At 52.2% G+C, this 44728-nt stretch carries 41 protein-coding genes and 1 pseudogene (1 of these 42 cut by a window edge); 5 read left to right on the top strand and 37 right to left on the bottom strand.

All coding sequences use genetic code 11. From position 1 onward, the window contains the following. The 15 genes and pseudogenes from ACFVVF_RS24250 to ACFVVF_RS24180 form a co-directional block, all read right to left on the bottom strand. A pseudogene (locus ACFVVF_RS24250) lies at positions 1–299 on the bottom strand (phage tail protein); the annotation flags it as partial. Next, positions 296–886 carry a hypothetical protein gene (locus ACFVVF_RS24245; RefSeq protein ID WP_387815078.1) on the bottom strand — a complete coding sequence of 197 codons (591 nt, stop codon included), beginning with the start codon at positions 884–886 and terminating at the stop codon, positions 296–298. The pseudogene ACFVVF_RS24250 and the gene ACFVVF_RS24245, both read right to left, overlap by 4 nt. A gap of 108 nt (positions 887–994) precedes the next feature. Beyond that, positions 995–2035 (bottom strand): RDD family protein, encoded by a 1041-nt coding sequence (locus ACFVVF_RS24240; RefSeq protein WP_387815076.1) that lies wholly within the window; start codon positions 2033–2035, stop codon positions 995–997. Between the two features lie 100 nt (positions 2036–2135). After that, a complete protein-coding gene (locus ACFVVF_RS24235) occupies positions 2136–2540 on the bottom strand; it encodes a hypothetical protein (protein WP_387815074.1) in 405 nt (134 codons plus the stop codon). Between the two features lie 48 nt (positions 2541–2588). Then, positions 2589–3380 (bottom strand): DNA and RNA helicase, encoded by a 792-nt coding sequence (locus ACFVVF_RS24230; RefSeq protein WP_387815072.1) that lies wholly within the window; start codon positions 3378–3380, stop codon positions 2589–2591. 16 nt (positions 3381–3396) lie between these two features. Next, the gene (locus ACFVVF_RS24225) at positions 3397–5970 is read right to left on the bottom strand and encodes an Hsp70 family protein (RefSeq protein WP_387815098.1); all 2574 of its coding nucleotides are present in this window, start codon (positions 5968–5970) and stop codon (positions 3397–3399) included. Between the two features lie 222 nt (positions 5971–6192). Beyond that, entirely contained in the window at positions 6193–6888 is a 696-nt protein-coding gene (locus ACFVVF_RS24220) for an iron-dependent peroxidase (RefSeq protein ID WP_387815096.1), read from the bottom strand. Further along, the gene (locus ACFVVF_RS24215; RefSeq protein WP_387815071.1) at positions 6879–8171 is read right to left on the bottom strand and encodes a normocyte-binding protein; all 1293 of its coding nucleotides are present in this window, start codon (positions 8169–8171) and stop codon (positions 6879–6881) included. The genes ACFVVF_RS24220 and ACFVVF_RS24215 overlap by 10 nt, the downstream gene beginning before the upstream one ends. Positions 8172–8222: 51 nt before the next feature. Next, on the bottom strand, positions 8223–9854 hold the full coding sequence (locus ACFVVF_RS24210) for a PP2C family protein-serine/threonine phosphatase (protein ID WP_387815070.1): 1632 nt from the start codon (positions 9852–9854) through the stop codon (positions 8223–8225). Between the two features lie 50 nt (positions 9855–9904). Beyond that, positions 9905–10762, bottom strand: coding sequence for a PP2C family protein-serine/threonine phosphatase (locus ACFVVF_RS24205; RefSeq protein ID WP_387815069.1), 858 nt, complete (start codon positions 10760–10762; stop codon positions 9905–9907). Between the two features lie 13 nt (positions 10763–10775). After that, entirely contained in the window at positions 10776–11303 is a 528-nt protein-coding gene (locus ACFVVF_RS24200) for an FHA domain-containing protein (RefSeq protein ID WP_387815067.1), read from the bottom strand. A 70-nt stretch (positions 11304–11373) separates the two neighbouring features. Then, on the bottom strand, positions 11374–11955 hold the full coding sequence (locus ACFVVF_RS24195) for an FHA domain-containing protein (RefSeq protein ID WP_387815065.1): 582 nt from the start codon (positions 11953–11955) through the stop codon (positions 11374–11376). 15 nt (positions 11956–11970) lie between these two features. Further along, complete coding sequence (locus tag ACFVVF_RS24190; protein ID WP_387815063.1) at positions 11971–12426, bottom strand: J domain-containing protein; 456 nt, start codon at positions 12424–12426, stop codon at positions 11971–11973. Between the two features lie 96 nt (positions 12427–12522). Next, positions 12523–12948, bottom strand: coding sequence for a hypothetical protein (locus ACFVVF_RS24185; protein ID WP_042160167.1), 426 nt, complete (start codon positions 12946–12948; stop codon positions 12523–12525). A 115-nt stretch (positions 12949–13063) separates the two neighbouring features. Next, positions 13064–15232 (bottom strand): transcriptional regulator, encoded by a 2169-nt coding sequence (locus tag ACFVVF_RS24180; RefSeq protein WP_387815061.1) that lies wholly within the window; start codon positions 15230–15232, stop codon positions 13064–13066. 441 nt (positions 15233–15673) lie between these two features. Between ACFVVF_RS24180 and ACFVVF_RS24175 the strand changes: the two genes are divergently transcribed. Beyond that, entirely contained in the window at positions 15674–17713 is a 2040-nt protein-coding gene (locus ACFVVF_RS24175) for a vWA domain-containing protein (protein WP_387815059.1), read from the top strand. A 125-nt stretch (positions 17714–17838) separates the two neighbouring features. Here the strand turns inward: ACFVVF_RS24175 and ACFVVF_RS24170 are convergent, their stop codons facing one another. Further along, positions 17839–18663: a serine/threonine-protein kinase gene (locus tag ACFVVF_RS24170; RefSeq protein ID WP_387815057.1), complete on the bottom strand. Its 825-nt coding sequence runs from the start codon at positions 18661–18663 to the stop codon at positions 17839–17841. A 52-nt stretch (positions 18664–18715) separates the two neighbouring features. On the opposite strand from ACFVVF_RS24170, the gene ACFVVF_RS24165 reads away from it, so the two are divergent. Then, on the top strand, positions 18716–18892 hold the full coding sequence (locus ACFVVF_RS24165) for a hypothetical protein (RefSeq protein ID WP_387815055.1): 177 nt from the start codon (positions 18716–18718) through the stop codon (positions 18890–18892). Positions 18893–19002: 110 nt separating this feature from the next. Here the strand turns inward: ACFVVF_RS24165 and ACFVVF_RS24160 are convergent, their stop codons facing one another. Together ACFVVF_RS24160 and ACFVVF_RS24155 are read right to left on the bottom strand one after the other, a co-directional pair. Further along, positions 19003–20019 carry a zinc-dependent alcohol dehydrogenase gene (locus tag ACFVVF_RS24160; protein WP_387815053.1) on the bottom strand — a complete coding sequence of 339 codons (1017 nt, stop codon included), beginning with the start codon at positions 20017–20019 and terminating at the stop codon, positions 19003–19005. Between the two features lie 158 nt (positions 20020–20177). After that, the gene (locus ACFVVF_RS24155; protein ID WP_387815051.1) at positions 20178–20771 is read right to left on the bottom strand and encodes a TetR/AcrR family transcriptional regulator; all 594 of its coding nucleotides are present in this window, start codon (positions 20769–20771) and stop codon (positions 20178–20180) included. A gap of 224 nt (positions 20772–20995) precedes the next feature. Between ACFVVF_RS24155 and ACFVVF_RS24150 the strand changes: the two genes are divergently transcribed. Continuing rightward, a complete protein-coding gene (locus ACFVVF_RS24150) occupies positions 20996–21712 on the top strand; it encodes an SOS response-associated peptidase (RefSeq protein ID WP_387815049.1) in 717 nt (238 codons plus the stop codon). A 494-nt stretch (positions 21713–22206) separates the two neighbouring features. Here the strand turns inward: ACFVVF_RS24150 and ACFVVF_RS24145 are convergent, their stop codons facing one another. From ACFVVF_RS24145 to ACFVVF_RS24125, 5 genes are all read right to left on the bottom strand, one after another. Further along, a complete protein-coding gene (locus tag ACFVVF_RS24145) occupies positions 22207–22494 on the bottom strand; it encodes a stage VI sporulation protein F (RefSeq protein ID WP_387815047.1) in 288 nt (95 codons plus the stop codon). Between the two features lie 66 nt (positions 22495–22560). Then, complete coding sequence (gene recG, locus ACFVVF_RS24140; protein WP_387815094.1) at positions 22561–24612, bottom strand: ATP-dependent DNA helicase RecG; 2052 nt, start codon at positions 24610–24612, stop codon at positions 22561–22563. An 11-nt stretch (positions 24613–24623) separates the two neighbouring features. Then, entirely contained in the window at positions 24624–25478 is an 855-nt protein-coding gene (locus ACFVVF_RS24135) for a DegV family protein (RefSeq protein ID WP_387815045.1), read from the bottom strand. A 33-nt stretch (positions 25479–25511) separates the two neighbouring features. After that, a complete protein-coding gene (locus ACFVVF_RS24130; RefSeq protein ID WP_387815043.1) occupies positions 25512–27317 on the bottom strand; it encodes a DAK2 domain-containing protein in 1806 nt (601 codons plus the stop codon). Between the two features lie 29 nt (positions 27318–27346). After that, on the bottom strand, positions 27347–27706 hold the full coding sequence (locus tag ACFVVF_RS24125) for an Asp23/Gls24 family envelope stress response protein (RefSeq protein WP_042160150.1): 360 nt from the start codon (positions 27704–27706) through the stop codon (positions 27347–27349). Positions 27707–28104: 398 nt separating this feature from the next. On the opposite strand from ACFVVF_RS24125, the gene rpmB reads away from it, so the two are divergent. Next, a complete protein-coding gene (rpmB, locus tag ACFVVF_RS24120; RefSeq protein ID WP_015845317.1) occupies positions 28105–28293 on the top strand; it encodes a 50S ribosomal protein L28 in 189 nt (62 codons plus the stop codon). Between the two features lie 109 nt (positions 28294–28402). Here rpmB and spoVM read toward each other — a convergent pair whose 3' ends face one another. The 12 genes from spoVM to coaBC form a co-directional block, all read right to left on the bottom strand. Then, positions 28403–28483, bottom strand: a complete 81-nt coding sequence (gene spoVM / locus ACFVVF_RS24115; protein WP_010345573.1) for a stage V sporulation protein SpoVM — start codon at positions 28481–28483, stop codon at positions 28403–28405. A gap of 275 nt (positions 28484–28758) precedes the next feature. After that, positions 28759–29058, bottom strand: a complete 300-nt coding sequence (locus tag ACFVVF_RS24110; protein WP_387815040.1) for a hypothetical protein — start codon at positions 29056–29058, stop codon at positions 28759–28761. An 11-nt stretch (positions 29059–29069) separates the two neighbouring features. Then, a complete protein-coding gene (gene rpe, locus ACFVVF_RS24105) occupies positions 29070–29714 on the bottom strand; it encodes a ribulose-phosphate 3-epimerase (protein ID WP_387815038.1) in 645 nt (214 codons plus the stop codon). A 4-nt stretch (positions 29715–29718) separates the two neighbouring features. Then, positions 29719–30645, bottom strand: a complete 927-nt coding sequence (rsgA, locus tag ACFVVF_RS24100; protein WP_387815036.1) for a ribosome small subunit-dependent GTPase A — start codon at positions 30643–30645, stop codon at positions 29719–29721. Beyond that, positions 30632–32809, bottom strand: a complete 2178-nt coding sequence (gene pknB, locus ACFVVF_RS24095; RefSeq protein ID WP_387815034.1) for a Stk1 family PASTA domain-containing Ser/Thr kinase — start codon at positions 32807–32809, stop codon at positions 30632–30634. Before pknB ends, rsgA begins: the two co-directional genes overlap by 14 nt. After that, positions 32806–33582: a Stp1/IreP family PP2C-type Ser/Thr phosphatase gene (locus tag ACFVVF_RS24090; RefSeq protein ID WP_387815032.1), complete on the bottom strand. Its 777-nt coding sequence runs from the start codon at positions 33580–33582 to the stop codon at positions 32806–32808. The genes pknB and ACFVVF_RS24090 overlap by 4 nt, the downstream gene beginning before the upstream one ends. Before the next feature lie 6 nt (positions 33583–33588). Further along, entirely contained in the window at positions 33589–34635 is a 1047-nt protein-coding gene (gene rlmN, locus ACFVVF_RS24085; RefSeq protein WP_387815030.1) for a dual-specificity RNA methyltransferase RlmN, read from the bottom strand. Between the two features lie 104 nt (positions 34636–34739). After that, complete coding sequence (rsmB, locus tag ACFVVF_RS24080; protein ID WP_387815028.1) at positions 34740–36305, bottom strand: 16S rRNA (cytosine(967)-C(5))-methyltransferase RsmB; 1566 nt, start codon at positions 36303–36305, stop codon at positions 34740–34742. After that, complete coding sequence (gene fmt / locus ACFVVF_RS24075) at positions 36302–37255, bottom strand: methionyl-tRNA formyltransferase (protein ID WP_387815026.1); 954 nt, start codon at positions 37253–37255, stop codon at positions 36302–36304. The genes rsmB and fmt overlap by 4 nt, the downstream gene beginning before the upstream one ends. 4 nt (positions 37256–37259) lie before the next feature. Next, entirely contained in the window at positions 37260–37748 is a 489-nt protein-coding gene (gene def, locus ACFVVF_RS24070; protein ID WP_387815024.1) for a peptide deformylase, read from the bottom strand. Between the two features lie 40 nt (positions 37749–37788). Continuing rightward, on the bottom strand, positions 37789–40284 hold the full coding sequence (gene priA / locus ACFVVF_RS24065) for a primosomal protein N' (protein WP_387815022.1): 2496 nt from the start codon (positions 40282–40284) through the stop codon (positions 37789–37791). Further along, on the bottom strand, positions 40281–41495 hold the full coding sequence (gene coaBC, locus ACFVVF_RS24060; protein WP_387815020.1) for a bifunctional phosphopantothenoylcysteine decarboxylase/phosphopantothenate--cysteine ligase CoaBC: 1215 nt from the start codon (positions 41493–41495) through the stop codon (positions 40281–40283). Before coaBC ends, priA begins: the two co-directional genes overlap by 4 nt. 229 nt (positions 41496–41724) lie before the next feature. Here coaBC and ACFVVF_RS24055 point away from each other — a divergent pair, with 229 nt between their 5' ends. Continuing rightward, positions 41725–42678 carry a J domain-containing protein gene (locus ACFVVF_RS24055; RefSeq protein WP_387815018.1) on the top strand — a complete coding sequence of 318 codons (954 nt, stop codon included), beginning with the start codon at positions 41725–41727 and terminating at the stop codon, positions 42676–42678. Positions 42679–43792: 1114 nt separating this feature from the next. Here ACFVVF_RS24055 and ACFVVF_RS24050 read toward each other — a convergent pair. Next, complete coding sequence (locus ACFVVF_RS24050) at positions 43793–44506, bottom strand: FadR/GntR family transcriptional regulator (protein WP_387815016.1); 714 nt, start codon at positions 44504–44506, stop codon at positions 43793–43795. Positions 44507–44555: 49 nt separating this feature from the next. Beyond that, positions 44556–44728, bottom strand: partial view of a LutC/YkgG family protein gene (locus ACFVVF_RS24045; RefSeq protein ID WP_387815014.1) — the 3' portion only. The gene runs 556 nt beyond the window's last position; only the last 173 of its 729 coding nucleotides appear in the window; the start codon falls outside the window, past its right edge; its stop codon occupies positions 44556–44558.

Here is a 44728-nt window from a genome sequence, read left to right as displayed (position 1 = left end):
GTCGCGCTGAGCGCTTCAATTACGATACTTCTAACATTCCGTACCGTCTCAACCGCAATACTGGTAACGACGCCTTGGAACAGCCTTAGCTGCCGATCGCCGTCTCTCAATGAAACATCGATCCGCTCGTTCTCATCCGCACTTTCCACATCATGATCCATTCGTTCCTCAGCTATCATGCCGCGGATGTATAACTTGGCATGCTCATTCAATTGCTTCGTAATTTTGAGCTCCGTAACCGATTCAAACTTGTAGGGCGCTATGATTAAATCGGCAAAAGTATGCAGGGCTTGGTTCATGTCTGTTCCTCCCCTTTAACTACGCGAATTGTCTTCACAATTTGAAATGCGATATCTCTCCAATTTGTATATTCTTTGTACATACAGCAAAAGGTTCCCATTACCGTTTGACCGTCAAATTCAAACAGAAACATAAGATTGTACATAAATCCGTCGAGCGCGGGACTTTTAAATTCGAGATAGCCGATGTTTTTCTCCCCGACAGTCTCGACCCCATCGGAATAGAATACATAAGCAGGATTAAGCTTCTTCATCATCGCTTTCATCCCATCCGTCAGTTCCGCAACCCATTCTTCCTCCAGATCATTTTCCACCCGGTTGAGCGTGATATTAACAACGCCATGCTCATCGGACTTAATAATTTCCGGACGTTCACTGGATGGATATTTTACTTTTTTGTACGATTCAGGCAGCTCGTCGAAGTCTTTAGGCATGTAAATCTTCACTCTATCATCGTAGAAAGCTCTTTCTTCGAACTCGTAATATTGATTTCCAATCTGAACGGGTCCCGCCAGGATATCATTGGACATCTCCAACTTCTCTGCTTCATTTAGTAGAGCTGCTATTTTCTCATCTGCAAATTCCATCTCAATTCCTCCTCTATATGCTTTGTGGCAAGCTTTATATCAATAGTTTCATCTAGCTAAGAGAAATAAACAGTAGAGATCCTCGTTCAATCCTTCTCTAAAATTGTCCTACCCCTGCTGAGGTTGCTGTGGTTGCTGCTGATAATACCCAGGGTCCACCTGATTCGGACTCATCCTGTTAACGACATAAACGCCGGCTGCCTTATCATGCAACGCTTGTTTTTTGGCAGTGAAGCCAGCCATGATGTACCCTATACACAAAGTGAGAATCGACAGGACTTTAGCCCAATGTCTTCCGCTGGCTCGCAGAAATGTCAACTTGCTGTTCGCCCCATCAACAACGATAATCCCCATAGCCTTCTTACCGATTGTCCCCTGCCACGATGACGATTCCAATAGGCCGTAATACAACCACAACATTGCATAGATGATGACCGATCGACCGAAACTCACTAGCATAAGCACACTGTCATCAACCAAGTTGTCATTTAGCTGTGACTTAACCCCTTGGATGATCAACGACACTATCACTATAACTGGATAGATAATTATGGAGTCCACTAGAAAAGCCAAAGACCTCTTCCAAAACCCAGAATATACAGAATAACCCTTCCCTATTGGTTGTGGTTGCTGAGGTTGTATCGATTGATGCTGTTGATAATAAGCAGACGCTGTGAAATTTACCACTTCTTTATTGACTACATACGCTCTAGCGATCATGTCATGCAGTGTTTGCTTTTTCTCCGTGAAGGCAGCCATCAGAAACCCGATATACATTGTCAAACCAGACAAATTTTTGGCAAAATATCTTCCTGATGCACGCCAGAATGACAGCTTTTGATTATTAGAATCAACGACTATAATACCAAGCATCATTTTCCCTAACGTTGCTTTCTTCGAGGAAGATTCCATCAGGGCAAAGTACAGCCACATCGTACATAAATAAATGAGTAAGGGAATGAATGCATTAGAAACAAACAAGTAGTCTTCCGAAGGGAACAATGTATAATCATCCGTTGACAACATCGTTGTTAAGAACATCCTGTTTATGAAGGACCATAGAACACTTACAATTACCGTTAGTAAAGCAACTACAATCCCGTCGATAAAATTAGCTACAACTCGCTTCCAAAATCCTGCATACAGCATTTCAACAGCCTCCAATTTAATCCAACACATTCATCTTCCTAATCCACACGGCGCAAGCTGGAATATATGCTTTGTGGTGAGCAACTATCCCTTTACTTCATTAGCTATGTACAGCTTCGACCGGCTCCGTATTAATCGGCTGATGCCGCTCCAATTTCTTTTGCCTGTGGTAACCGAAGGTTCCCATAATGCCTTGCCAGAAAGAGAACAGCAAGAAGATCGATAAATATATTGAGGATGCAATGCTTTGAGGGTTTTCCGAAAACTGTAATAGTTTGGATATTATAAAATAGACAAATAATAGAATCGCGCATACCCGGCTTTTTTTCCAAACGCCAAACGCTAAAGCTAGTGCCACAATTACGTCTACAAGAAAAGATAAGCTTTCTGAATCAACTAACAAGGAAACGACGGCAGTCGATATTGCGCAAAATATCGCGCCGCCAAGAGCTAATTTTATTTTGTTAGCATTTTTCACCTGCGGGTCATTGCTTTGCTTTTTCACTGACAGTCACTCATCCTTTTCTGCAATGCTGCAAATACGTTTCTAGCTTTAATCCACCAGCACCCGCTGCATGCCCCCTGGGCGTAAATCACCGGCTCGGCCGAAACGATCCCCGCTTCGGGAAGCGGCATGATCCAATATGCGGCGCATGCTCGCATACAGCTGCGCATTGTCCATAGGTCTGCGATCAGCCCCCAGCCGATTTGAAACATAATGCTCTATGACTGAAAAGGCCGCCGTTCCCTCGTTCAAGATCAGCATCGCGAAGGCGATGTCATACGGATCGGAGCTCCCGCTGCGCAGCAGCTCTTCAGCGTATCTGCGCATAATGATGGGAGCCAGTGTGCTCTGAGCGTATCCCGAATACCGGACATGGACGAACTGCAGCGTATTGTACTCCGTCGTCATGTCGCGGAAGCTTTCATAATTCATCCGCAGTCTGGCCCCTTGCTTCAGCTTGAATCGTCCAAGCTCAAGCTCGCCTTGCTGCAGGACGGCATTCTCATCCAGCACAATATCCGCCGTATAGGCAGTCATATCGCTTCGGACAACCGGATCTTCGGCGAAACGGATCTTGATGATCGTTTCCCTGCCCGTCGATTCATAACGCAGCTCCTGCTCCTGTTCCAGCACGTACAGCCTGCCGCCATACTTTACAATTCCCCGGCTAATCGTCAGCGTATGTTCTCCTACCGATATATCTGCGCCTGTCAGGATACCGTCCGAGTAGCCGGCATAATAAATATCCAGCATATGACGCGGGTAATCCCGAAGACTGTCCAGCATCTCGGTCTTTAGAATCCGCCCCTTCGTAAAACTCGGGTACCGATCGATGAACATGAATGCAGCCTCCTCTCTATTTCATTCCGTCGAAGAAGTCCAGCTCTGACAAGTCATCCTCGAACGTGAACAGCCGCTTCTCGCCCAGCTGCAGCTGCTCGTTAACCCGTGCGACCGGCACGATGAAGAACCCCCACTGATTGTCTCCCGTCACGACGAAAAACTTCGACTCCCCATTGACGATCGTATCTGTCTCCTCTTGCGGGATTTGATCGCCGTACATGCCGGCAATCTCCTCATACAGCGCAGGCTTATAGCTGTCTGCGTGGTTGGCATACACATACTTGCGAAGCATGCGCTCATCCCCGCCCTTCAAGTAGAACTCTACTTCAGACACCGCTTTAGGCCTGGAAACACCGCCGCGCAGCCCGCTCAACCGCTCCATGCTGTTAATCAGCACCTTCTCGCCGCCTTGATGGGTAAACGCTGTTACGGTGTACGGAACAACCGGCGCAATCCGCGTTATATTCGTTTCGATCTGTCCAAGCTTGCGCGCGGTCAAATACCGGATCGCTCCTCTCAAGCAGCTGAGCTTCAATTCCGGCACCTTATCTGCATCCTCTGAGCGCTGACGGAATTCGATGCTTCGCCCCGGCACAAATTCCTTGAGCGCCTCGCGGAAGACGTCAATCCGGCAGGATTGTCCCGTCAGCTTCAAGATTTGGTACTGCTGCAGCCTTCCATCCAAATAGAAGCCTTCGAGAAACTTGCTTATAACGGCATAAATATCCGATTTCAGCAGCTTGGTCATTTCATTAACCGTGAACACGATATCCGGGCTGTCGTGACGGTCGGTCAGACGCCCGTCCTCCCCCCGAAGCGACAGGCTCCATCGCTCGACCGACGTTACATGCAGATCATTGTCCAGCGCGCCTGAAGAGCGCGAAGTCCGCTCGGCTTCGAATCTTCGGCGAACGATGCCCGTCCGGCGGAAAAACTCAACCTTCATCGCCTCGGCAAGCTCCCACAAAAAATAAAAGTTGCGGCGCACCCGCCAATACTCGTCTCCCGTGCGATTCTCATATTCTCTGAATCTCGTAGGCAATACCCGCTCCGCCTCGGCATAGCGGCGTTCCAGCACCTCGTACACCTTGGCCGTTCCCTGCTCGTCGACATAACGGAACAGATCGACGCCGGCTGCTTCAATTAATTCATCGATATCTCCTCCGGAACGGATGCCTGTATAATAGTCAGCGAATGCGATTTTCATATATTGCATCACCCGATAGGTGAGATTATTGCCTCCGAAGTTCGTATCGCCATTCTCATAGGCGGTACGGATATCGATTTTATAGGAAATACGCCCCTCCTCGATCTGGAAGCGGCAAGAGGACAGATCCGTCGTCCCGCCGCCGCAATCGATGACAAGTGCGTCATAGGTTTCTCCGTCAATATAACGGTTCCCCTTGATTTGATCGGCAATGGTGTTATACAGCACCGCCATTCCTTCATCTACCGCATGCTCCCGTTCAATCTCATATTCCGGCAGGATGGCGGCGAACATCTCCAAAAACGATTCCTTCAGCTTAACCGGCGTCGTAAAATGCAGTTGATTGAACCGGCATTTGAAACGATGCTCCGCTGTCTCGATCACATGCAGCAAATACGCTCGAATAATATCGCCGCGCTTAACCGTCGCTGTATTGCCGTGAACATCGGTTATTTCCTCCAGCTTATCCCTGCCGTTCACCCAGCGCTTCATGCCGAGGAAGACAGAGGCCCGGCTGGCATAGCCGTTTTTCTTTAATTGCCGAAGCGCCTCGTAACCGTAACAGTAGACAATCGCCGCGGGATCGGAACAATCCGTCACGCCGATCGCCGTCGGCAGCATTTCGATCCAATTGCCGCTTTCACTAGCGAATGACACATAATTGATCGCCCCAAGCTTCAGACTTCCATTCAGCAGATCATGCCTGCTCGGCGAAGCGATATATCCGTGGTCCAGATAAGCGCCGGCAGTCGTGTTGGATGTGCCGAAGTCAATCGCAAGTACCGCTTGCGTAGCCTCCAATTGACGGATATCCAGCTCAGCCACCGGCAGCCGCCAATAATGAAGATTGGTCGGCGGCATCGGTCTGTCGCTGTAATACGCTTTGTACAAATAATCCGAATCCTGCTTGCGGAAAAACAACAGGCTATAGTTACGGTTGGATGTCCGGCGCAGCTCTGTCTGCTTGTCGAATTGCAGCGTATAAGCGCCTGGCTCCTTCTCGTCTTTGACCAGATTCATAATGCCGCATAGCTCATCCCGTTCATTGACGATCAGCACATTCGATTCGCCAATCCCGGCCGCCTGTCCCGTCCGGACGCGATAGCCGTCGCTTCCGTCCAATCTTAGACCGGCATATAAGGTCAGCTTGGCCGGCACCTGAATCGTCTCCGATCCCAGCTGCGGACTGTTCAAATAGCTTCGCAGCGCATGCTCGATGCGCAAAGTCCCGCCGTCCCGCAGAGTGCGGATGAATAGGCGATCCGCAGCTCCCCGATATTTCAACACGGTCCGAATCAGCTCGCCGCGGTCCTGTGATTCCACAACGCCTTTGACCAGCCGCTCCTCATGGCAGATGCGGCGCAGCTGATGCGTGGTCATCTCCTCTAGCTCATCCCGCCCGTACCGCCTGGAACCGCCGGAATTGGAACGAAAGCCGGATTCGCCGCCATGAGCAGCGCCCGTACCCGAACCAAATGAAGAACCAAACGGCTGCGCGGCGCCTTCTGGAGCATTGCCATGTCCGCTTCTGCCTTGCTCATCAACGCCTGGTTTATATATTTTGTATGTATAGCCCCGCAAATGCTGTTCCCCCTTCCCCGCCTAATACAGGGCGATACGATCAATCCGCATCGTTTCCTCATAGCCCTGTATGCCGAAATGATGCTCCCAGTAAATTTCCGTATCGAAGCGGATTGGCAGAAAAATTCGCCGCACCAGCTCGATTCGCGCTTTCGTCTCCGCGGATTCCTTCTGTCCGACGTAGAAGACCAGCTCATCCTTCTCCTCGCAGTTGACATAGATCGTCGAGCGGCGGAACAGCTTCCTCATCGTATCCTTGAGCAGATAGACGGCTTCTCCGGTCTCATAAAGACGCAGCACATTAACGGCAATGATCTCCCTTTCGTCCCGATCGAACAATGCGAGGCCGCGTCTTACATCCTCCCCGAAGAGGCCCTCCTCCATATCCTTAAGAACAAACCGGATACAATACTCCCGTCGGTTCATCCCCTGCATCAAATCGATATCCGCCAGAAAATGAATCATAATATCGAACAGCGCGTTGCGCAGTTCTTCAGATTCCTCATTGTCGAGTGTGAACATATCCCGGAAAATATCGTAGAACCGGTAATAAGGATTCACCTCGACTTCCCGCTCGATCTGCATGGCGTTGATGTCGACAAGGCTCAGCTCCATGTACGGCGAGTACACCTTGGCAGGCAGAAAGTAAATGCCTTTCTTGCTTTTGCCCGACCGCTGAGCCTTGACCATTAAGTCCCATATGTAATTCAAGCCCATTCCCCTTCGCATCTGTATTCCGGAAAATACATCTGGATCTCGGACACGAGAAAGCTCATCAGGTCACACAGCATATAATCATGCCCGGCTTGCCCGCCTTTCGGGCGGAACGTCAGCTTCAGCCGCTTCTTCCCCGCTTCCGAGCGGATATTGTCGCTGATGAACGGATTCATGCCATACGTCCGGCCTGTTGCTCCGCCTGAGGGAACGCTGTCCACCGCCGCTTCCGCCAGCTCCAGCCACTGGGCCGCCTCAAATGAATGAACAATCCGCATCAGCTCGCCTGTCGCGCGTATAACCATCGTTTGCTTGCGGGCGTATTTGCCGATAAAACCATCCTTGCGGCGGTTCGAATACAGCGGATATTCGAGCTTGCTATGCTTGTCCAGAACCGGCTGCGTCAGCTTCCATACGTTCCACACGCCCGATCTCTCCTGCGGACTGACAATCGTCAGCTCGTCGGCGGACCGTTTAATATAACGGATATTTTCCTCATCCCCGTCAACGAGATAGCCATGCTCGGAACCGGTCTTGCGCAGTGACATAACATGCTCGAAGTTGATCCGGTCGGCTGCCGGCACCGGGAACCCGCTGTTCTTCAGCGCAAGCTGCTCAATATTCCATAGCGGGATAATATCCGTCCGTTTGTAGCGCTCATATTGCTCCAAATCTACGCTGAGCTCCAGCACTTCCTCATCTGCTGCTGGCATCCGGTCGCTGCCGGTCAATATGACATCGATGAACTTGTAGGCGTACGGATGATTGACCGTCTTCCAAGCTACCCCGTTTTTCTGAAAAACATCATAAAGACGCTCGATCTGCGACGTATACCGGCTGCTTCGCTCCACTCTGGCTTCGATAGCGTAACGGCCTTCTGTCGTTTCCAGAACACCGCGAAAGGTCCGTTTGCTCTTCAGCAGCTCATTCAGCTCCGGATTATCGCATTGCATGAACAACGTATACAGCTTCGTCTCCTCGCCGCGGCTCAAGCTCTCTACAATCCGGTTAAGCGCAATGGAGGGCTGCTTCACATCTTCCGGAAGCATGGGGTACAGAAAATCATGTATCGGATCAAAATCGTCACGGGCGCATACGGTTACGAAAATATCATGCTTGTCCTCGCCATCCTCCAGCTCCTCGAAAACCCTTCGTTCCAGTGCGGCGTTCATCTTCTCCTGATAATCGACCATGCCGAGGAAGAGTCCGTTCATAAGCTGCTTCAATTGCTTGCGCTGCTCCAAATCCTCCATCCGGCTTAGCCGGTCCGCTACGATATCCTTCATCTCCGTCTCCCCTCTCCCGCCATTTCCTCAACCGCTGCTTGCGGATTCGTTCTAATTTGCATTTCCGCTGTCATTTGCAGGAGGCGGCAGCTCGCCGCCCGAGCCTCCCTGTCCGGCTCCGCCTGCCCCGGCAGCACTTGCCGGAGGAATCGGATTCAGCTTGTCTTCCGCCTTGGTAATGCTCCTCTCCAGCTTCAGCACAGACTCCAGCATCCCAATCTCCTGATACACCGCCTGCGACTGCGAGAAAGCATCGATGGCAGCTGCATATTTCCCCGCTGCCAGGTTCCGGTTGCCTTGCTTCTCCAGACTTTCAGCCTGCAGCTTCTTCTGCTCCTTTTCCAGCTCCGCAATCTTCGCTTCCATATCGTCCAGCTTCGTCTTAATGTCCTTCACCCCGGAATAGGAGACATTAAGCGCAGCCTTATGTGCTTCCCTGTAGAGCAAGAGGGCCGCTTGGTAATCACGCGACTCCGCCTGCAAATCCGCCTTCTGCACCGTTTCCCCGATTCGAATATATTCATCGATGCTGGCGATTCTTTGATCCAGCTGCTTAGGGTCGTACTTGTCGTCGCCCTTCGTCTCTTCCTTCGCTTTCTTGTATTGCGTCAGCGCCTTATCGTATTTACCGTCTTTCAGGAAGTCGTCACCGGCCACGATCAGCTCGGCTTTTTTGTAGCTTTTTCCGTACAATGCAACATGCAGCTTATCTTTAATCTTCTTCGCTTCATTGCGCGCTTCGCTGTACGACTTCATCGCCTGCGCGTAATTCTGCTCCTCGACATAGGTATCTCCGTTGCTGCCGTATTCCTGCATATTGACAACGCTCTCCGCGACCCTTGCGGCGGCGCGCCCTTTGAAGTAAATCGCCATGCCTCCCGCGATAAGCACCGGGATCATTGCGATCGCAATCCGCTTAATCCACTTGCTGCGTTTCTTCTTGTCTTCCTTGTACACCTTGTCCGCGTAGACAGCCGCCGCTGTATAGTTGCCGATCGACGCCCGCTGCTTGCTGAGCAGTACATCCTCCAGCACATCGACCAATTGGGACGGCTCTTGCGCTTCCTCAAGGGCGTCGAGCATTTCCGGAACGTCAACACCCTCCCAAAGCCCTTGTGTAGCAAGCAGCAGCACATCACCATCATGAAGCGGTGTCTTCTTGGATAGGAATGGCTCGCATCCCTCGGGATTGCCCAAGTATTGCAGCAGGTTATGCCGCTCCTCGTGACGGTCAACGGCGGATTCCGACAGATTCCCTCTGTCCGCCATCGTCTGCGCCAGCGATGTATCTTTACTTCTTGCCAGCAGCCGCCCCCCGCGGAAGTGGTACAATCTCGCATTGCCCGCAACTGCCCATACAATGCGGGTATAATCCGTCACAACGACGATAATGCTCGCCTTAAGCCGGACGCGGCGGCTCTCATATCGCAGCCATTCATGCGCCTCAAGCACATATTCTCTCAGCTTCCTGCGGGACATCGTTGGCTGTTCGGAGAAATTCTCCAGCACGCACTGCACAGCCATCTCCGCACTGTTGACTTCCGTATCCGTATCGCAGCCGTCAACAGCGACCCAGCAGGCCATATCGTCCAGCTCGACGTAAGCGAAGTAATCTCTGTTTTCAATGAAATTGCCCGCTTCGGACAGAAACTCTGTCTTAAAGCTGCTGTTGTCCTTTCTCATCGCTGACCTCCGCTTACATGCCGTCCCTCGCTTGGCTCTCGTTCATACCGTTACAAAGCCGGCTCCAAAATAACAATCGTCGCATTGTCCTGATTCTTCAGTCTTTTCCGTTCAATAGCTTCGATCAGCTGCTCAGCGGCTTCATATGGCGGCATTCCCTTGCTAAGCACCTCATCCATTTCAATTTCCGTCAAGCCGTTGTACAAGCCGTCGCTGCAAAGCAGAATTTTATCCTTGGGCTTCAAGCGGAACGGCTCCTCGCAAATATCCATGCTCTCGAAACTTTCATAGCCCAAGTAATTGACTAGCCGTTTACGCATCGGGTTGCCCCGTGCCTGATCCGCTGTTATTTCCCCTGAAAGACAGCGTTCCTCCAGCACCGTCGCCAATATATGCTTCCGGTTCACCGGAATGAATTCACCTTTTCGATAGATGATAATGACGCTGTCGCCGACCGCTCCCCAGTGAAGGGCGTCGCCGCTGACGATAGCTGCGACCGCTGTCGTCCCGCCGTTCGAACCACTCAGCTGGCGCAAAATATCGCCGTTCGCCTGTCGTGCAGCCTGGCTCAGAAACGGCGCAATTTCCCGCTCGCTATTCACGTTCATGAACTGCTTAATGAACGTAGATACCGCTGTCGTGCTTGCCATTCTGCCGTTTGCCAGCCCGCTGATGCCGTCAGCTAGAACGGCAATCGTTCCTGTCGGCGTCTCCGCCGTTGCGAAATAATCATCCTGCTCCTCCCGCGCGCCGATCGTCTGCCCGTTGCCGATCTGCACGGCAGGCGGCTGCTGCTGCCGGATAGGGCCGCCTCTGGCTGCCAGACGCCGGCGAATCAGCAGGAGAAACACAATAACGACGACAAAAGCGAGCAGAATGACGAGCGGAGGAAGTTGGACAATCTGCATGAGCACCATCCCGTTAAGCCCCGCTGTCTTCCCATTCAAAGTGAGTTCCGCAGAGCGGAATGAAAATAAACTTGCTCCTTCCCAGCTGCACAACGTCATAAGCGGTCAGCTCGACAGGGGAATAGACCGCTTCATTGTTATGGTAGGCAAGCCCCGAAGCGTCGCCCGGAAGCAAGTAGAAGTTCCGTTTCTTCGGATCATAGACAATAACGGCATGATTGCGCCTGGAGACCGAATTATCGCCAATAATGCGGATATGCATTTCCTCGGAGCGGCCGATAAAGTTCTTCTCCGCCATAATGCGGTAATCTTGGCCAAGCTGAGGACCCTCGATGCAGACGAGCCATCCGGTGACCGGGTCGATCCCCTTCACTTCGCCCATGTACGGCATCGTTTTTTCATCCTCTTCCATCTGCTGCACCGGTCTCTTTTCCCCGCCTTTTGCTCCCTGGAATTCAACGCTGGAGCTGCAATAAGGACAAATATTGCCATGCTTTCGGGTACTGAACATGTGGCCGTTCGGACATCTCGTCAAACTCATCGTGATCGTTCCTCCATCTATTTGAGCGTCATCGCCCGTCTACCGGCGATCCGCGGCAAATTCATCGTTATTATTTCACCAGCAATCTTGTGTTCGCGATCAGGAGCATATCCCCCGCGTCGAGCTTGTACGGCTGCTCGTTATCCAGTCTTGTGACCGCGCTGCGATTGAACTTTCTCAGGCCAACGCCATTGCGGGAATCCAGATCCTCGACATACCAGCTGCCCTTCGCATAGTTCAGTACCGCATGCTGGGGACTGATAATCGATGCATACTCCGCATCGGATAAGTCTATGTCAACCTCGCTGCGGCCTGAGCTTTTGCCGATCAGCAAGGAAGTTTCCCCGTTTATGTACCATTCCTTCATCCGCTCGCCCTCTTCATCCAGCAGCACGAGCTTTGCTATAGGTTCCGTCTTGCGCTTCATTCCGTTTCTCTTGATGAGCTTAACTCCCAAAAAGATAAGCAGCGCCGTTAACGCGGCAATAGCAGCCGCCCACATGACCTGCTCGTCTGTATTAATAAAAAAAGCATAATATAGTGCCTCTATTGCAGTTATCAGAATAAGGATGTCAATGATAATGATCCCTTTCGATCTGCCGCCCTTGCCGCCCCGGTCATGACCTTCCGCCGTCGTCGCCTGCGCTGTCATCCCATAGTTCACTCCTTATTTGCCGAAAAAACGATTGAACAAATCGGTCGTATCCAGCGGATTGCTCTTCTTGTTCAGCGGTTTGCTGTTTCCGTCCGCTTTGTTCTTCGGATGAAATCCGAAAAACTGCTCGAACTGCTGCGACATTTGACTGATGTCGAAATCCGCCCCAGCCTTGTTGCCAGCACCTTCTCCGGCAGCAGCATCGGCCGTTCTTCCCGGCTTCTTCGGTCCGCCTCCAGATGCCCGCTGCGCTCCGGCAGCCAGCTGCTCGTCATAGGCGCTTCTTTTATCCGGATCACCCAGCGTTTCATAGGCTTCCTGTACTTCTTTAAATCGTTTCTCCGCTTCCCGGCTTCCGCCGTTTGTATCGGGATGATGCCGCTTGGCGAGCTTTCGGTAAGCTTGCTTAATCTGATCAGGTGTCGCCTGCCGCGAAATTTCCAATTGGTCGTAATAAGTAATAGCCATAGCTCGAAATCAACTCTTTACGTTGGATTGGTATATATAGCAGACGGAGTGCCTTTTGCAAGGCACTCCGTCCATTCATTCGTTGGCTGTCAACGGTTAAACGGAGTAGCCGCCTTCGATTTTCGTAAACTCGGTTTTGTCTTTTTTCTGCTTGATGTACAGGCTGAACGTACCTACGCCTTCTGTATCGCCGAACTCTTCCGTGTAGTCCACGACGAATGCATTCGGGAAGTAAACTTTGCGCACCACTTGATCAGCTGCGATAACTTCCAGCGTTACTTTGCGGTAAGCGTCCGCTTTCTCAGCCGGTACAAGCGACCAAGTCGCAAGCTTAAGCGTATCGTCAGCGCTGTCGCCGTCAGTAGCCGTAATGATTTTGCCGCTCAAGAGCAGCGTAGCGCCAACGTCTGTGGAACGCGCGTTGGAATCATCCGGAGTATCCGTGTCGTACTTAACCTTCTGGATATTGTCCAAGCCAAGCTCAATCGTTTCTGCGCCTTCTACTTTTAATCTGAATCCCATGAATAATTGCCTCCTCGAATTTGTTTCAGCCTATGGCTGTATGAATTATATATGTTGAAAGGCAAGCCCCGAATGGAGCTTAACCTTTAACACCCGGAATGGGTTGCTGCCAGGTCTACGCCTTAACCGGCGTTGTTCCTTTTGTAATCATGACCTCGAGATTTTTCACGTTGCCGTTGAATACGAGGTCAATGTGGCACATATTGCTCTTCTCGTCGATGATGTAGCTCATATCGTCGCCGTCTTGGATGACGGAGTTGATATACCCGCGCGCGCCAAGCCACTTGCTCTTTTGGCTGCTCGGATTGTTGCTGAAAAACTTCACGATGTTCTCATGCTTGAAGTCGCCCGTCTGGAAGCGCAGAATACGCTCGATATACGTGCTGACCAGCGTTTTGTAGATGGAGTCGAAGCCATCCTCCGACATCGCCAGACTTCTTGCCTTGTACACCGTGATTCGACGGATGTCTTTGTCCTGCAGCTGAGCATTCTCCGAGGAGAAGACGAAGCCGAAGTTTTTCCGGTTGATGGAATCCTTGATGTTGTTCGTAAAGCCGGAAATTTCCTTCGCCATCGAGGTTACGACGCGCAGGCCGTTGTCGCCGGCTTCAATATCGAAGCGTACGCCCGGGTAGTCTTTGCTGACCGTCTTGAACTGCTCCCGCAAATATTCCGGACATTGGTAAGCCGCCACAATACCTGCCGCAACATACGAGGCTCCGACATAGACGCCCTCGATCCACAGCTTCAAGATATCTTCTTTCTCCTGGGACAGCTGCACGCCATATTCGGTCTGCAGCATCCGGCTGTCGATGACGACACCCGACTTGTCCTTCGGAATAATCGTGAAGTTAGGTACGCAAGGGATTGCGAACTCGCTGAAGCCTTTGCGGACGAGAACGGAGCATTTATCGACATACTTGTCGATGCCCGCCGTAGCGATGCTGCTGAACGTCGTCTCCTCGCCGGATTCGAAGCTGAAGAATACCTGCACCTTATATTCGCTGACCACTTGAAGCAGCATCGAAAGCGACTCCATGCTGTTGCCGTCTTCCTTCACCTGCTTCTCGTTGCCTCTGAAGCGCTCGCGGGAAACTTTAACTTTGCCCGCTGTCTCCAGCTCAACCGAAGGCACGATGCCGTACCAGATCGTATCGGCGAAATCGTTTTTCGAGTTGACGGTGTTCAGATATGTCTCCAGACGCGGGATATTGCCGCTCTTAACGGTCATATCCAGCTTGCTGTTCGTAATGAGCAGCGTTGGCGACATGCCTTTGTTTTTGCTCGCGTATTGGTCGAAGAACATTTTGACGCCTAATATTTTTTCCACAAGCGGCTTTACCGTTTTGACGAAATCGTCCTTCGCATTTTTGTAAAACTCAAGGTACGTGTTGTAGTTGCTCACTTCCGTCGAGGTGTCGACGTCGCTCTGCACTGCAGGCAGCGGTGAGAACGTGCGCACGACGAGATCCTTCACGTAGGCGGAAGGCGTATCCGTAATCGAGCCGTAATCGTCGGCGAATACTTCCGGCAGCCCGCTGCCTGCTTGATCGTCCAGCAGCATCAATTCCGTGCTGTCGCTCTTCGGCGCTTCAATGATTTTGAGCTCACCGCTCTCGCCGATTGTCAGCATGCCGATTTGGATAGCCTCTGCCTGATTCTCCTCCTGGGAGCCGCCAAGCAGCAGTCTCGTCTTAATGTCCTCGATCGCAAGCGGCAGCATCGCCATTACGTTGTTATAGTTTTTGCTTGCCTCCTCGAACAGAACATTCAGCTTGTCCCCCATATCCAGCTTCTTCGGATCGCCCTCATCGAGCTTCTCGTATTGGCCGTACAAATAATGGATTTCCTTGCGCACCTGGCGGATGTCATCCATCACTTTCTTCGGAGAAATCATGTCCAGCAAATGCTCGAATTTGAAATCGACGTTGGAAATGCCCTGGCTTCTTTTCGTATCGATAAGGGTGAACAGCATTTTCAGAAAATCATTATGCTGATCGATCTTGATTTCCGAAACGGCATTCTCCTCAAGGCCTTCCGGCCTTTTCAATGCATATACGACCTTCTGATTCGCGGCGTTGAAAAACGAGTATACGCTTGGCGAAAATTTGTCGAGAAATTCGTCGAAGCTGCGGACCAGCAATTGTTTGTTGATTTCTTTGATTTTGTCATCGCTTAAGCTGTCGATACCCTTCACGTCGCCTACGAGTGTAATCAGATCCAATTTTTCCGGATTGATTTCCTCGAACAGAATCGTGCGGTTCGTCTGGTTAATAATGTCCATTCGGCATGGCGGCAACCTGCATCACAAAGCTTCTAAGAATAGAGTCCTAGAGTCGCCTTAACGGATGCAATCGCACGCCCCTCCTTTCTATAATTGCAAAATTAAAATACATAAACTTACAAACTTTTATCAGTACACGGATAATCTTAAACAGTTATATATTTCCTTGTCAATAATTTGAAACTGCTCCTTTTTTCTCATTTTTAAGCTCTTTCTAGACCAAAAGACCCCTTTTTATTTCAATCTATTACTTTTTCCTACAATTCTTCCGACGATATTCATAGCGGAATGTCTCAAATGACCTAAACGACTATGTCTACCAGCATGCAGTACGTCCTAGACGGCTTAACACGGACAGAACATGTTGAACCATAAAACCCAATAAAATCAATATCAGTTAAGATTATAGAAAGGAAATGAATATAATAAATGAAAATATATATGATTAAACTGTTGCTATTATCGTCTGTATTATCTATCCATTTATTGAGTATGCTCTCCATGTCATCCCCCGCTGCAGCAGCGGAAGCTCCGCCCCCCGCACCTCGTTTCGATACGATGTTCGTACTGGATACAAGCTTCTCGATGACAACGACTGACCCCGATAACACATCCGCAGAAGTCATTCATATGCTCATGGACATGAGTGAGGCGGAACGGACCCGAATCGGCTATGTCGCTTACAATCACAGTATTGTGGCGGCTCAGCCGCTAACCGACATTTCGATAAAGGATAAGCGCAACCGGCTGAAATCGGATCTCGAGTCATTGCGCCGCAGGGGCTCGACCGATGTCGGCCTGGGGCTGTTAAAGGGGACCAACATGCTGGCTGAACAGCAGCGGGAGGGCAGTCGAGCCTACGTCGTTCTGCTCTCTGACGGCGCGACCGATATCGGCTCCAACTCCAAACGAACGAATCGCGATTCCGACCGGGATGTATCAGCTGCAATTGCGCTTGCGAAGAAGAAGCAATTCCCGATCTATACGATCGGCTTGAACCATGACGGCACCGTTAACGAGAAGGAGCTGGGCCGCATCGCCGCCGAGACCGGAGGCAAGTCCTACATGACGAGCAGCGCGGAGGATTTGCCGGAGCTATTCAATCAGATTTATGCGGATCAGGCCCAGTCGATATTAGTCCCCGTAGCCGCATTGACCGCATCGGGAGCGCTGCAGGAAATACCGGTGACCGTACCGAACGGCAGCATGAGCGAGGCTAACGTTATTCTTATATCCGAGCATCCGATCAGCGAAACGCAGCTGTTCTATCAATCAACCAACGTTCGCATGTACAATTCTAATAAATATACGATTCTGAAAATCGCCTCCCCGGAAAAGGGCAAGTTCAATATGAAGTTCCGAGGCACCTCCGGTGATCTGGTCAAAATCTATATCTTGTCCAATTACGAGTTTCATGGACAGGCAAAGCTGGTACCGCCAAAGAATGCCAAGGCGGAAGCCGTGAAAGGACAACCGGCTCATTTTGAAGCAGAGCTGCTGCTGCCTGATGGAACTCCGCTCAAGGATTCCGAAGTCTATAAATCAGCTAAAGCAATTCTGACCGTTACCAACGAAGACGACGAACATAGCGTTCAGACGGAAATGGCCTACCTAGACGGCAAGTTGCAAACCGATTACACCTTCCCCGCTTCCGCCTCCTATAGCTGGAGTGTCCGGGTCGAAGGCAGTGATTTTTACCGCCTCCTGCCAGGAGGCAAGCTGAAGCTGGCCAATCTTCCGCCGGAGAAAGGCAGTGCAGCGGACAGCGTCTCCTTTAGGAAAGAAGATAAAACCGCAGCAATCAAACTGGATACTTTGTTCATCGATCCGAACAATGATCCATTAATGTATGAAATATTGCCGGATTCAGAAGGAAAAGCTGTCAAAGCCAGCCTTACAGAAGATTCACTTACCCTTGCGCTAGTTAAATCCGGCAGCGCAACAATCAAAATCCGCGCTATCGATCCGGAAGGCGGCAGCTTTACACGTGAGCTAACCTTAAACATTCACTCCAGTTGGACCCCAATTATCCGCATCGGGCTGATCGTTCTTGGCGTCATTCTAATCGGGGTCGCGCTCTTCTATTTCCTGAAGCCTAAGCCTTCGTTCGCGGGCAGACTGGAAGGATACTTCCTGAATACAGCAAGCGGCAATGAAGTTCCGGTTACCTATTGGCCTTTAACTTCATTCTCGAACAGCACGGTGACGCTGCAGCAGCTGTTCCGGGCTTTGCAGATTAACGAACCGCTGCCGGAAGCCGCTCAAATCGCCTTCCAGGCCGGCAAGAACGAGACGCTATTCGTGAAGAACAGCTCCCGCTCCACACTCGTTCGCGGCAAAACGATGCTGCGCAAAGATCGTGCGGAGCTTATGCAGTACGGGGACAAGCTTTATATTACGTTTGAGGACGGGGTGACTGAACTGGAGCTGCGGTACAAGCCGATCAAGCCGACTTCTAACATTTTCACGAGGCCGGAATAACAGAACAGGGGCTGTCTCAAAGGTCGATGACGACCAGAGACAGCCCCTGTTTTTTGTTGTATTTCGATTGCTCTGCTACTTCTTCAATTTATAGCAGACTTCCCGCTCTGCAAGCCAATGCCGCTTCAGCCTTTTCTCCGGCTTCCAGTCATACTCTCCCACCGCAAGCCTGCTTCAATCCAGCGAAGGGAGCTGCAGCGCTTCTCCAGAGGCATGCGGAGCCCCCAATGTATGAGCTGGCTTAGAATCAAGCCTGCCCTCGGATTTTGCGTGCGAAGCAACTGTAATTCATCCTCGAACAATCGCTTCTTTACGTCAACAGGAGCCTGTCCTGCATAAGCAAAATAAATCGTGGCCGACAAGCTGTAAATGTCAGATACCGCATCCTGGCGGGACGTCTCGGAATAGAACTCAAGCGGCGAATAGCCGGTTGACGTCATAATCACTTGCTTGTTCAAGCTGCCGCAGGATATGGCGGAACCGAAATCGATCAGCTTAACTGCTCCCCCGCCCGGCTCCACCATAATATTGGCAGGCTTTATATCCCGGTGCAGAAAGCCGCGTTCATGAACATGAGCCAGCGCATCCACGACAGCACGCAGGATCGCTGCAATCTCCGCCGGTGATCCTTGTGATTGTTTAATATATTGCTCCAGCGTTATGCCTTTGCAATATTCCATCACAATATAGGCGGTGCCATTCATTTCGATATAGTCTGAAAAAGCTATAATTCCCGGGTGGCTGAGCGCCTTCAGAACTTCAGCCTCTCGTTCGAATGACAGCTTCAGCTCCTCGAATGCTTCAACATGAAGCTTTCTCGTCACAACCGCAGTCCGATTCTCTCCGCGCGCCGCCATTCGGCGAGGAAAAAACTCCTTAATCAGCTTGGTCTCCCCTGTCCCCGTCTCCCTTGCCTTGTAGACGATAGACAGCTCGCTTTGATGAATCATGCGCTTAATCTGGTACTTGCTCCCTATCCGTGTATTGCGGGATAGTTCATCTGTGTCCGTTAGTAGATTATTTATCTTGTCAGCCTTCAATATCGCTACCTCGCTGTATCGGCAACGGTGGATGCTGGAGGCAGACCGGCCGGAGTATAATATTGAAATCATACCCTATATTTGTATGACGGACAAGACATTCTTCCAGTATTTCATGATCTTCGGCAGCATTTCATAAAGATAGCGGTTAAGCAAAACAGACCAAAAAAAGCGCCAGACATTTAATCTTTAATGTCTAGCGCTTGATTCCAATAATCCGTAATCTAGTTGTAATTCATTTATATATGATTAGCTTGTTAAGTCGACGAGAACCTTGATCGTTTCTTTTCCCGCGAGAGCGGTATCGAATGCTTTCGGAAGCTCGTTTATCGGATAAACATGAGTGACCATCGTAGTAATTGGCGTTTTTTTCTTCTCGATATGATCTACGACACGGGCGATATCTTCATGCGTGTAACCGCTTGCGCCAATCACTTTCAATTCTTTACTCATCATTTCAACAAAGCTTAACGGAACGTCCTGCTTATATACCGCAATGATGACAAAACGGGCATTTGGCTTGGCTGACTGGAAAGCTTGTTCAAACAATGCCGAGGCACCGGCAGCATCCACGAATACATCCACATCGGGAACGGGGTGACCATAATAATCAGCTGTTCCGAAATATTCGGCGAGGGTCGCTGCCAAATCCTGCTTCCTTGTATTGATTGTTTTCGCTCCTAATTGCCCTGCTTTGGCCAAACGCCAGTCATCAATATCAACGACGACAACGTCGTTAATATTTTCACCGATTAAGCCAGCAGCAGCAGACAAGCCGATTGGACCCGCTCCCAGCACAACGATATGCTCGCCCGGTTTTGGGTTAGCTGCGAATGCGCCATGAAATCCAACACTCATTGGCTCCATAAGAGCAGCTTCCTCAGGGGTTACTGCGTCAGAGAAAAGATACAAATTATAATCTAGCTCCGCCTCTTCGATCCGTACATATTGCGAGAAGCCGCCTACCTCCAGCGAGAAAAACTTCCCTGCCCGTGTAGCTGTAATCGGGTTCACGCCAACTCGCATGCCAACGGAAATTCCCGACACCTCCGCACCAACCTCCACGACTTCACCGAACAGCTCATGGCCAAACTCTCTGCCGGGACGAATACCCATATTCCCTCCCGACTTAACGATATTAATATCTGTACCGCAAATACCGCCGCGCAAGTTGCGGATTAACACATCCTTTGGCCCAATGGCCGGCATGGACAGCTCTTCGACTCGAACATCATTTTGGCCGTAATAAATTCCTGCTTTCATCATATACGCTCGCCTCCATCCTATCGCAGTTCTCCTCCATAGTAGAGCGATATGCGGATTGCTGCAATTTACACTTTTGCGTGAAGACGTAAGATATACTACACTTCCAAGCGAAGCGTTAATTAGGCATGAAATCTTAGACAATTTTTTTCGTTTTTTTGTTATGTCATAATACGGAACGGATTCAGCCGCACAATTTTATCCGCCAAGTATTTAGGGGAATACGGCAAATCCTGCTCCAGCCAAAAGGTAATCGTTCCAATCATAGCCGAAATAGCGTACCATGCTGCAACTTCTCTAGGCATTTCATAATCTGTGATCGACTGCCGGTGAATGATCATTTCATGAATATGCTCGACGGCTGGGGATTTCAATAACTGAATCAGCTGTTGATCGAATTGAGGGAGCGCTTTTTTGACGAATAAAAGCTGATATACCTCTTTGTTCTCTTGAATGTACTGCAACAAATGCTCAAATATTTGCCGTTCCCGTTCTTCAGCAGGCAAAGATGCATCATAATAATTCATCACAGCTTGTTGAATCTTCGATAAATACTCACTTAAAAAATTCTCCATAAACACATTCATATTCTTATAATGCAAATAGAAGGTTACCCGATTGATTTGCGCTTTCTCGGCAAGAGCATGAACTGAAATTTTATAAAAAGGCTTCTCTTTCAACAATTGTATAAACGCTTCATTCAATATCCGTTTTGTCCGCAAAACTCTCAAATCCTCTTTTTCCACGTTTACCATATCCACACCTCATTTAGAATTGCACGGCACGCCATCATCCGAAACCAGCTTATGATACGCCGAATTCTACGGTATCATGGCTCGTCCTGCCTCTTTCCCTATTGAATCAATCATACAGCGAGCGTATGCGAAATGAAAATCCGCCCGGTAAATTTGCCGAGCCAGCGCTTGTTCAGGCATAATAACAGTAACGATTCTTTCATGAAAAAAAGGGGGAGACTGCCATGTGCGGAAGGTATACGATCGCTGTGACGTTGGAGGAGCTGATGATCCGCTATATGATCGGAGCGGTATCCGTTCCATATCATCAGCCGAAATATAATGTGGCACCGGGGCAAATGGTGCTTGCCCTCGTCAACGACGGCAAGCAGAACAGGCTGGGCGAGCTGAAATGGGGGCTTATTCCGCCGTGGGCCGACAGCCCTAAGGTCGGCTACATGATGCTGAACGCCCGCTCCGAGACGGCTGCCAGTAAGCCGGCCTTCCAGACGCCGCTCCGCCGCAAGCGCTGCCTCATCCCGGCCGACGGTTTTTACGAATGGAAGAAAGACACAGCTGGCAAAGGCAAGCAGCCGATACGCATCGTTCGCAGGGATCGTTCGATCTTCAGCATGGCTGGCTTGTATGAGACATGGACTGCATCCGACGGAACGACGGTCAACAGCTGCACGATCATGACAACTTCCCCTAATGCGCTGATGGCACCGATTCACGACCGGATGCCGGTCATTTTGCAACCGGACGACGAGCAGCTTTGGCTGGACCGCAGTATTCAGGAGCCGCAAGAGCTGCAACGGCTGCTTCAGCCTTTTCCAGCGGACGAGCTGGAGGCCTATCCCGTCACAGCCGCCGTAGGCAACGTGCGTCATGATGAGCCGAGCTGTATCGAGCCGATTTCACTGGAGACCAGCTCGCCAAACGAACAGCTTGGGCTATGGTAAGCGGTAAAGTGGCGGTTTTTCGGCATTAACATGCAATTTGATGTGCGAAAAATCACTGGTAAAATAGCTGCGAACATGCGTTTTTGCATGTTGCTACGATTAATTACAGAAAAATCAGCTGCCAGCATGTACGACTGCAATTTGTTTGTTTAATAATGCCATTCAGCGAACCTGCTTCGTTAAAGAACGAAGCTAAGTTCGCTATACATTATTATAATGAATGCCAACTGAGCAGCAGCGAATTAAACTTCGTTGTTGGAGAACCCCGCTTCCCCATTAGCGAAGTTTACTTCTCTAACGTAGCCTGGTTAGCTCAAATCCGTACATTTGGAGCAAAATCTGCAACCAGCATTCGCAAAATAACGAAGATGATTCGCTGGCACACTGCATCAAGCAATCAAGCGGGCATCCATCAAGCTTCACTCAAAAAAAAAGGCAGCACCGTGCAAAATTCGCATGGTGCTGCCTTTTGGATCCGCTATAGATACGTTCCGTTACCGGAACATGCCCCATAGCTTGAGCAGGTGAAACGTGTTGTTCGGATCTATTTTTTGACCCAGTACAAATGCGATGATTTGCTCCTCTTGCGTTTCCGTTAACTGCTCCTGCAAAATAACGGCTGCCGATTTGACCAGCTTTCTCACCTTCACACGGTCCTGCAAATCGTATTTCGTAACATTGCCCAACAACAGACGTATCCGGTCCTTCACGACCGGATTTTTCATCTTGAACTTGACGCGTTCGACCAGTTGCGGCCGAATGCCGTACTTTTGGTAACTCACGGGTTAGGACACCTCCATCCGGCATTCTCATCGTTTAACTATATGCCGCAATGAAGAAGATGTTGCCTAGTCCAGCTGTTCACCTTGAAAAATTTGATCCTTCTGCAAGTAAGCCCGGATCCGGACATAAGCGGGATTGGTCCAAAAATCTTCCTCCGCGCACAGATCCGCTGCATCGTCCCTAGCTAATTCCAGCGTCTCAAAGTCAGCCGCCATATCCGCAACCCGAAATTCCGGCAGCCCGCTTTGCTTCGTTCCGAAGAAATCTCCCGGCCCTCGAAGCTCCAGGTCCCGCCGCGCCACCTCGAAGCCGTCATCCGTCTCCGTCATGACCTTCATCCGCTCGCGGCCCGTCTCCGACTTCGGATCGGCGACAAGAATACAATGCGATTGATGCTCGCCGCGTCCGACGCGCCCCCGCAGCTGATGCAGCTGAGACAGCCCAAACCGCTCGGAATCCATAATAATCATTAGCGTTGCATTCGGCACGTCAACACCAACCTCAACTACTGTCGTTGCAATAAGCAGCTGCGTCTCATTGGCGCTAAAGCTGCCCATTACTTCATCCTTCTCCGCAGCGCTCAACCGCCCGTGCAGCAGCCCGACCTTCAAATCGGGAAAAGCCTGCTGCATCTGCACGAATACATCGATTGCGTTCTGCACATCCAGCTTATCCGACTCCTCAATCAGCGGACAAATGACGTAAGCTTGCCGGCCCTCGTCTACCTCTTTGCGTATAAAACCCAGCACCCGGTCCATCATGCCATGCTTTACCCAATACGTCTTGATCGGCTTCCGCCCATGCGGACGCTCGCGGATGGTCGACACGTCCATATCACCAAATGCCGTAATGGCAAGCGTACGGGGAATCGGTGTCGCCGTCATCGTCAATACATCGGGATTCAGCCCTTTACGGCGCAGAACGCTCCGCTGGTTGACACCGAACCGATGCTGTTCATCCGTCACGACGAGCCCCAGACTGCGGAAAAACACGCCGTCCTGAATAAGCGCATGCGTTCCGACGATGATATCAATCATCCCCATCTGCAGCCCCGCCAGCACGTCGCGGCGGCGGCGTTCCGTCATGCTGCCAGTCAGCAGCCCGACTTCAATGCCCGTATCCGCAAACAGCTTTTGCAGCGACCGCAAATGCTGATCCGCCAAAATCTCCGTCGGCACCATCAGCGCGCCTTGATGCCCAGCTTTAACCGTGCAGTATAGAGCGATTGCGGCTACTACCGTCTTACCGGAGCCAACGTCGCCTTGCAGCAGACGATTCATCGCAGCAGCCTGGCGCATATCCGACATAATTTCGTTCACGACTTTCTTCTGCCCATCCGTCAGCTCGAAAGGCAGTGTCTGAGCGAATAACCGGATCGTCTCTCCGTTCACCTTATGAGCAATGCCATCGCCGCGGCTGCGATTCAGCGAACGATAAGCCTGCAGCTTAAGCTGAAACAGGAACAGCTCCTCATACACCATCCGCCGCCGCGCTTCCTGCCCTTCCCGTACATCCCCAGGCTGATGAATATGCAGCACGGCGTCACGCCGGGACATCAACTGATGCTGTTCCACAAGCGAATGTGGCAGCACCTCTTCAATCATTGCGCCATACTGCGCCAATGCCTGTCCGATCGTCTTGCGCATCCAGGGCTGTGTAATGCCGCCCCCTACGGAATAGACCGGCTGCAGCGTGCCCGACTTCGGAGCGCCAGCCTTATCGGGAAACTCAGACTCGGAAATCGTCAATTGCAGCCGCTGCTGCTCCCATTTGCCGGTCAGTACAATTTCTCTGCCGGGCACGAGCTGGCTTTGCAGAAAATGCCGGTTGAACCATACTGCGGTCACCAGCATATGCTCAATTTCAATTTTGCACGTCAGCCTCGATTTACTGCGGCCGTAACGCTGCAGAATGCCGTTGCCGCGAATCGTGCCTTGCACGGTTACTTTTTCGCCGTCCTTCACTTCGGACAGCTCACGAATGCGATAATCTTCATATCGATAGGGAAAGTAGTCCAGCAAATCGGCGATAGTCTGAACGCCAAAGGCGTGAAGCTCTTCCTCCTTAGGAGCGCTCACGCCTTTAATTTGCCGGACAGAAATTTGATCCAGCGTCATCATTATCAACCTCACACTCTATACATGAACACGGCAGAAGTACCCGGACCGACATGCGTCCCGATAACCGCCCCAATCGTCGTAAAATCAACCGACTGCACATTGAACTTGTTCTTCACCTGCTCGCACAGATCCATTGCGATGGCATCTCCTTGCGTCCAGGCAATCGTAATCGCCACGGGATCGCTGCCAAAAGACTGATCCAGCATATCGATAATACGCTGTATTGCCTTCTTCGTCCCGCGCTGCTTGTCTACCGAGTAGACCGTACCGCCTTTGTCCAGCGACAGAATCGGCTTAATGTTCAACAGCGAGCCAATGAGCGCCGAAGCCCGGCCAATCCGGCCGCCCTTATGCAAATACTCCAGCGAATCAACGAGAAAATACAGCTGAGTCTCCCGCTCCAGGCGCTCGATCTCCGCAATAATCTCTTCTTTCGAACGGCCGGCCGCCGCCATTCTCGCTGCAGCTACCGCGCGCATTCCAGCGCCGTAGGAAGCTGATTTGCTGTCATAGACCGTTATGTCCGCTTCGTCCTCCAGCATCGACTTGCCGATGACCGCAGACTGATAAGTGCCGCTGACCGCGCCCGATAAATGGATCGAAATGATGGATGCACCGGGATCTTCCTGAAGCACGCGCTCATAGACGGCTTGAAATTCGGACGGAGACGGTTGGGAGGTTGTCGGCAGTGCCGACGATGCAGCCAGCTTCTCGTAGAATTGCTCAGAGCTGATTGTCACATAATCCAAATACGTCTCCTCGCCGAACAGCACCTTTAACGGCACCATTTCAATCCCCAGCTCTTCCCGAACTGGCAGCGGAATATCGCAGGTACTGTCGACAACGATTCGAATTTTCCCCATAAGCCATCCCCCTTTATAATCAAAAAGAAAACCTTACTCTAATGCAAATAAATACGGATAAAGCGGCTGTCCGCCCTCAAGCAGCTCCAGCTCGACGTCCGGATACGTTTCTTCCATCCAGGCGCTAAGCGCACCGATGTCGGCATCCTCCGCATCTTCACCCGTCAACACGGTGAGCAGATCGCCGCCTTGCTCCATCATGCTGGCGATCAGCAGCTGGCATGCCTGCTGCAATTCCTTCGATGCGGCGATAATTCCTTTTTCCTTAATGGCGATATAATCGCCTTCTCGGATTTCCACGCCATCAATCGAAGTATCGCGCACAGCGTGGGTAACTTGACCGGAGAGCACTTGCTCCGCCGCGTTCTTCATCCAGGCGGCATTGCGTTCCGCCGACTCGTCTTCCTTAAAGGCTAGTATAGCCGACAGCCCTTGCGGAATCGTCTTTGTCGGAATAACCGTCACGTTCCGCTCGCTCAGCTCAGCCGCTTGCTCGGCAGCCAAAATAATGTTGCCGTTATTAGGCAGCAAATAAATGTGCTCTGCAGGCAAGGATTCAATCGCCTTCAGAAAATCCTCCGTGCTCGGATTCATCGTCTGTCCGCCGGAGAGAACGATATCAGCCTCATTGCTAAGGAAAATATTCGAAATGCCTTCTCCCATCGCAACCGCAACGATACCAAATGGCGCCCATTCATGGACTTGGCCCGGAGGCACCACCTGCTGCGAATCCGTGCCGGCCAGCAGCTGCGCCGAGGAAATGTCGCCGCTAAGCGCATACTCGGGAACAGCCGCAAATGAAGGAGCGTCTCCCTCCTGTGTCAGCAGGTCACGATGCTGCTCGCGCATGTTCAGAATGTGCATATCAGTAAGCTCACCGTATGGCAAAGCTAGGTTGAACACATCTCCCGGCCTGCGGGAATGGACATGCACTTTAATGATATCGTCCTCGACGATGACAAGAATGGAATCGCCGTCTTTCTCCAACGCCTTTTTGAAAGCGTATTCATCAAAAAACGGCGCAGTATTCCCGTTCACATTCCTTTTAATAAAGAATTCCATATCATATAGAAACTCAATACCTTCCGTAGACAGGCGCGACTGCGCTGATGCCGGGGACGTCGAAGGTGTACGTCTAGGCTCCACGATTGGCTGGGCTGCAGCAACTTCCTCAGGCGCTGCCGCCTCTGATTGAAACGGATATGCATCTTGCGAATGACTGCCTTCAGTCAGGCTTCGGACAAATCCTTCATAAATAAAGACAAGCCCTTGACCGCCGGAATCGACGACACCAACCTGCTTTAATATAGGCAGTAAATCCGGCGTGCGCTGCAGCGCCTCATGCGCCTTGGCATGCACCTCGCGCATCAGCTCGACAACATCATTCGTACGGCGGGCATGCTGAACCGCATGCTTGGCAGCTTCTTTGGCAACCGTCAGAATGGTGCCCTCTACCGGCTTGACCACCGCTTTATAAGCCATGTCTACGCCTTGCTGGAATGCGGCAGCAACTTGCGCCGTACCTGCTTCTTCCAGGCCAGCGAGCGCTTTGGAGAAGCCGCGGAACAGCTGGGATAGAATAACCCCGGAATTGCCCCTTGCTCCCATAAGAAGTCCTTTGGACATAGCCTCAGTTGCCTTGCCAAGGTGCTCCGAAGGCTTGCTTCGCAGCTCACGAACCCCCGATGCAATCGTAAGATTCATATTCGTTCCCGTATCCCCGTCTGGCACCGGAAACACATTCAATGCATTTACCCGGTCTACGTTTTGCTGCAACATTTCCGCACCGAGCAGTGCCATGGCGGTAAAATCAGATCCGTTAATGGAGCGCTTACTCAACGAAAATTCCCCTTCCTGCTACTATGCTACTAAGTTATTACCCTGACATCCTGTACAAATATATGAACCTGATCCACTTGTAAACCGATAACCTCATTAAGAACATATTTAACTTTGGTTTGAATATTGTGGGCCACCTCGGAAATTTTCGTTCCATAGCTCACAATAATGTGCAGATCGATCTGCAGACTGTCGTTGTCTCTTCGAACCTCGACGCCCCTCGACATATTCTCCCGGCCGAGCAGCTCGGCAATGCCGTCTTTCAGTTGCTTGCGGGACGCCATTCCGACAAGTCCATAACAATCCATGGCTGCGGAGCCTGCTATGACGGCGATGGTGTTATCGGTTACGGATATTTGGCCAAGTTCAGTGCTAAGCTGCAGTGGCATGGAAATACACTCCTTTACGGTATATATTATGGACTATAAACCATTGTACTATAAACGGCACGGATAGAGAAGGGCGGCATGTAAAACCATGACATCTATCATCTGAAAAAGTCGACGCCGGCCTCGGAAAATGTTCGCCGTTTACGTACTTTTAAGTTGCTGAGCCATCATAATTGTGATACGATATTCAAGTGTGTTTATGTGTAGGCTTTATTACGGCTCATACAAGCCATGGTTGCTTTAGATTGGAATGCAGCACGCACGGACTTTACCGCTTATGCAACCAAACATTTTTGCTGCAGCAGCTGCCTCAGTCGTTCTGAACGATGAGCGCAAGCACTGAGAAGCAAAACTTAAAGCGCATGCTAACGAAGTAGGCTTTTGAAGGAGGTGTACTCATGTCCCGCAAATGTTTCATTACAGGCAAATCGCCTGGTACAGGCAACCACGTTTCCCACGCGAATAACAAAAACCGTCGTTCTTGGGGTGTAAACGTGCAGAAAGTTCGCATCTTGGTTGATGGTAAACCGAAACGTGTTTACGTCAGCACTCGCGCGCTGAAATCCGGCAAAGTCACTCGCGTATAGTATAACAGCATCCGCATGGAGTTTTCCGGCGGTAGACAAAAAGCACCTGAACTCAGGTGCTTTTTTTTCGTATGACCACGATCATTCGATGGAGGCTGCTACTGCGTACCTAGTTTTTTTGGAACGTATTCAATATGGCTTTGACGAATCCGCCCAAAAATTTCGGCAGCTTGATCGTGTAAAATTTCATGCCCCATCCCTCCCCAGACACTCGTCGAAACGTTGATTTAAACGTCATTTCCTTTCTTCATCGGCAATGGCCTGAACAGCCGATTGAAACCGCGCTATGCATCGTCCTTTGGCGGCGAAGCCAGGTGCAGCCTGTGAACTACAAGCAGATCATACCGGATTTCAAGCTTGCTTATCCCCATAAAAAAATGGCTACACGAACCTTCGTTCATGTAACCATCCTATGCGGCGTACAGTCGTCCTATTCCATTGCCAGACGCCCGCTTTTACCCTTCCCTATTGGCCGCCATATTGCTGCATATAAATGAAGAAAGCCGCTATCACCGCTGACAAGAAATAAAAGACAACCGTTAATGCAATGAAGGCGCCCCTTGCGCCCCAACGCTCGTAACGCTTGAAAAACCGGATAATCAAAAACAACGCCGCAAGCGAAAAAACAAACTTTACGATCGACGCGATAAGCGAAAAGGCCATAAGAAGTAAGCCGCATACCAGTGAATAAAGTAAAATCCAAAGCACGGTTTTCCATCTCGGCTCTTCGTACTCATCCAAGTCCAAATCCATAGGCTCCGCCACAGGTCCGCCTCCTATCTCAGTGCCGCAATTGCTGCAGCGCGGTCGCTTTCGCCAAACACGGCATTTCCTGCAACGAGGACATTCGCCCCCGCTTCTGATACCAGCTTAGAAGTTTCGCTGTTTATACCGCCGTCCACCTGTACATGCACATGGTCCAGACCGCGCTCGCTCAGCAGCTGGCGCAGCTGGCGCAGCTTTTGCAGCGATTGAGGAATGAAGGATTGGCCGCCAAAGCCCGGATTGACCGTCATGATCAATACAAGGTCCAGATCATCGATAATGCAATCAAGCACCGATACTGGCGTTGCAGGATTAAGCGCAACGCCTGCTGGCAGGCCCAGTTCTTTTATTTGATGAATCGTTCTATGCAAATGAAGGCAGGCTTCCGCGTGCACCGTAATCCTGTCCGCTCCAGCAGCTGCGTAGCTCGCAATGGACAGCTCAGGGCGTTCGATCATCAAATGCACATCGAACGGCAGCTTCGTTGCAGAACGTACAGCGCTAATTACCGGAGGACCAAAGGTCAGATTGGGAACGAACAAGCCGTCCATCACGTCAACGTGAATCCAATCAGCCCCTGCCCGCTCTGCGTCCTTGATTTCCTCACCCAGGCGGGAGAAATCCGCCGACAAAATAGAAGGTGCGATTAATGCCATTAGGTTAGTACCTCCGTTTTTTCTCTTTCATTTCCGCCATAAACAGCAAGTAATGTTGGTGGCGGCTTTGTTCGATCCGCCCTTCCTCGACCGCTTTCAGTACGGCACAGCCAGGCTCATGCACATGGGTGCAAACCCGGAACTTGCAATCCGGCGACAGCTCCCGCATCTCGCGGAAGCAATAGCCGAGATCCTCGATGCCAAGCTCGGCGAAATCCAGCTGGCTAAAACCCGGTGTATCCGCTACATAAGCACCGCCGATTTCGATCAGCTCTACATGACGGGTCGTATGCTTGCCCCGGCCAAGCCGATTGCTGATCGCATTCGTCTCCAGCTCAAGGCCCGGTACGATTGCGTTGAGCAGCGAGGACTTGCCGACACCGGATTGCCCGGCGAATACAGCAAGATGGCCTTGCAGCCGTTCATGCAGCGCCTCAACGCCTTCGCCAAGGCGTGAGCTAGTGCCGTATACCTCGTAGCCGATGGCCGAATAAATCCGGTTAACGGCGGCAGCTGCCTCCGATGCCTCTTTCGTCTCGCTGCCGTCCTTCTCCAGATCCTGCTTACTGAGACAAAGAACAGCTTCAATTCCCGTATGCTCGATATGAACAAGAAACTTGTCCAGCAATTGCAGATTCAAAGTCGGCTCAGTAACCGAGAAGACCAGAATCGCCAGATCAATGTTGGAGACAGGCGGACGAATGAGCTCGGAGGAACGGGGCAAAATTTCCTCCACCGTTCCTTCACCGTTCTCCGTTAAGCTGTAATAGACCTCGTCGCCGACGAGCGGATTAATTCCCTTTTTCTTAAATACGCCTCGAGCGCGGCATTGCACCGTCTGACCAGAAGGACCTTCCTCTGCTGGAAGTACGTAATAATAACCGCTAAGCGCTTTTACAATACGGCCTTTCAACTGATTAGTGCTGCTCATCTGTATGTTCTCCATCTCCGTCGTTAGTGCCGGTTTGCAGTCCATGCGTTTCTACAGGATCGGTATCGGTAGGCACATCTATTACTGGAGGAGGAGTCGGGTCCGCTCCCGGTATTGTTATGGTTGTCGATCCAGAGCCTTTAGTAATTTCTGCATACGTGTTCGTTTTCTTATCGACATATTGGCCATCCCGGTAGACGAATACCGTCGCTTCACCGTCCGGCTTTAAGAGCACCTTGACGGGGAACGTTTGTGTCTCTTGAATTTGCCGTTTGCCCCACTCCACCGTTTCTCCTAGTGCATCGGAATAAACGATCCGGATTTCACTCGTCTTACCCGCCAGCGTTGGCGAGATCGTAATGTTGAACTGATGCTCCTTCGCATCCGCTGGAGGACCCGAGCTGACCCGAATGGATATCTTACTGCCTTTCGACACAGGGTCTTTGTACTTGTATGGATCGGAATCAATGACGATTCCTTTTTTCACTTCGTAGCTTGACTCATACAAAATATCTTCATTTTTCAGCACAAGCTCATATGCTCTTATTTCATCTTTCGCCTCAGCAACGGTTTTGCCGACCAGATTCGGCATCGGGAACGTCTCACGGCCCTTGCTGACCATAAAGGTAAACTGAACATCCTTCGGATTAAATTCAGTACCCGCTGCAGGAGTCTGGTTAATAATCGTACCGACATCCTGATCGCTGTACAATTCTTCTACTTTAAATACAGAACGGTCTTCTACATCGACGCCAAGTGCGGAAAGTTCGTCTTTGGCCGTCTGCAGCTTCTGGCCTTTGTAATCAGAAAGCTTCTCCAGCTCTGCGCCTTTGCTGACGGAAAGATGGATAAATGAGCCTTTCTTCACCAGCATATTGGCTTTCGTCTGCTCATAAACCTGTCCGGCTGGAATGTCCGCCTTAAACTCTTCCGTAACCGGGTCCTCGACGCTCAGCCCGGCAGCCTCGAGCATTTCTCTCGCTTCTTTCAACTGCTTGTCAACTACGTAAGGAACTTTCACTTCTGCCACGTCCAGCTTTTTCAATACGGCAGTGAAGCCCCAGACGATTAACGCCAGCGCAACAAGCGTAACGACAACAATAGACGTAGTCCGCTTCCAGCTCATCGGCTTCTTAGTCGCAGCGGTCTCTTCCTTCCGCTTGATGTCGTTCTGCTGCCCCGACGACCGGTCCCGCTCCAGCTTTTCAACCGGCGGTGGCGGGGATATAGACGGCGGTGGCGGAGTCGGTGGAGACGGACGGAAATCGCCGCGTATCGCCGGCATGACGCGCGTCTCATCCATATCGCTGTCGCTGATGAACGACGCCTTTGGCTCATTCAGTCTCTCCGGCTTCAGGCAGGAATCCAGGTCAATCAGCATTTCATGCGCGGAGTTGTAGCGCTCCGACTGATTTTTGCGCGTAGCCTTCAGAATGATATTTTCCACGCTTTGCGGAATATGCGGATTGACGGCTCTCGGCGATTCAAAATCCTCCTGCAAATGCTTGAGCGCCACGCTGATCGGGCTTTCTCCCAGAAAAGGCAGCTTGCCGGTCAGCATCTGATAGATGACAATACCAAGCGAATAAATATCGGATTTCTCTCCCGTATTAACGCCTTTAGCATGCTCGGGAGAAAAATAATGAACGGAGCCGATAACCGAGCCCGTCTGCGTAATCGTCGATGCTGTGGCAGCCCGTGCAATGCCGAAATCGGTTACCTTTACTCTCCCGTTTTTGCCGATCAGTATATTATGCGGTTTAATGTCGCGGTGAATAATATGGTTCTGATGCGCATGGTCAAGTGCATCGCATATTTGCACGGCAATTCGCACCGCTTCATCGGTTTGCAGCGGCGCTCGCTCTTGAATAATTTCATTTAAATTATGGCCCTCGATATATTCCATGACGATATAATGCGTATCGTCCTCTTGCCCGACATCATAGATGCTGACAACGTTAGGATGCGAGAGCGACGCCGCCGACTGCGCCTCGCGCCGGAACCGGCGAATAAACTCCTCGTCATGGACGAATTGCTGCCGCAGCACTTTAACTGCAACGTTCCGGTTCAGCAAGACGTCATGCGCTTTATACACCAGCGCCATTCCGCCTCCGCCGATCCGGGTCAATATTTCGTAGCGTCCGCCAAGATCATGTCCGATCATCCGATGTCACCTCCTTGGTTCGAAGCGGCCGCGGTATCCTGGATAAGCACGACGGTAATATTGTCGTCTCCGCCCGCACTAAGCGCCAGTTGGATGAGGCGCTCCGCTTTCTCGGACAGATTCAGACCTTCTTCCTGAACAGTCTGCAAAATCAACTCGTCATTGACCATGTTGGTCAAGCCGTCGCTGCATAACAGCAGAACATCGTCCGGCTCCAGAATAGTCGTCAGAACATCGACCTCCACCTGAGCGTCCGTTCCTACTGCACGGGTAATTACGTTGCGGCGGGGATGATTAGCGGCTTCCTCCGCGCTGACCTGGCCGGATTTGAACAGCTCGTTTACCAGTGTGTGGTCCTCGGTCAGCTGCATAATGCTCCCTTTGGCAATATGATACACACGGCTGTCGCCAATATGGCCGATAATCGTCTCCATGCCAATCAGCATCGCCGCGACGACAGTCGTCCCCATATTGTAGTACTGCTCATTGCGGGAAGCCATATCGTAGACAACGTCATTGGCTCCGACAATCGCTTGCCGAATGAGCATTTTCCCCTCTTGCAGCGTCAATCCGTCTTTACCCGCTTTTTGTTCCATCGAATCGCGGAAAGAATTGACAGCCAGCTGGCTGGCGACGTCACCCGCCTGATGACCGCCCATGCCATCAGCAACGATCGCCAGCGTAATGCCGTTTGCCAGCTGCCCTACCCAAGAGCGGTCTTCGTTAATTTGACGAATACGTCCAATATCACTTCGGCTTGCCGTAATTAACAACCGTCATCACCCCGTCGTGGACTCCATATGTTTCGCCCTTAATTGACCGCATGCTGCGGCAATATCATGGCCCTGTTCCCTGCGAATCGTTGCGTTGATCTTGTTGCGTTCCAGAATGCGCTGGAATTCGAAAATATCCTCGCGCGGCGTACGAACGTAATTGCGCTCCGGCACATGATTGACCGGAATAAGGTTAACGTGGCACAGCATCCCTTGCAGCACATCCGCAAGCTCCTGCGCATGCTCAGCACGGTCATTCACACCCCCGATTAGCGCGTACTCAAACGTAATACGGCGGCCTGTCTTCGCAATATGGTTGCGGCATGCAGCCATAACATCCTCGAAAGGAAAGCGGCGGTTAACCGGCATCAGCTTCGAGCGCAGCTTGTCATTCGGCGCATGGATCGAAATCGCCAGATTGATCTGCGTGTTTTCTTCCGTGAACTTATACATGCTTGGCACGATACCGCTCGTGGAGACGGTAATATGACGCTGTCCGATGTTCAGACCCTTCTCGTGAATCATAATACGCAGAAAAGCCATCGTAGCGTCATAATTCTCAAACGGCTCGCCAGAACCCATGATTACGATGCTTGATACGCGCTCATTCGTTGCGTCCAGCATTTGCTGGGCAGTTACAACCTGAGCGACGATCTCGCCTGCGGTCAAATTCCGTTTCAAGCCGCCAAGCGTCGATGCGCAAAACGTACAGCCGATCCGGCAGCCGACCTGCGTCGTAACGCAAATGCTGTTGCCATAATCATGACGCATAATTACGGTCTCGATTGCATGGTTGTCATGCAGCCCGAACAGAAACTTAACGGTGCCGTCCTTCGATTCGAACTTCGTAATTTCAGTCAGCGTCACAAATTGGAAATGGCTCTCCAGCTTATCGCGCAGCGTTTTTGACAAATTGGACATTTCGTCAAAGCTCTTAACGCGCTTCACGTACAGCCAATCAAACAGCTGACCGCCGCGGAATGCCGGCTCCCCGTTCTCTTTCATCCAATCTTGAAGCTGTTCCAGCGTATAGTCATAAATAATAGGTTTCATCGTTTTTTATCACACCTGACTCTGAATTGGCGCGGATGGCAGGCAAAGCCTGCTCCGCTGATGATTTATTTTACCACAAACGCCCATGTACAGCCACAAACGGCTTAGGCGCGCTTGCGCATGCGGGCGATGTAGAAGCCGTCACTGTCAAAATGCTGCGGCAGCAGCTGCGCTTGTCCCGCGAAGCTATCGTCAATCGCTCCCGCTTGCCGAAGCGGAAGAAGCACGGCCTCCGGCCAGCCGGCATCCAGCTCGAACTCGGAATGCTCGGACAGAAATGCCGCAACCTGCTGCTCATTCTCCGCCTTCTCGATCGTACAAGTACTGTAGACGAGCGTCCCGCCCGGTTTAACCAGACCGGCCGCCGTGCGAAGCAGTCTGCGCTGAATCGCTGCAATTTCCGCAACGTCGCCGGCTGTCTTCGTCCATTTGATCTCCGGTTTGCGCCGGATGACGCCAAAGCCGGAGCATGGCGCGTCAAGCAGGACTACATCCATAGAGGACTCCGGAAAACGCTCATCTAGCGCGCCAGCATCGCCGGTGATGACCTCGATATTGTCCAGCCCAAGCCGTTCCGCTTGCGCTTCGATTAGCGGCCGCTTATGCGGATGCAGATCATTGGCCCATACTTTGCCTTTGCCTTCCATAAGCTCGGCCAAATGCGTCGACTTGCCGCCAGGTGCAGCACAGCAGTCCAGCACCTGCATACCCGCCTGCGGCGCAGCCACCTCGGCTACGAGCATAGAGCTCTCATCCTGCACTGTCCATTTGCCCTCGCGAAAGCCTTCCGTATCGGCCAAATTGCCGCCGCGGCGAACCGCAATGCCCGCCGGGGCAATAACGGAGGCAGAGGCGTCGAAGCCTTGCTCCGTCAATTGCCGGAGCGCTTCTTCCCTCGCTCCGCGCAGCGGGTTGATCCGCAAGCTGGCGTGAGGAGGCTCATTGCCTGCCGCACAAATCGCTTCGGCTGCTTCCTCGCCGTAAGCCGTAATCCATCTTTGCACCAGCCACTCCGGGTAAGAGTGGCGCAGCGCGATTCTCGCGACCGGATCCTTATCGTTAATCGCTGATGCAGTCAGCTCAGCCCGATTACGGTCTATGCTGCGGAGAATGCCGTTGACCATTCCCGAGATGCCTTGGTGTCCGCGCCGTTTGGCGATCGTCACCGCTTCATTCACCGCTGCATGGGCCGGGATTCGATCGAGATACAGCAGCTGGTAAGCGCTCATGCGCAGCAGCTGATGCACCCACGGCTCCAGCTTGTGCAAACCTTTGGCGGCAAACTTACTCAGCCAATGGTCCAGCGTAAGCTGCCGCTGAATCGTACCGTATACAAGCTCTGTTGCTAGTGCCGCATCTGCGCGCTGCAGCTGTGCGTCCTGAAGGGCGCGATTCAACTGCAGATTGCTGTATGCGCCGGTTTCAGCAACCTTAACCAGCGTGTCCAGAGCCAGCTCCCGCGGCGTGCGCGGCGCCCGGCCGGTACGCGGGGACTGGCCTGGTCCGCGGGCTCCATCGCGACGAGCATTACCGTTGCCCTGGCTTTGCCCGCCGCGCTGTCCGCCCTTCCCTTGTCCAGCGCCAGCATGACTGCGGCCTTTGCTGCCTGCAGGGCGGGCGGCGTTAGCTCCGCCGCTCGGCTTGCCGTTCCTTTGCTCTCCGCCGCTCATTGCGCTTCACCGCCAAATACGGTTCCAGCTTCCAGCTTCGAGCCCTTCAGCCATTCGGATACGGCCATTACCCGTTTGCCGGAAGGCTGAATATTTTGCAGCAGCAGCACGCCGCTGCCCGTCTGCACTGTGATGCCTTTATCGCTAGCTACCAGCACCGTACCCGCAGCTGCTCCGTTGCTTCCGGCGGAGCCATTGTCCGGTTTGGCGCAGGTCCATACTTTGAACACTTCGCCTTGAAGCATCGTGAATGCGCCAGCCATCGGGGATAGACCCCTTACCTGGTCATAGATTTGCCGAGCCGAGCGGCTCCAGTCGATCCGCTCATCCTCGCGCGTCAGATTCGGCGCGTAAGTAGCAAGCTCGTCCTGCTGCGCTTCAGCCTCCGCCTCGCCTGCTATAATAGCAGGCAGCGTGCGGCCCAGCAGATCGGCGCCGGCAACGCTGAGCTTCTCGAACATCGTGCCAGACGTGTCCTCATCCTCAATCGGCAGCACAATTCTGCTGATCATATCGCCCGTATCCAGTCCTGCGGCCATATACATAATCGTAACGCCGGTTTCTTTCTCCCCGTTCATAATGGAACGCTGGATCGGAGCACCGCCGCGGTATTTCGGCAGCAGGGAGCCGTGTACGTTAATACAGCCCAATCTTGGCAGCTCCAGCACGCCTTTAGGCAAAATCTGTCCGTATGCAGCCGTTACGATCAGTTCGGGTTCATATGCTGCCACGGCTGCAACAGCTTCTTCACTGCGCATCCGCTCCGGCTGCAGCACCGGCAAGCCGTAGCCGAGTGCCGCTTCTTTTACCGGGGGAGGCGTCAATGTCCGTTTGCGGCCCTTCGGCCGGTCCGGCTGCGTTACTACGGCAACGACCTCATAGCCCTGCTCCATCAGCAGACGCAAGGACGGCACGGCAAAATCAGGCGTGCCCATAAATACGATACGCATTTGATTACTCGCCGCCTTTGCGTTGTCTTTCCGAAATGTCGTAGACGTTCTCGGCAAGGTCAGTGAACAAAATACCGTTCAAATGGTCGACTTCGTGCTGGAAAGCACGCGCCAGAAAACCGGTCGCTTCCACCGTAAACGGCGTGCCGTCAGCCGATTGACCGTTCACGACGATCCGGTCTGCCCGTCTTACGTCGCCATTCAGATTTGGAATGCTGAGACAGCCTTCCGGCCCGAATTGTTCGCCCTCCTGCTCGACGATGACTGGATTGACCATCTCGATCAAGCCGGACTCCTCATCGCCGACATCAACGACGATAACACGCTTGGAGATGCCGATTTGCGGAGCGGCAAGACCTACGCCGTCAGCGTCATACATCGTCTCTGCCATATCTTTCAGCAGCTTTTGAAGATTGGAGTTGAATTTCGTTACTTCTTTAGCCGGTTCTCTAAGTACCGGATCTGGATCTTTAACAATAATACGAATAGCCATGAATAGTTCCCTTCCTTTATAACCGTATATGGTATTTAGTTTATAAGATGACCTGAGGGTCAACATCGATGCTGAACAACACTTGTTTTTGCTGAGGCCCCTCCAGAAAAGGAGCAGTCGCCTTCCGGAGTAATTCCGGCACATCAATGTTTCCCCGATATTTTATCACAACTTGAAAACGGTAGCGATCTTTCATTCGCGAAATTGGCGAAGAGACAGGCCCCAGAACCTCTAATGCACGCTTAGATCCGCCATCCAACGAATCTAGGACGCCTTCTCCGGCTGCCAGCTCGCGCAAACGGGAGGCGAACTGCTCGCTTACCGAGGAGAGCTGCGCCAGCTGCTCATGCGACATCGTAACGAGCACAAGGCGGCAAAACGGCGGATAGCCCATTACGCCGCGGTGCTTCAGCTCCTCGCGGATAAATGCATCGTAATCGTGATGCTGTGCCGTCATGATCGCATAATGCTCCGGTGTATAGGTTTGAACGACAACCTCGCCCGGCAGATGATGGCGCCCGGCCCGGCCGGCTACCTGCGTCAGCAGCTGGAATGTGCGCTCCGCAGCACGGAAATCGGGGAGGTTCAGCGAAGTGTCCGCCGCGATAACGCCAACAAGCGTCACGAATGGAAAATCAAGTCCCTTGGCAACCATTTGCGTACCCAGCAACACATCCGCTTCCCGGTCGCCGAACTGCTTCAGCAGCTTTTCATGCGCATTTTTTTCCGTCGTTGTGTCCACGTCCATACGAATGACGCGAATGCCGGGAAACAGCTTCGCCAGCTCCTCCTCAACCTTCTGCGTGCCGGTGCCGAAATACCGGATATGCTCGCTTTCACAGGAGGGGCAGTTTTTCGGCGCCAGCTCGGCGTGTCCGCAGTAGTGGCAGCGCAAAGCACGCGTTTTTTGATGATACGTCAGTGAAATATCACAGTGCGGGCAAGCGGCTGTATAACCGCAAGAGCGGCACATGACAAACGTGGAGTAACCCCGGCGGTTAAGCAGCAGCACGGATTGCTCGCCGCGTTCCAGCCGCTCGGCCAGCGCTGTATGCAGACGGCGGCTGAACATCGAGCGGTTGCCCTCCTGCAGCTCAGCCCGCATGTCGATCACATCGACGGGAGGCATCGGACGGTCGCCGACCCGGTTCGGCATCGGCAGCAATCCTGATTCACGTCCCGGCGCAGGCGGCCGGCTTGCCGCTGCGAACGATTCCAGCGACGGCGTAGCCGAGCCCAGAACTACAGCTGCGCCATGCTGTCTCGCACGCTTCACCGCAACGTCGCGGGCATGGTATTTCGGACTTTCCTCCTGCTTGTAGGAGGATTCATGCTCTTCATCTATTATGATAAGCCCAATTCGCTCGAAAGGTGCAAAGATCGCAGATCTCGCTCCAATCGCGACCTGGACGCGGCGGCTTCTTATTTTGCGCCATTCATCATACCTCTCGCCATTCGACAGCCGGCTGTGCAGAACGGCTACCGCATCGCCGAAGCGGCCCTTAAACCGTTCCACCATTTGCGGCGTCAGCGATATTTCTGGCACCAGCACGATCGCTTGCTTCCCGAGCTCCAGGCAGTGCTGAATGGATTGCAAGTAAACCTCGGTTTTGCCGCTGCCCGTAACGCCGTGCAGCAGCAGCGCCTGCGGCTCGCCCCGGCTGACGGATGCGGCAATCCGCTCGTAGACGGCTTGCTGCCCTTCCATTAGCGGCAGCGGTTCTGTATGCAGGAACTCACGTCCGGCGTACGGATCACGCTGCTGCTCGACTTCGCGCAGTCCGAGCAGCCCTTTGTCCGCCAGTGAACGGACGCTTGCCGGCGATCCGCCCGCTTCTGCCAGCATCACGGCCAGCGGTATCGGCTCATTGCGTTCCAGCATGAATGCTAGCAGCTCCCGCTGCTTCGCTGCGCGTGCCGGGAAAGCGGCGAGCGCCTCCTCGGCGGCAGTACGATCATCCGGCGGGAAGACGGTCAGCACTTTGCGTACCGCCAGCCGGTCGCGAATCGATGCCTGCTCCTGAAGCAGCCCTTCGCGGAGCGCCATTTTCACAGCAGCTGCATGTTGAGGGAAACGCTCCTGTACAGTCTCCAGCTTCGCCTGCCCCTGCTTGGCTAACCATTCGGTCAGCTCGGCTGGCAGTAAAGCAGTTAAGCCGTCACCTTCCTCGGCCTCATCCGCGTTCAAGCTGATAAGCCGCTGCGCCTTGCCTTTCAGTGCTGCAGGTATCATTGCCTGCAATGCAGCAATCCAGGAGCAGCAGTACTTGTCGCTGATCCACTCTGCCAGCTCGATCAGATCCGGCAGCAGCGGCGGCACCGGGTCCAGCAGCTCAGAGAGCGGCTTGATCCGCGTAGCATCAATGCCGGCCGTCTCAGCAAAGCCGATGACGAAGCCTTGCAGAACACGTCCGCCAAACGGCACGCCTACCCGGCTTCCAACCTCAATCCAGTCCTGCATAGCAGACGGCACCTCGTAATCGAAGGGCCGGTCCGTCTGACGGCTCGGCACATCGACGATAACCTTGGCAATCATTCCTTCCGCCCCCGCGTCACAGCCAATCTATTCGCTGCATGAAGAAGCAGCCGCTGAGCGACCTCGCGCTTGGACAGCATCGGCATCGCTTCAATTAGACCTTCCGGCCCGTACAACTGAACAATATTGGTGTCGCCGTTAAAGCCAGCACCCTCTGCTCTAACGTCGTTGGCGACGATAAGGTCGCAGTTTTTCCGCGTCAGCTTGTCCATCGCATACCGCTCTACATCTTCCGTCTCGGCAGCAAAACCGATCAGCAGCTGCCCCGTTTTCTTTTCACCAAGCGTTTGCAAAATATCGGTCGTCCGCTCCAGCTCCAGCGTTAAGCTTTCGCCGTTCTTTTTCAGCTTTTGCCCGTGCTGCTTCACGGGCCTGTAGTCAGCAACGGCAGCTGCTTTTACGACGATGTCCGCCGTATCGTAGCGTTCTGTAACAGCCTCCAGCATCTGCTGCGCCGATTCTACCCGGATAAGCTCAACGCCCGCAGGCGGCTGAGCGGACGTGCGTCCGGCAATCAGCGTAACCTGCGCTCCCATCGCTTTCGCGGCTTCGGCGATAGCAAAGCCCATTTTGCCCGATGAATCATTGGTCAAATAACGGACGGGATCAAGCCGTTCCACCGTTCCCCCTGCCGTTACCAGCACGCGCTTGCCAGCCAGCGTATCGCCTTGGGCAAAAAAAGCTTCCACAGCCCTCACAATGTCCTCCGGCTCGGCGAGTCGCCCCTTGGCTACATAACCGCATGCCAGCTGCCCCGTTCCCGGCTCGACAAACATCATGCCCCGCTCCGCAAGCAGTTCCAGATTGCGGACGACAGCCGGATTCTCATACATGTGAACATTCATCGCCGGGGCGATGAGTACCGGACTAGTCGCTGCCAGCATCGTAGTGCTGAGCATATCGTCAGCAAGGCCGTTCGCGATTTTGCCGATTGCATTCGCCGTTGCCGGTGCGATCACGATTAAATCGGCATGATCGGCGAGATGAATATGAGCGACCACAGACGGGTCCCGCTCCTCAAATGTATCGATATAGACGGGATGACGCGACAACGTTTGCAGCGTAAGCGGAGTAATAAACTTGGCCGCAGACTCCGTCATAATGACATGAACGTCTGCGCCGGCCTGCACCAGCTTGCTGCAAAGCGCCGCTCCCTTATAAGCTGCGATTCCGCCGGTGATGCCCAATATGATTGTTTTGCCTTTTAACATATAATAGCCCCCGTTATTAAGCTGTTAATCTATGTATTGACTGATTATTGCGAGCCCATTCGCGCTTTTTCCTATCATACCATAAGGACCCTCGTTTTGTAGCCCGAACGCGATGTCTGGCATTCATTTAATCTTGCGGCCCGAATGATTGGAAATCTCTCATCTAAATCCGTATACTAGAGTGTAGGAATTATCGATCTCCCCCTAAAATAGACAGAGGTGAATCCCCATGAACGAATTGCAGCAAGCGTACCAGACGATGGGCCTTCCCGAGCATGCATCCAAAGAAGAAGTGGAAAAGCGCTACATGGTTTTGATGCGTCAGGAGCGCTCCAGGCAAAAGCAGCAGGACGCCGTACGTTCCACCGAAGCGCCAGGCGCAGAGACAGCCAGGGAACAGACAGGCAATCCCGATTTCGAAACGGTAACCCGCGCTTACCGGTTTATTTTGGAATATGAGGACAAAGTGGCGGCCGAGCAATTTAATGCGCAGGAATACGGAAAATACAAACAAATGGCAGGGACAGCTCAGAAAGTTGATCATTTCTGGCGCTATTACAAATTCCATGTGTTTGGCGGCATCGCGCTCATCGCGCTGATCATCTACGCCGTAACGCTTTACATTGACCATCGGGAAGAGCAAGCCCGGCTGGCAAGTCTTCCTCCCGTTGACCTGTCGGTCATGTATATCGGTGAGTTTTTTATGAATTCAGAGGATAACAAAACGAGTACAGAAGAGCAGATCGAAACGGCACTGCTTGCCCAGTTCCCGGATTGGAAGCGTTTTAAAGTAAATTTCACCTACGTTGCAATGGAAGCCAAGGACCAGATGGACATGGCTTCGCAGCAAAAAGCCATGGTCATGCTCGCAACTGAGAAGCCGGACATTTACATCTTGGACAAAGGGACGTTCAACTGGATTGCCCCGCAAGGTGCATTCCTCAGTATGGACGACATTGCCTCCGGCAGGGTGAAGGATGCGTTCCAGACGAATGCTGCCTTCAAGTACAAGACGGAAGAAGATACGGCCGAGCATGTATACGGCATTGACATTTCCGGCAGCTCGCTGGTTAAGAACATTCCGGTCGTAGGAAGAGATCACTTCATCATCGGCATCCGCGCCACCTCCGACAAGTCGGAAAAGGCGCTCGCCTTCATCGAACGCTTCCTAGCCGCGAAATAACGAAATCCCGCCGATCGGCTGATGCCGTTCTGGCGGGATTTTTTTATGCTTTAGTTGGGGCGACTGACTTCTCTATTTTGTTCAACGCCCGCGACGCTGCTCATTTGTCCATATTCGCTGTTCCGCGCAAATGTTCACCACTTTCACTGCTTGTTTAGCTAAACTGTCGAACTTGCCCCGCTATTTTGCTTAACGCCCTCCAGTTATCCCTGCTCTCCCTGTTAGCGAACCTGCTTCGCTTTTTAGCGAAGCCAATTTCGCTGTAGCCAGCCGGAACGTGGGCTGCGCATGCTATAGCGAAGTTATTTTCGCTACTCGTGAACCTAAGTTCACCAATTGCGAAGCTAGGTTCGCTAATGCTCCACGACACGCCAATTTGCCATGTAAATTGCCGATTACTGCGAAGGAGGGTTCGCTATTTTGAGAACCTGCTTCGCTATTACGCACAACTCTGCTACATCCTCCACTTGCGCAGCTTCTCTATTCTACTCAAATGCCCTACACGTCCCCCACTTCAGCGGCTACGCTACTCCGTACTAATGTCTGCCACTTTCGCTGCGCACTTGTCCAGCTAACGAACCAGCTTCGCTTTTTAGCGAAGCCAATTTCGCTGTAGCCAGCCGGAACGTAGGCTGCACAAGCTACAGCGAAGTTACTTTCGCTACTCGAGAACCTAAGTTCACCGATTGCGAAGCTAGATTCGCTAATGCTCTACAATACGCGAATCAGTCTCGTAATTGCCGAACACTGCGAAGGAAGGTTCGCTATTTTGCGAATCCGCTTCGCTATTCTGCAGAACCACATAAATTCACTGTTTACTCAACTACCCTATCTCCTAGCGCCAACAGAAGTCCATTTAACCAACCGTCACTGTACCGCCAACTAACTTTTGCAATCCCTGCACCACCACCAGCCAGCTTGAACTACTGAACGCTGCCATTAGCATTACACTATATGGCCAATACGGATTGCTACAGGCGAGCTCAATGTGAGCCCCCCGTCTTCCTCCTGATAACACCCAGCAAATAACTCACATAATAGCCCCGCCGCAAAAAAAACCGCCTAACGACCAAGCGCTGTGAACCAGCGCCCGCCCGTTAGGCGGTTCCATCCACTAAACGTATTTCATCAGCATCCGCTCAACATGATCCAGATGCTGCTTCATGCGCTTCGCAGCGGCATCTCCATCACCTGCTGCCACCGCTTCAAAGATCGCCAGATGCTCCTCAAAAAGCCTTTCGGCGACGGAGCGGTTGGCGTATAGTTCGACGCGCCGAATCTCGTGGATGGCCGTTTCCATTTGGCTTGTAATGCTCTCGAACAATCTCACCATAATGGAATTGCCTGTTGCTTTGGCCAATGCCGCATGAAAGAGAAGATCGGTTCGCTCGCCCTCCACATCATCGCCCACTGCCAGCTTCATGTCATTCACAATAGCGCGGAGAGTGGACAGATCGTCCTCGGAACGTTTCACGGCGGCGATTGAGGCGTTGGAAACTTCAAGCGATTGACGCGCCTCCAGCAGTTCCAGCAGCGTCTCGCGGTTCATCCGCAGCGAGCGGAGCTCCGGCAGCTCAACCTCGGACAGCACAGGCAAGCTGCCGATAACGGTGCAGCCTCCACCCTGCTTAATTTCGATCAGCCCCATCGCCTTCAATGCGCTGAGCGCCTCCCTTGTCGTCGATCGGCCAACGCCAAAACGCTCCGACATTTCTTTTGTTGAGGGGAGCTTATCTCCAACCTTTAAATTTCCGTCTATAATAAGCTGTTTAATTTGCTCCGTTATTTCTTCATAGTGGTTTCTCTTTGTCAGCCTCGTTACCTGCATTGCGTCCCTCCCTCCTCACTCTAACATGCGGCACAGCAGCATTGCCAGATTACGAACCGACTATGAGCGCATAGACGACGCCAGGACCGTGCACGCCGATGGTCAGGTCATTCTCAATATCAGCGGACCGGCTCGGTCCGGAAATAAAATGAATGCCAGCCGGCAACTGCTCCCGCCCCGCTTCGTCGAAGCCCACAAGCACTTCACCGAGCCGAGTTTTAA

Source organism: Paenibacillus sp. NPDC058174 (genome assembly GCF_042883865.1).
Taxonomy (GTDB): Bacteria; Bacillota; Bacilli; order Paenibacillales; family Paenibacillaceae; genus Pristimantibacillus.
This window is presented reverse-complemented; position numbering and strand designations above follow the sequence as displayed.

Bases quoted from the DNA above. Each gene is read 5' to 3' on its own strand.
- ACFVVF_RS24245 (WP_387815078.1), bottom strand. From the start codon at position 886: ATGGAATTTGCAGATGAGAAAATAGCAGCTCTACTAAATGAAGCAGAG.
- ACFVVF_RS24240 (WP_387815076.1), bottom strand. From the start codon at position 2,035: ATGCTGTATGCAGGATTTTGGAAGCGAGTTGTAGCTAATTTTATCGAC.
- ACFVVF_RS24230 (WP_387815072.1), bottom strand. From the start codon at position 3,380: ATGTTCATCGATCGGTACCCGAGTTTTACGAAGGGGCGGATTCTAAAG.
- ACFVVF_RS24225 (WP_387815098.1), bottom strand. From the start codon at position 5,970: ATGACCACGCATCAGCTGCGCCGCATCTGCCATGAGGAGCGGCTGGTC.
- ACFVVF_RS24220 (WP_387815096.1), bottom strand. From the start codon at position 6,888: ATGGGCTTGAATTACATATGGGACTTAATGGTCAAGGCTCAGCGGTCG.
- ACFVVF_RS24215 (WP_387815071.1), bottom strand. From the start codon at position 8,171: ATGAAGGATATCGTAGCGGACCGGCTAAGCCGGATGGAGGATTTGGAG.
- ACFVVF_RS24210 (WP_387815070.1), bottom strand. From the start codon at position 9,854: ATGAGAAAGGACAACAGCAGCTTTAAGACAGAGTTTCTGTCCGAAGCG.
- ACFVVF_RS24205 (WP_387815069.1), bottom strand. From the start codon at position 10,762: ATGCAGATTGTCCAACTTCCTCCGCTCGTCATTCTGCTCGCTTTTGTC.
- ACFVVF_RS24200 (WP_387815067.1), bottom strand. From the start codon at position 11,303: ATGAGTTTGACGAGATGTCCGAACGGCCACATGTTCAGTACCCGAAAG.
- ACFVVF_RS24195 (WP_387815065.1), bottom strand. From the start codon at position 11,955: ATGACAGCGCAGGCGACGACGGCGGAAGGTCATGACCGGGGCGGCAAG.
- ACFVVF_RS24190 (WP_387815063.1), bottom strand. From the start codon at position 12,426: ATGGCTATTACTTATTACGACCAATTGGAAATTTCGCGGCAGGCGACA.
- ACFVVF_RS24185 (WP_042160167.1), bottom strand. From the start codon at position 12,948: ATGGGATTCAGATTAAAAGTAGAAGGCGCAGAAACGATTGAGCTTGGC.
- ACFVVF_RS24180 (WP_387815061.1), bottom strand. From the start codon at position 15,232: ATGGACATTATTAACCAGACGAACCGCACGATTCTGTTCGAGGAAATC.
- ACFVVF_RS24175 (WP_387815059.1), top strand. From the start codon at position 15,674: ATGATTAAACTGTTGCTATTATCGTCTGTATTATCTATCCATTTATTG.
- ACFVVF_RS24170 (WP_387815057.1), bottom strand. From the start codon at position 18,663: ATGATTCATCAAAGCGAGCTGTCTATCGTCTACAAGGCAAGGGAGACG.
- ACFVVF_RS24160 (WP_387815053.1), bottom strand. From the start codon at position 20,019: ATGATGAAAGCAGGAATTTATTACGGCCAAAATGATGTTCGAGTCGAA.
- ACFVVF_RS24155 (WP_387815051.1), bottom strand. From the start codon at position 20,771: ATGGTAAACGTGGAAAAAGAGGATTTGAGAGTTTTGCGGACAAAACGG.
- ACFVVF_RS24150 (WP_387815049.1), top strand. From the start codon at position 20,996: ATGTGCGGAAGGTATACGATCGCTGTGACGTTGGAGGAGCTGATGATC.
- recG (WP_387815094.1), bottom strand. From the start codon at position 24,612: ATGACGCTGGATCAAATTTCTGTCCGGCAAATTAAAGGCGTGAGCGCT.
- ACFVVF_RS24135 (WP_387815045.1), bottom strand. From the start codon at position 25,478: ATGGGGAAAATTCGAATCGTTGTCGACAGTACCTGCGATATTCCGCTG.
- ACFVVF_RS24125 (WP_042160150.1), bottom strand. From the start codon at position 27,706: ATGCCACTGCAGCTTAGCACTGAACTTGGCCAAATATCCGTAACCGAT.
- rpmB (WP_015845317.1), top strand. From the start codon at position 28,105: ATGTCCCGCAAATGTTTCATTACAGGCAAATCGCCTGGTACAGGCAAC.
- spoVM (WP_010345573.1), bottom strand. From the start codon at position 28,483: ATGAAATTTTACACGATCAAGCTGCCGAAATTTTTGGGCGGATTCGTC.
- rpe (WP_387815038.1), bottom strand. From the start codon at position 29,714: ATGGCATTAATCGCACCTTCTATTTTGTCGGCGGATTTCTCCCGCCTG.
- rsgA (WP_387815036.1), bottom strand. From the start codon at position 30,645: ATGAGCAGCACTAATCAGTTGAAAGGCCGTATTGTAAAAGCGCTTAGC.
- pknB (WP_387815034.1), bottom strand. From the start codon at position 32,809: ATGATCGGACATGATCTTGGCGGACGCTACGAAATATTGACCCGGATC.
- rlmN (WP_387815030.1), bottom strand. From the start codon at position 34,635: ATGAAACCTATTATTTATGACTATACGCTGGAACAGCTTCAAGATTGG.
- rsmB (WP_387815028.1), bottom strand. From the start codon at position 36,305: ATGAGCGGCGGAGAGCAAAGGAACGGCAAGCCGAGCGGCGGAGCTAAC.
- fmt (WP_387815026.1), bottom strand. From the start codon at position 37,255: ATGCGTATCGTATTTATGGGCACGCCTGATTTTGCCGTGCCGTCCTTG.
- def (WP_387815024.1), bottom strand. From the start codon at position 37,748: ATGGCTATTCGTATTATTGTTAAAGATCCAGATCCGGTACTTAGAGAA.
- priA (WP_387815022.1), bottom strand. From the start codon at position 40,284: ATGATTGCCAAGGTTATCGTCGATGTGCCGAGCCGTCAGACGGACCGG.
- coaBC (WP_387815020.1), bottom strand. From the start codon at position 41,495: ATGTTAAAAGGCAAAACAATCATATTGGGCATCACCGGCGGAATCGCA.
- ACFVVF_RS24055 (WP_387815018.1), top strand. From the start codon at position 41,725: ATGAACGAATTGCAGCAAGCGTACCAGACGATGGGCCTTCCCGAGCAT.
- ACFVVF_RS24050 (WP_387815016.1), bottom strand. From the start codon at position 44,506: ATGCAGGTAACGAGGCTGACAAAGAGAAACCACTATGAAGAAATAACG.